At 69.4% G+C, this 56,210-nt stretch carries 48 protein-coding genes (2 of these 48 cut by a window edge); 28 read left to right on the top strand and 20 right to left on the bottom strand.

The genetic code is table 11. The annotated features are described in order from the left end of the window. Both GXW78_RS11865 and GXW78_RS11860 read left to right on the top strand, forming a co-directional pair. Nucleotides 1–283, top strand: partial view of a fumarylacetoacetate hydrolase family protein gene (locus tag GXW78_RS11865; RefSeq protein WP_211868984.1) — the end only. Its footprint begins 608 nt before the window's first position; only the last 283 of its 891 coding nucleotides appear in the window; its start codon lies off the left edge, out of view; its stop codon occupies nt 281–283. Nucleotides 284–290: 7 nt separating this feature from the next. Then, a complete protein-coding gene (locus GXW78_RS11860; RefSeq protein ID WP_211868982.1) occupies nt 291–935 on the top strand; it encodes a polysaccharide deacetylase family protein in 645 nt (214 codons plus the stop codon). A gap of 169 nt (nt 936–1,104) precedes the next feature. Here the strand turns inward: GXW78_RS11860 and GXW78_RS11855 are convergent, their stop codons facing one another. The 4 genes from GXW78_RS11855 to GXW78_RS11840 form a co-directional block, all read right to left on the bottom strand. Beyond that, nucleotides 1,105–2,250, bottom strand: a complete 1,146-nt coding sequence (locus GXW78_RS11855; protein WP_211868980.1) for an MDR/zinc-dependent alcohol dehydrogenase-like family protein — start codon at nt 2,248–2,250, stop codon at nt 1,105–1,107. A gap of 337 nt (nt 2,251–2,587) precedes the next feature. Further along, nucleotides 2,588–3,133 (bottom strand): hypothetical protein, encoded by a 546-nt coding sequence (locus GXW78_RS11850; protein ID WP_211868979.1) that lies wholly within the window; start codon nt 3,131–3,133, stop codon nt 2,588–2,590. 166 nt (nt 3,134–3,299) lie between these two features. Continuing rightward, nucleotides 3,300–4,268 (bottom strand): TRAP transporter substrate-binding protein DctP, encoded by a 969-nt coding sequence (gene dctP, locus GXW78_RS11845; protein WP_211868977.1) that lies wholly within the window; start codon nt 4,266–4,268, stop codon nt 3,300–3,302. A gap of 7 nt (nt 4,269–4,275) precedes the next feature. Continuing rightward, nucleotides 4,276–4,917, bottom strand: a complete 642-nt coding sequence (locus tag GXW78_RS11840) for a NeuD/PglB/VioB family sugar acetyltransferase (RefSeq protein WP_211868975.1) — start codon at nt 4,915–4,917, stop codon at nt 4,276–4,278. A gap of 89 nt (nt 4,918–5,006) precedes the next feature. Between GXW78_RS11840 and GXW78_RS11835 the strand changes: the two genes are divergently transcribed. The 3 genes from GXW78_RS11835 (at nt 5,007) to GXW78_RS11825 (ending at nt 9,875) form a co-directional block, all read left to right on the top strand. After that, on the top strand, nt 5,007–5,627 hold the full coding sequence (locus GXW78_RS11835; RefSeq protein WP_211868973.1) for a Tat pathway signal protein: 621 nt from the start codon (nt 5,007–5,009) through the stop codon (nt 5,625–5,627). A gap of 388 nt (nt 5,628–6,015) precedes the next feature. After that, the gene (locus tag GXW78_RS11830) at nt 6,016–8,064 is read left to right on the top strand and encodes an FkbM family methyltransferase (protein ID WP_211868971.1); all 2,049 of its coding nucleotides are present in this window, start codon (nt 6,016–6,018) and stop codon (nt 8,062–8,064) included. Between the two features lie 2 nt (nt 8,065–8,066). Further along, on the top strand, nt 8,067–9,875 hold the full coding sequence (locus GXW78_RS11825; protein WP_211868969.1) for a glycosyltransferase: 1,809 nt from the start codon (nt 8,067–8,069) through the stop codon (nt 9,873–9,875). A gap of 85 nt (nt 9,876–9,960) precedes the next feature. Here the strand turns inward: GXW78_RS11825 and GXW78_RS11820 are convergent, their stop codons facing one another. Next, on the bottom strand, nt 9,961–10,203 hold the full coding sequence (locus GXW78_RS11820; RefSeq protein WP_211868968.1) for a hypothetical protein: 243 nt from the start codon (nt 10,201–10,203) through the stop codon (nt 9,961–9,963). Continuing rightward, nucleotides 10,200–11,894: an electron transfer flavoprotein-ubiquinone oxidoreductase gene (locus GXW78_RS11815; RefSeq protein WP_246522073.1), complete on the bottom strand. Its 1,695-nt coding sequence runs from the start codon at nt 11,892–11,894 to the stop codon at nt 10,200–10,202. The genes GXW78_RS11820 and GXW78_RS11815 overlap by 4 nt, the downstream gene beginning before the upstream one ends. An 83-nt stretch (nt 11,895–11,977) precedes the next feature. On the opposite strand from GXW78_RS11815, the gene GXW78_RS11810 reads away from it, so the two are divergent. Both GXW78_RS11810 and GXW78_RS11805 read left to right on the top strand, forming a co-directional pair. Then, the gene (locus GXW78_RS11810) at nt 11,978–12,784 is read left to right on the top strand and encodes a uracil-DNA glycosylase (RefSeq protein WP_211868966.1); all 807 of its coding nucleotides are present in this window, start codon (nt 11,978–11,980) and stop codon (nt 12,782–12,784) included. A gap of 146 nt (nt 12,785–12,930) precedes the next feature. Then, complete coding sequence (locus tag GXW78_RS11805) at nt 12,931–14,715, top strand: lytic transglycosylase domain-containing protein (protein ID WP_246522072.1); 1,785 nt, start codon at nt 12,931–12,933, stop codon at nt 14,713–14,715. Between the two features lie 524 nt (nt 14,716–15,239). Here the strand turns inward: GXW78_RS11805 and GXW78_RS11800 are convergent. Further along, a complete protein-coding gene (locus GXW78_RS11800; RefSeq protein WP_211868962.1) occupies nt 15,240–16,259 on the bottom strand; it encodes a ketopantoate reductase family protein in 1,020 nt (339 codons plus the stop codon). A 126-nt stretch (nt 16,260–16,385) separates the two neighbouring features. Between GXW78_RS11800 and GXW78_RS11795 the strand changes: the two genes are divergently transcribed. Both GXW78_RS11795 and GXW78_RS11790 read left to right on the top strand, forming a co-directional pair. After that, a complete protein-coding gene (locus GXW78_RS11795) occupies nt 16,386–17,144 on the top strand; it encodes an SDR family NAD(P)-dependent oxidoreductase (protein ID WP_211868960.1) in 759 nt (252 codons plus the stop codon). A gap of 64 nt (nt 17,145–17,208) precedes the next feature. Beyond that, on the top strand, nt 17,209–18,213 hold the full coding sequence (locus GXW78_RS11790; RefSeq protein WP_211868958.1) for a Bug family tripartite tricarboxylate transporter substrate binding protein: 1,005 nt from the start codon (nt 17,209–17,211) through the stop codon (nt 18,211–18,213). A gap of 275 nt (nt 18,214–18,488) precedes the next feature. Here GXW78_RS11790 and GXW78_RS28285 read toward each other — a convergent pair whose 3' ends face one another. Continuing rightward, entirely contained in the window at nt 18,489–18,617 is a 129-nt protein-coding gene (locus tag GXW78_RS28285) for a hypothetical protein (protein ID WP_272876838.1), read from the bottom strand. Between GXW78_RS28285 and GXW78_RS11785 the strand changes: the two genes are divergently transcribed. From GXW78_RS11785 to GXW78_RS11775, 3 genes are read left to right on the top strand one after another with little or no spacing between them, the layout of a single operon-like run. Next, entirely contained in the window at nt 18,616–19,650 is a 1,035-nt protein-coding gene (locus tag GXW78_RS11785; RefSeq protein WP_211868957.1) for an LLM class flavin-dependent oxidoreductase, read from the top strand. The genes GXW78_RS28285 and GXW78_RS11785 overlap by 2 nt on opposite strands. Before the next feature lie 10 nt (nt 19,651–19,660). Further along, complete coding sequence (locus GXW78_RS11780) at nt 19,661–20,413, top strand: SDR family NAD(P)-dependent oxidoreductase (RefSeq protein WP_211868956.1); 753 nt, start codon at nt 19,661–19,663, stop codon at nt 20,411–20,413. Beyond that, nucleotides 20,410–21,768, top strand: coding sequence for a M20/M25/M40 family metallo-hydrolase (locus GXW78_RS11775; protein WP_211868955.1), 1,359 nt, complete (start codon nt 20,410–20,412; stop codon nt 21,766–21,768). Before GXW78_RS11780 ends, GXW78_RS11775 begins: the two co-directional genes overlap by 4 nt. Nucleotides 21,769–21,926: 158 nt before the next feature. Here the strand turns inward: GXW78_RS11775 and GXW78_RS11770 are convergent, their stop codons facing one another. Then, a complete protein-coding gene (locus GXW78_RS11770) occupies nt 21,927–23,609 on the bottom strand; it encodes a M28 family peptidase (RefSeq protein WP_211868954.1) in 1,683 nt (560 codons plus the stop codon). Between the two features lie 47 nt (nt 23,610–23,656). Next, a complete protein-coding gene (locus GXW78_RS11765) occupies nt 23,657–24,403 on the bottom strand; it encodes a GntR family transcriptional regulator (RefSeq protein WP_211868953.1) in 747 nt (248 codons plus the stop codon). A 242-nt stretch (nt 24,404–24,645) separates the two neighbouring features. Between GXW78_RS11765 and GXW78_RS11760 the strand changes: the two genes are divergently transcribed. Then, complete coding sequence (locus GXW78_RS11760) at nt 24,646–25,650, top strand: Bug family tripartite tricarboxylate transporter substrate binding protein (RefSeq protein WP_211868952.1); 1,005 nt, start codon at nt 24,646–24,648, stop codon at nt 25,648–25,650. 888 nt (nt 25,651–26,538) lie between these two features. Here GXW78_RS11760 and GXW78_RS11755 read toward each other — a convergent pair. From GXW78_RS11755 to GXW78_RS11740, 4 genes are all read right to left on the bottom strand, one after another. After that, on the bottom strand, nt 26,539–26,871 hold the full coding sequence (locus tag GXW78_RS11755; protein ID WP_211868950.1) for a hypothetical protein: 333 nt from the start codon (nt 26,869–26,871) through the stop codon (nt 26,539–26,541). Beyond that, nucleotides 26,868–28,268 (bottom strand): PAAR domain-containing protein, encoded by a 1,401-nt coding sequence (locus tag GXW78_RS11750; protein WP_211868948.1) that lies wholly within the window; start codon nt 28,266–28,268, stop codon nt 26,868–26,870. Before GXW78_RS11750 ends, GXW78_RS11755 begins: the two co-directional genes overlap by 4 nt. After that, the gene (locus tag GXW78_RS11745; RefSeq protein ID WP_211868947.1) at nt 28,258–29,406 is read right to left on the bottom strand and encodes a tetratricopeptide repeat protein; all 1,149 of its coding nucleotides are present in this window, start codon (nt 29,404–29,406) and stop codon (nt 28,258–28,260) included. Before GXW78_RS11745 ends, GXW78_RS11750 begins: the two co-directional genes overlap by 11 nt. Before the next feature lie 98 nt (nt 29,407–29,504). Further along, nucleotides 29,505–30,449, bottom strand: coding sequence for a sterol desaturase family protein (locus tag GXW78_RS11740; RefSeq protein WP_211868945.1), 945 nt, complete (start codon nt 30,447–30,449; stop codon nt 29,505–29,507). A 36-nt stretch (nt 30,450–30,485) separates the two neighbouring features. On the opposite strand from GXW78_RS11740, the gene GXW78_RS11735 reads away from it, so the two are divergent. Then, nucleotides 30,486–31,298 (top strand): creatininase family protein, encoded by an 813-nt coding sequence (locus GXW78_RS11735; RefSeq protein WP_211868943.1) that lies wholly within the window; start codon nt 30,486–30,488, stop codon nt 31,296–31,298. A gap of 51 nt (nt 31,299–31,349) precedes the next feature. Further along, on the top strand, nt 31,350–31,889 hold the full coding sequence (gene moaB, locus GXW78_RS11730) for a molybdenum cofactor biosynthesis protein B (protein ID WP_211868942.1): 540 nt from the start codon (nt 31,350–31,352) through the stop codon (nt 31,887–31,889). A gap of 323 nt (nt 31,890–32,212) precedes the next feature. Here the strand turns inward: moaB and GXW78_RS11725 are convergent, their stop codons facing one another. Both GXW78_RS11725 and GXW78_RS11720 read right to left on the bottom strand, forming a co-directional pair. Continuing rightward, a complete protein-coding gene (locus tag GXW78_RS11725) occupies nt 32,213–33,604 on the bottom strand; it encodes a M20/M25/M40 family metallo-hydrolase (RefSeq protein ID WP_211868941.1) in 1,392 nt (463 codons plus the stop codon). Between the two features lie 289 nt (nt 33,605–33,893). Further along, nucleotides 33,894–34,550 carry a hypothetical protein gene (locus GXW78_RS11720; RefSeq protein WP_211868940.1) on the bottom strand — a complete coding sequence of 219 codons (657 nt, stop codon included), beginning with the start codon at nt 34,548–34,550 and terminating at the stop codon, nt 33,894–33,896. Between the two features lie 259 nt (nt 34,551–34,809). Here GXW78_RS11720 and GXW78_RS11715 point away from each other — a divergent pair, with 259 nt between their 5' ends. From GXW78_RS11715 to GXW78_RS11695, 5 genes are all read left to right on the top strand, one after another. After that, a complete protein-coding gene (locus GXW78_RS11715; RefSeq protein WP_211868939.1) occupies nt 34,810–35,727 on the top strand; it encodes a hypothetical protein in 918 nt (305 codons plus the stop codon). Between the two features lie 99 nt (nt 35,728–35,826). Beyond that, nucleotides 35,827–36,696 (top strand): isocitrate lyase/PEP mutase family protein, encoded by an 870-nt coding sequence (locus GXW78_RS11710; RefSeq protein WP_211868938.1) that lies wholly within the window; start codon nt 35,827–35,829, stop codon nt 36,694–36,696. Between the two features lie 19 nt (nt 36,697–36,715). Beyond that, on the top strand, nt 36,716–37,840 hold the full coding sequence (locus GXW78_RS11705; protein ID WP_211868937.1) for an alpha-hydroxy acid oxidase: 1,125 nt from the start codon (nt 36,716–36,718) through the stop codon (nt 37,838–37,840). Continuing rightward, nucleotides 37,837–39,054, top strand: coding sequence for an MFS transporter (locus tag GXW78_RS11700; protein ID WP_211868936.1), 1,218 nt, complete (start codon nt 37,837–37,839; stop codon nt 39,052–39,054). Before GXW78_RS11705 ends, GXW78_RS11700 begins: the two co-directional genes overlap by 4 nt. A 181-nt stretch (nt 39,055–39,235) precedes the next feature. Then, a complete protein-coding gene (locus GXW78_RS11695; RefSeq protein ID WP_211868935.1) occupies nt 39,236–39,604 on the top strand; it encodes a response regulator in 369 nt (122 codons plus the stop codon). A 317-nt stretch (nt 39,605–39,921) separates the two neighbouring features. Here the strand turns inward: GXW78_RS11695 and hemN are convergent, their stop codons facing one another. After that, nucleotides 39,922–41,271, bottom strand: coding sequence for an oxygen-independent coproporphyrinogen III oxidase (hemN, locus tag GXW78_RS11690; RefSeq protein WP_211868933.1), 1,350 nt, complete (start codon nt 41,269–41,271; stop codon nt 39,922–39,924). 181 nt (nt 41,272–41,452) lie between these two features. Here hemN and GXW78_RS11685 point away from each other — a divergent pair, with 181 nt between their 5' ends. The 8 genes from GXW78_RS11685 to GXW78_RS11650 are packed head-to-tail and all read left to right on the top strand — an operon-like array spanning nt 41,453 to nt 54,774. Further along, nucleotides 41,453–43,558 (top strand): type VI secretion system Vgr family protein, encoded by a 2,106-nt coding sequence (locus tag GXW78_RS11685; RefSeq protein WP_211868932.1) that lies wholly within the window; start codon nt 41,453–41,455, stop codon nt 43,556–43,558. Beyond that, complete coding sequence (locus GXW78_RS11680) at nt 43,558–44,223, top strand: DUF6931 family protein (protein WP_211868931.1); 666 nt, start codon at nt 43,558–43,560, stop codon at nt 44,221–44,223. The genes GXW78_RS11685 and GXW78_RS11680 overlap by 1 nt, the downstream gene beginning before the upstream one ends. Before the next feature lie 40 nt (nt 44,224–44,263). Continuing rightward, on the top strand, nt 44,264–46,420 hold the full coding sequence (gene tagH / locus GXW78_RS11675) for a type VI secretion system-associated FHA domain protein TagH (RefSeq protein WP_211868930.1): 2,157 nt from the start codon (nt 44,264–44,266) through the stop codon (nt 46,418–46,420). Between the two features lie 28 nt (nt 46,421–46,448). After that, entirely contained in the window at nt 46,449–47,786 is a 1,338-nt protein-coding gene (gene tssK / locus GXW78_RS11670) for a type VI secretion system baseplate subunit TssK (protein WP_211868929.1), read from the top strand. Between the two features lie 37 nt (nt 47,787–47,823). Beyond that, on the top strand, nt 47,824–49,281 hold the full coding sequence (gene tssL, locus GXW78_RS11665; protein WP_211868927.1) for a type VI secretion system protein TssL, long form: 1,458 nt from the start codon (nt 47,824–47,826) through the stop codon (nt 49,279–49,281). Between the two features lie 2 nt (nt 49,282–49,283). Further along, complete coding sequence (gene tssM / locus GXW78_RS11660) at nt 49,284–52,757, top strand: type VI secretion system membrane subunit TssM (RefSeq protein WP_211868925.1); 3,474 nt, start codon at nt 49,284–49,286, stop codon at nt 52,755–52,757. Continuing rightward, nucleotides 52,736–54,061: a type VI secretion system-associated protein TagF gene (gene tagF / locus GXW78_RS11655; protein WP_211868924.1), complete on the top strand. Its 1,326-nt coding sequence runs from the start codon at nt 52,736–52,738 to the stop codon at nt 54,059–54,061. The genes tssM and tagF overlap by 22 nt, the downstream gene beginning before the upstream one ends. Next, nucleotides 54,058–54,774: a PP2C family protein-serine/threonine phosphatase gene (locus tag GXW78_RS11650; RefSeq protein ID WP_211868923.1), complete on the top strand. Its 717-nt coding sequence runs from the start codon at nt 54,058–54,060 to the stop codon at nt 54,772–54,774. The genes tagF and GXW78_RS11650 overlap by 4 nt, the downstream gene beginning before the upstream one ends. 110 nt (nt 54,775–54,884) lie before the next feature. Here the strand turns inward: GXW78_RS11650 and GXW78_RS11645 are convergent, their stop codons facing one another. From GXW78_RS11645 to GXW78_RS11635, 3 genes are all read right to left on the bottom strand, one after another. Beyond that, the gene (locus GXW78_RS11645) at nt 54,885–55,367 is read right to left on the bottom strand and encodes a type VI secretion system tube protein Hcp (protein WP_211868922.1); all 483 of its coding nucleotides are present in this window, start codon (nt 55,365–55,367) and stop codon (nt 54,885–54,887) included. Nucleotides 55,368–55,392: 25 nt separating this feature from the next. Then, complete coding sequence (locus GXW78_RS11640) at nt 55,393–55,896, bottom strand: type VI secretion system tube protein Hcp (protein ID WP_211868921.1); 504 nt, start codon at nt 55,894–55,896, stop codon at nt 55,393–55,395. Nucleotides 55,897–56,029: 133 nt separating this feature from the next. Beyond that, a protein-coding gene (locus tag GXW78_RS11635) for an Hcp family type VI secretion system effector (protein ID WP_211868919.1) crosses the window boundary here: on the bottom strand, nt 56,030–56,210 show its 3' end. 302 nt of this gene lie beyond the right edge of the window; 181 of the gene's 483 nt are visible here — the last part of the coding sequence; the start codon falls outside the window, past its right edge; the stop codon is at nt 56,030–56,032.

Genomic DNA, 56,210 nt, shown 5'->3' with positions numbered 1-56,210 from the left:
CGTGCCGCGCGAGGATCTCGATACGTCCGACATCGCCATCAGCCTGAAGCTGAATGGCGAGCAGCGTCAGTCGTCCCGCACTTCGAAGATGATCTTCGACGTGAAGGAGATCATCCATCAGCTCTCGGCCGGCTTCACCCTGCTGCCGGGCGACGTGATCATGACCGGCACGCCGGAAGGTGTCGGCTACGCGATGCAGCCGCCGCAGACGATGAAGACCGGCGACGTGATGGAGCTGACCATCGAGGGCATCGGCGTGCTGACCAACGCCATCGGCGACTGATCGCCGTATGGTCGGGGTCTGCCTGACCTTCGACAACGGCCCCGAGCCGGCGGTGACCCCCGGCGTGCTGGATGTCCTGGCACGCCGGCGCGTCACCGCCACCTTCTTCCTGGTGGGCGCGAAGCTGCGCGACCCCGCGGCGCGCGCCTGCGCGGAGCGGGCGAAGGCGGAAGGCCACGCGATCGGCAACCACACGCTGACGCATGGTGCGCCGCTCGGCACGCGGAGCGCGGCGGAGGCGGTGGCTGAGATCGCGGAGACCGATGCCTTGCTCGGTGCGCTGCAAGGACCGGATCGGCTGTTCCGGCCGAATGGCGGCGGCGGGAGGCTCGGTCCGCATCTGCTGAACCGCGCGGCGGCGGATCATCTGATCGCGCATCGCCATACCGTCCTGCTGTGGAACGCCGTGCCGCGGGATTTCGCCGATCCGGAGGGCTGGGTCGCGACGGCGCATGGCATGCTGCGGGATGTGCGCGGGACGGTCGTGCTGGTGCTGCATGATCTGCCGAACGGGGCGATGCGGCAGCTCGACCGGTTCCTCGGGGAGGCCGAGCAGGCGGGGGCCGTGTTCGGCGCCGCGCCGCCCGATGACTGCGTGCCGCTGCGACGCGGTGTGCCCGCGGAGGGGTTTGCGCAATACGTCAGCGATTGAAGAAGGTCGCGAGGGGCTCTGCCCCCGCTTTCGGATGTTGGAGCGGGTCCCGATCAGATGGCATCACCTGATCGGGTTGAGAGGCTTGCAAAAACAAAGGGCTAGAGCATTCGCAGCGAGCCAGGGCGAACGGAGAAGCTCTAGCGACCCGGAGGTGAGCGATCGAGCGTCAGCCCAGCCCCTGCTGTGGCAGCACCAGGAACTTCTCCCCCGTGGCGCGCCGACAATAGGCTTTCATGATGTCCGGCCGCAGCGCGTCGGCAAGGGAGATTTCCGCGGTGTAGTGGCTGGCGAATGTGGTCTTCAGCTCGGAAGCCACACGGGCGCGCAGCCGTGCCTCCGTTTCCGCGCCCAGCTTCTTCAGTGCCGGCCTCAGCAGCCAGCCGCCCATCCCCCAGGCGAAGCCGAGTGGCACGCGCTCGAAGGTGGTGGGCCCGGTGTTCAGGCGGCCGTACAGGTAAACCTGCTTGTGCCGGTCCGAGCCGTAGTGGTGATAGCCGCTGGCAGTCTGTCGTGCTGCGGCTTCCATGGCGGCCAGGATCTGCCCGGCCAGTGGACCGCCGCTCACCGCGTCGAAGCCCAGGGTGGCACCGGTTTCTGCCAGCGCCGCGGTCAGCGCCGCCGTGAAGTCCGAGGCGCTGCTATCCACGACATGGGCGGCGCCTTGACCCCGCAGCAGCGCCGCCTGTTGCGCGCTGCGCACGATGTTCACCAGGCCAATGCCATCCGCAAGGCAGATGCGATTTAGCATCTGGCCGAGGTTGGAGGCCGCGGCGGTGTGCACCAGGGCGGTATGGCCTTCGTGGCGCATGGTCTCCACGAAACCCAGTGCCGTCATGGGATTGACGTACCAGGAGGCGCCATCGCGCGGGGTCGCCCCCGCGGGCAGCACCATATATTCGGCCGCCTTCGCGCGGCGGTACTGCGCCCACATCGCGCCGCCGAACACCGCGACGCGTTTGCCCAGCAGGTCAACAACATCAGCGCCGGCTCGCACCACCGTGCCCGCCCCCTCATTGCCCACCGGGAGCGATGCATCGAGCCGTGCGGCGATGGCCGGCAGCGCCGCCGCCGGCACCTGCGTGCGCACAACCGCATTTGTTCCAGTCCCGGCGAACCCGGCCCCATCGAGACCGGCCGGGCCCAGCAGAACGCCGATGTCCGAGGGGTTGATCGGCGTTGCCTCAACTCGAACGATGATCTCGTCGGCTTCCGGTGTCGGCACCGCCACCTCATGCAGAGAGAGCTCCAGCACGCCGCCTGTGCTGATGCGTGAGCGCAGTTCCAGTCCGCGCAGCCCGTTGCCATCCACCATCCTGCTTTCCCCGCAATGTTGAGACCGAGCCCGCTGGATACGGCCTTTCCCGGCAAGCGTCAGTTCCACCATCGCCGGCTCAAGCCGCACATTCGCGCCCGTTGGCTGTCTTGCCGTGTCTAGAGTCTGCTTTCAGATCACCGGCGATGACATACCGTTCCGAAGACCTCGATCCGGCGCCTCCATGGGTCCCGGACGTCACCGGCCAGGGCGCGTGGCGCCGCTTTCTCAGGCCTATTGGACGCTGACCACAAGTGTCGGCTGCGCAGGACATGCGCGCAACCGGGGCGGTCGTCGCGGACCCGAAAACTGATCCGGCGCGCGAGAGATTCTTCGTTCATGCCGTAGGCAAGTCAGGGAGGAATGACTTGAGTTCCTCAATTCGCTCAACAATCCACTGTGCCAGTGCCGCGGCCCTTGCATCGGGCTGATCCGGCAAATCGACCAGCGGGCGCGACGCTGCGAGGAATGCGGCCTCTCCGCTGACAGTCGACCAGCCGGGTGGCAGCTGGAATTTCACCCCGCCTGGCAAGCCGAACGGCTGACTGCTGGAGCCTACGGCGACGATGGCATGCGGCACGGTCGGCAGACGTGGGTCGGCGCCATCCCAGCCGCTTCCTCCGTCAGGAAACCGAAGGCCCCATCCGACGAACCACTCGACCTCCGCGCTGGGAGCGTAAGGAGGCCGGAGAAATGCGTGCCCCCAGATCATCCCCCGCTCGGGATCGGTGGCGTAGGTCGTACGACCTGTCGCCCTCATGCTGCGCAGCAGCGGCGCGACGGCTTCCTCGATCCGCTCGAAACACGCCGCGATCCTGGCTTCCGCGGCGAGGAAACGCTCAGCGGCAAACAGATCATCGGAACTTGGCATGTCGATACTCATCGGCTTCATCCTGCTGGTGACAGCTCTCTGCCCGCTCAGCGCAGGTCAGAAGCCCACGCCTCTCGCGCCCCGCCTCGATCGCATGGCCACAGCGCATGCAAAGGCCTCGGGCCTTTGGTGGGCTGAGGTTCGGAGAGGGGCAAAGCCCCTCTCCATTCGCCCCGTATCACACCCCGTAAGCTGTCAGGATCGCGACCGCGGCCGAACCCGCCGTCGATCGCCACTGCCCGATCGCCCCGCCCGCTGCGCTCCGCAACGCGGCCCGCAGGGTGGCTTCCGGGTCATGGATCGCGACCTGGTTGTCGCGCATCACGCGGCGGTTGGCTTCCAGCCGGCCGACGATGGCCTGCCATTGCCGCGCTTCGGTTTCTGCCCCGGCCTGGGTGACGGCCTGGCGCTGCGCCGGCGTCAGTTCCGCCAGCCGCGCGTTCGACGCGAAGCCGAGCGACAGCGGCCATGCGTAGTCGAGCTCGGTGAAGTTCGGCAGCCAGCGCCAGAGCTGCCGCCCGGCGCCGCCGTCGCCGGAGGAGAGCACGGCGTCCAGCGTGCCGGCCTCGAGCCGCGCATTGACCTCGGCGAAGGACAGGACTTCGGCATTCGCGCCGGCCGCGCGCAGCACCTCGGTGCCGGTGGCGTCGTAGGTGCGGACCCGGAGGCCGCGCAGATCCTCCGGCGTGGTGACGGGGCGGCGCGTCCAGAGGCCGGAGGGCGGCCATGGCGTGGTCCAGAGCAGCGTGGCGCCGTGCTTCTCCAGCGCGGCCAGGTAGTGTGGGCGGGCGAGGTCACGCAGCCGCGCCGCATCGGCGTGGGACGCGGTGAGGAAAGGCAGGGAGGACAGCAGGAACAGCGGATCGACCGCGTTCATCGAGCCGGCGAAGGAATCGACGGCGGCGAAGCGACCGTCGGCGAGGGCGGAGAGGGCTGCCGCGGAGCGGTAGCCGCCCGGCCCGTCGGTGGCGGCCGTCGTCGGCACGCCGCGTGCGGTGGCGGCAGTGGCGAAATGCGTCACGCCTTCGCCGGGGATGGAGGTGGCGGGGTATTCCGTCGCGACCGTCCATCCGGCCGGCTGTGCCCGGGCGCTGCCGCCGATGGCGATGGCCGGGGCGGCGAGGATCAGGCGGCGGGCGATCGTCATGCGACAGCTACTCCGGATGCAGGGGCCTGGCGGGGACGCCGGCGACGGTCAGCCCCGCGGGGACATCGCCCGTCACGGCCGCCCCCGCCCCGATGATGGCGCCGGCACCCACGGCGACGCCAGGGCGGATGACCGCGCCGGCGCCGATCATCGCGCCGGCGCCGATGCGCACGCCACCGGCGAGGATCGCGCCGGGCGCGAGTTGCGCGCCGTCGTCCAGGATGCAGTCGTGCTCGACGATGGCGCCGGTGTTGATGAGGACGAGGCGACCGACGCGTGCATCGGGTCCGATGACGGCGCGGGCGAGAACCACCGTGCCGTCCCCGAGTGTCGCGCCGTGGCCGAGGATCGCGGCTGGATGCACCAGCGTCGGCAGGGCGAACCCCGCGGCGCGCAGGCGCCCTGCCGCGGCCAGGCGCTGCGCGTTGTTGCCGATGGCAGGATGGGCGTGGCCGATGCCCGACTGCGCGAGGGCAGGCAGGGCCGTCTCGTCCCCCAGCACGGGGATGCCGAGCAGCATGGTGGCCTTCGGCGCCGCATCGATGACGCCGGCGGCGTGCCAGCCGCCATGGGCGAGCAGCAGGTCGAGCACCGCCTTGCCGTGCCCGCCCGCACCGAGCACCAGGATCGCCGGCTTGCCGTGGTTCATCGCCGCAACCTACACCGGAAGCGGGACATGCCATCACCATGCCGCAGGAAGCGGGCTACACTGGCGGTTGATGCCTGACCGGAGGGCCCATGCGCATCCTCGCCGTCCTTGCCGCCCTGGTCGCACTGCTGGCCGGCGCCGCGCCGGCAGCGGCGCAGAACCGCTTCTGGCTGCAGAACAACACGGACCGCACGATCGTGTCGGCCAATGTCTCCCCGTCGCGGGTGCAGGAATGGGGGCCGAACATCCTGGCGCGCGGACCGGTGCGGCCGGGCATGCAGGTCTGGGTCGAGCCGACCTTCCCGGACTGCTACCTGGACATCAAGGTGCGCTTCGCGGACGGCTCGGAGGACGGGCATCTCGGCGTCCATGCCTGCACGCTGTCGCGCATCACCTTCGGGCGCGACGTGCCCTTCGCGCCCACGCCGCCACCGCCGACCGAGCGCGTGGTGAACAACCCGTCCTTCCGCTTCGTGAACGGGACGCCGGAACCCATCCGCGAGATCTACGTCTCGCTGAGCAGCGAGCGGAGCTGGGGGAGCGACCGGCTCGGGCCGCGCCAGATCCTGCCGCCGGGGGCGTCGATGCCGATCGGACTGCCGCGTGGAGAGGGCTGCACGTCGGATCTTCGGATCGTGTTCATGGACGGGCGCGTGCTGGAACGCCGGAACGTGGAGACGTGCAATATCCGGGAGTTCGTCTGGCGCTGACGACGATTCACGGTCGACCGCGCGACGGCGGTCTTCAGCTCACGAAATCGGCGGACGCCGTGTTGCGGGAACGCTGACCCGGGGGGTTTCTCACCCGCCCGCAAACGGTGATGCCTCCGGCGGCCAAGCCCGATTCGACCGATGGCAAGCCGCGCCACGATCCGTCAGGGGCATTCGGGCATCGACCCGGGCAAGGCAAGCGCTGCTGCGCGGTGCCGTAGCGGCGATGAGGGGATGGAGGCGATGCTAGTGCGCGCTGCAGCATTTTAATTGTCAACAGCAGGAATCGCGTTCACTATACAAACGATTAAATGAAATCGGTGGCCATTTTCATGGTGGGCACAATGAGAATCGGAGTTTCCTCCCAATTCCACAATGAAGTGAACAAATGACGTACCCGGCGAGCGGTATTGTATCGTACGCTCAAAATCGGGAGGACGTCCTTCTGTGGCGAGCGCTCCACGATGTGGATGCTGGTTTCTACATCGATGTTGGCGCGCATGATCCGCGCAATCTGTCCGTCACCCTCGCCTTTTACGAACGCGGCTGGTCGGGCATCAATATCGAGCCTGATCGCTTTTACGCGGAGAAGCTGCGGCGAGAGCGGGAGCGTGACCAGACGATGGAGTTCGCGCTCGGCCGTGTTCCGGGCAAGGCCGTGCTGTTCGACTTCGGCGATCGCGGACTGTCGACCGTCGAGGAAGGTATCGCCAGCTCTCTCCTGGCTTCGGGCATGGAAGTGAGTCAGCATGAAGTCGAGGTGAGGACGCTGTCGTCTGTCCTCGACGAGATCGCCGACAAGGACGTCCATTTCCTCAAGATCGATGTCGAAGGTGCCGAACACGATGTCCTGGCCGACAGGCACTTCGACGTCGTGCGGCCCTGGATCATTCTGGTTGAAGCGGTACGCCCGGTTACGCTCGAGCCGACCCATGAAGCGTGGGAGCCCGGGTTGCTCGCGCAAGGGTACGAATTCGCCTGGTTCGATGGGCTGAACCGCTTCTACGTCGCGCAAGAGCGGCGAGATCGCCTTGAAGCCTTTCGCGTGCCCGTGAACATCAACGATGGGTTCCGCGACGCCACGATCCTTTCGCTGGAGCAGAAGCTCGAGCAGCTCCGCATTCGCCACGGGTTCTCCCCGGCGCCGGCGCTCGCGCTTATCAGCGAGGTGCCGATCTCCAGCCAGGTCGATGACGCCGCCGGCCTGCTCCGTGTGGTCCAGGCACAGGCGACCGAACTCAGTCGGCTGAGACGCGGGCTTGTCGCCGCGCAGGCGTTGGCGGAGCAGCGACTTGAGATGATCGCCGCGGTCGCGGAGGCGCCGAGGGCACCGGGCACCGCGCCGGTGACGGATCTCGAGATCCCGCAGCAGGTTCTCCGCCAGCTGCAGGCTGACATCGACGATATCGTGCGCCGCTCGCGCTGGCGCCGGCTGGGGCGTCGCCTCCGCCTGGCCAAGCCGACGGACTGGGAGCAGGCGGACTGGGCGCCTGATCCAACGCTTCTCGCGCCGGGACTGTTGGCAACGGCGCAGGATGAACAGCGCCTGGCGGCGGAGATCACACGCCTGGCGCAGCATCGCGGCGATCTGGGGCGTTCCCGCTGGCGCAGGCTTGGGCAGCGGATCGGGCTGGCGAAGCGTCTGCCATGGGAAGACCAGCCGGCATCGATCGAGCCACCGGTCATGGCCAGCAAGCTGGGCACCAGCGCGGAAGCACCACCCGTCGTGGCGCAATCGAGCGGCTATGCCGCGCTGATCGAGTACACGACCGGGCGCTTCTTCGCCGAATGCCGCCGCGCGGCGGTCGACGTCGTCCTGGACGTCGGCGCGAATGCGGGGCAGTTCGGCGCCGGCCTCCGATCGATGGGCTATGCGGGCCACATCATCAGCTTCGAGCCGCTCAGCGAAGCGCACGCTGCCCTGACAGCGCGGGCCGAGGCCGATCCCCTGTGGTCGATCGCACCGCGCTGCGCGGTCGGCGCGCAGGAGGGAGAGGCGACCATCCACGTCGCCGGCAACTCCTACAGCTCCTCCCTTCTGCCGATGTTGCAGCGGCATCTCAGCGCTGCCCCGGAATCCGGCTACGTGGACCAGGAACACTGTGCCGTCGTATCCCTCGATGACTTCATCGATCGAACCTTCACCGACCGCAGCACCAGCATTGGCCTGAAGATCGACACCCAAGGCTTCGAAGCCGAAGTGCTGAAGGGGCTGGAGCGGAATATCGGCAGGGTCGAGGTGGTGCTCTGCGAAATGTCCCTCACGCCACTCTACGATGGTGCTCCGGCGATGCTGGATCTCTGCGCGCAACTTGCCGCGCTGGGATTCCGCTGTATCGCGCTCGGTCCGGAGTTTGCGGATCCGCGCAACGGCGTCCTGCTTCAGGTGGATGGCGTCTTTGTCCGGGCGCCTGCCTCGGCGGCTTCGGCGGGCTGAGCATGCGCGTCGCCATCCAGCACAGCTTTCCCAACCATCCGCAAAGCGCCGAGGCGGAGTGGATCCGCCGCGCCGTCATTGCCTGCGAGCGCATCGGCTACGATGCGGTGGAGGTCGTAACCTCCGACGACATTCGTCGGGTTCACCCGGAATGCGTGCTGCTGACGCACGAATTCTCAGCGAAGATCACGTCCGCTCCCACACTTGCGCTGATGTGGAGCCCACCGGTTTTCTTCGCCGATGACCCGATCCGTCGGCAGACGATCCTGAGCCACGACGGGCATCTTTGCGGGTCGGAACCGGTGGCGCGCTGGGTGGATGATTTCCTGACCGGCTGTGGGAAGCCGCCGGTATTGGGCGAGCATCTGATGCTGCCCTCGACGCCGGATCAGGGGCCTGCCGGGCCGTTGCCCCAGCAATTGGCGATCATGTATGCCGGCGTGCATTGGGATGGCAGCCGGCACGGCGCCGTCTTCCGGGAGCTTGAAGGCCGGGCGCCGCTACGACTGTATGGTCCGGAACATATCTGGAAGGGCCACGCCGAATACGCCGGCAGCCTTCCCTTTGACGGTACATCGGTGCTGGGGGCGCTTCGCGAGGCAGGTGTCGCCCTCTGCCTGCACAAGGCCGCGCATCGTGAAGCGAATTGCCCGTCCATGCGCCTGTTCGAAGCGGCGGCCGCCGGAGCGCTCATCATCTGCGACAGTTTCGAGTTCCCGCGACAGTGGTTCCGCGACAGCGTTCTCTACGTCGATCCCGACCTGCCGGCGCCGCAGCTCGCCGCCCAGATTCTTGCCCATTTGCGCTGGGCACAACAGGATCCGTCTGGTGCAGCGAAGCTGGCCGCACGCGCCAATTCGCTGTTCCGGCAGCATCTGACGCTCGAGGCGATGCTGCGCCCCGTGGAAGCATTCGTCGACCGCGTGCGTGGCGCGCGTGGCATGGTCTCCGTCCGCGCCGCCGAGCCCGCCGCGGCGCCGGTCGTGGAGTATGTGGTGCGCGTCGGATCACGCTCGGCAGCGACGCTGGCGCGGGCGCTCGGCAGCCTCGTGGCCCAGACCTATCCGGCCATGGCACTGACCGTGGTGCAGTATCATCCGGTTGAGGGGCTGGGTGAGTTGCTGGCGAAGGTCCGGTCGCGATTCCGCTGGTTGAACCACATCGTCGTGCCCAACAACGGCAGTCGGTCCGCCGCCTGGTGGGCGGGGGCGAACGCTGTCCGCGGCGATTTCTTCGGCTTCCTCGATGATGACGACGCGATCCATCCGAACCATGTCGAGTCGCTGACGCAGCTGCTGGAACGGCGGCCGGGCTGCGGCTTCGCGTATTCCGGCCTGGTGCTCGTGCAGGACGAGGACGGCCACTACGCAACACCGCCGCAGTTCAAAGGACCGGCGGGCAACGTGATCGAGGAGCGGGCCGATCTGTTCGCCTGCCGCGAGGAGGATTTCCAGAGCTTCCTGCCGGCACGGAATTTCATCGGGCACAATTGCTGGATCTGCCGCCGATCGGTGCTGGATCAGGAAGCCCTGAGAAGCCCGCGCATCGAGCTGGCCGAGGACACGTTCTTCATGCTGCTGATGGCCGGCCGGACTCCCTTTGCCTTCAGCGGGATGCCGACGGCGGAATGGCATTGGCGATCATCGTCCAAGGACAATTGGACATTGTCGCATCCGCCGGCGGAGATGGAACGCTCGCTGGTACGGTGGCAGGAGCGCGCGCAGGCGGTGCGGCTCCCCGCTGTGAACAAGGTGGCGCGGCGGGCAGGGCGGCTGAGCGCGGAAGCGTCGATCAGACGGGATGCGAGCTGACGGCACCGAAGGCCGTGCCGCGCGGAGAAACGGCCGAGGTGCTGCTCGATCCAGGAAGCGCGCGACTGCGCGAGGCCGTGGATCGTCAGCGTGGCGTTTCCTCATGGGGCGGCCGGGGTGCGTCCCGGCGCGCGGATGCGGCCACCGCCGTGCCCAGATGCTGGACCGCGCGGTGGAAGAAGCGTTGCAGGATCAGCCACACGAACAGCAGCAGCAACGCCCACAGCATGCCGAAGGCCTGCCAGGCGACCACCGCGGCCACCACCCAGCCGAGGCCGAGCAGCATGCCCGCGCGCAGCACGCCGATGACGGGATGCGGCGTACTCACATGCCGCCGATGTAGTTCGGCCCGCCGCCGCCCTCGGGCGTGCACCAATCGATGTTCTGGCTCGGATCCTTGATGTCGCAGGTTTTGCAGTGGACGCAGTTCTGCGCGTTGATCACCAGCCGCGCGCCCGGCGCACCGGCCTCGACCTCTGCACCCTCGCCGGTCGCCTGCGCGTCGGGCGTGCCCTTCAGCTCGCGCTCCGCCTCGGAGCCGACAGCCTCATAGACCGCGGCGGGGCAGTAGCGGCTTTCGGGGGATGCATACTTCACCCAGTTCTCGCCGAACCACTTGGACGGGTCGCGCAGCTTCAGATGCGCCGGCTGGTCCTCCTCATGGTTGGTGTTCGACAGGAACACCGAGGAGAGACGGTCGAAGGTGAGCTTCCCATCCGGCTTCGGATAGGTGATGCGCGGCGCGTCCCCCTTCGGCTTCAGGGATGCGTTGTCCGCGTGGTGGCCGAGCTGCCAGAACTTGCCCTTCGCGACATAGGTCTCGAGCGCCGCATTCACCATGCCGCCGTAGAAGCCCCATTTCGCGAAGCCGGGGCGGATGTTCTGCACCGCCTTCAGCTCCTCATAGACCCAGGAATTCTCGATGGCGGTGGGGTAGTCGGCCAGCACCGGCGGCCGCTCCTCGCCCGACAGCGCGGCGGCCACCGTCTCCGCCGCGATCATGCCGGACTTCATCGCCGTGTGGCTGCCCTTGATCTTCGGCACGTTCAGGAAGCCCGCGGTGCAGCCGATCAGCGCGCCGCCCGGGAAGACCAGCTTCGGGATCGACTGGTACCCACCCTCATTGATCGCGCGCGCGCCATAGGCGATGCGCTTGCCGCCCTCGAAGAAGGGCTTCACCAGCGGGTGCGTCTTGAAGCGCTGGAACTCGTCGAAGGGCGACAGCCAGGGGTTGGGGTAGTCGAGGCCGACCACGAAGCCGACCGCCACCAGATTCTCGCCGAAATGATACAGGAACGACCCGCCATAGGTGTCGGACTTCATCGGCCAGCCGGTGGAATGCCAGATCAGCCCGGGCTGGTGCTTGTCCTTCGGGATCTCCCACAGTTCCTTGATGCCGAGCCCGTAGGTCTGCGGCTGCACGCCGTCGCGCAGATTGTAGGTGGCCTCGAGCTTCTTGGTCAGCGACCCGCGGCAGCCCTCGGCGAACAGCGTGTAGGTCGCGCGCAGTTCCATCCCCGGCTGGTAGTTCGGGCCTTCCTCGCCTTCGCGGTTGATGCCCATGACGCCGGCGACGACGCCCTTCACCTGGCCTTCCTCGATGATCGTCTCGGAGGCCGCGAAGCCCGGATAGATCTCGACGCCGAGCGCCTCAGCCTTCGTCCCGAGCCAACGGCAGACATTGCCGAGCGAGACGATGTAGTTGCCGTGGTTGTTCATCTGCGGCGGCGTGGGCAGCTTGAAGCCCTTCGTCTCCGTCAGGAACATGAAGCGGTCATCCTTGGCGGGCGTCGCCAGGGCGGGCGGGTCGTCGCGCCAGTCGGGGATGAGTTCATCGAGTGCCCGCGGTTCCAGCACCGCGCCCGACAGCGTGTGGGCGCCGATCTCCGACCCCTTCTCGACCAGGCAGACGGCGCAATCCGGCATGAGCTGCTTGAGGCGGATCGCCGCGGCCAGGCCGGACGGGCCGCCACCAACGATCAGGACGTCGAACTCCATGGCCTCGCGCTCTACGGACATGTCCCCGCGGTCTCCTGTATTGAGGGGTTCATGTAGCCGCAGCCTGGGTTGCACGGAACCCCGCGCCGGGCCGATATGCGTGCATGGGGCATGATCGGGCGGCGCTTCTCGCGGCGCTGGCGCTGCAGTTGGACTGGGGGGCGGAGGAGGCGCTGGCCGAGGCGCCGCCTGACCGCAGCGCGCCGGCGCGCCCCGCCATGGCCATCGCTGCACCCGACGCGCCGCCGGAACGGGCCTTGCCTGGTCCGCGGGCCGTCGCGAGCCTGCCGCCCGTCGTAACCCCCCCCGCCGCCGGCCGGGCCGCCGAGGCCGCCGCGCGCGCCGCGACGCTCGATGACCTGCGGGACGCGATCCGTGCCTTCGATGGCTCCCCTTTGCGGGACACCGCGACGAACCTGGTCTTTTCCGACGGCGACCCGGCCGCCGGGCTGATGCTGATCGGCGAGGCGCCCGGCGGCGAGGAGGACCGGCTCGGCCGTCCCTTCGTCGGGCCGTCGGGGCAATTGCTCGATCGGATGTTTGCCTCGATCGGGCGGAGCCGGGACAGCGGGGGCTTCTACATCGCCAACATCCTGCCCTGGCGGCCCCCCGGCAACCGCACGCCGACGGATGCCGAGATCGCGCTGTTCCTGCCCTTCGTCCTGCGCCAAATCGCGCTGGTCCGGCCGCGCCATCTGGTGCTGCTCGGCGGCACATCGGCCAAGGCGCTGCTGCGGGTGAAGGAGGGGATCACGCGGCTGCGCGGAAAGTGGCACCGGATCCCGGTCGATGGCCTCGGCGAGGTGCCGGCGCTGGCGACGCTGCATCCCGCCTACCTGCTGCGCACCCCGGCGGCGAAACGTGACGCCTGGGCGGATTTGCTTATGCTGCGACGCAGCATAACGGAATGATCACGAGAGACCGGCTTCAAAACCCTCCGCAACGTGCTGTTGGCGCTCGACGCGATCTGGAATTGCGGGATTCGTCCCGAAGATCGCCATTGCTTGCCTGGCTTAAGGCCCGTTAGTCGCGACTCGCCATGCGAGCGATCTGCCCCATGGCCCGTCGTGCACCGGCCGCCATCCTGGCTGCCATCGGTGCGCCGCTGTGGTTCGGAACCCCCCTTCCGGCTGCGGCGCAGCGGGCCGACCAGACCGCCTCGGCAGCCCTCCAGACGCCCGTGCCGGGCAGGGGCGCCGCCGAGCTACCGCGACCGCTCGCCCCTACCGATGCGACACGGATCGCGCGCATCTTCCGGCTGCAGGCCGACGGCGAGCAGGCTGCGGCCCAGCGCGAGCACCAGTCGCTGCGCGACCGGCGCCTGGACGGCGCCATCCTCGCGGACCGCTGGCTCGCTCCGCGGGCCACGCCGCCGCGTACGGAGGAGCTTCGCGTCTGGCTCGAACGTCATTCCGACGAGCCGGACGCGCCACGCATCCACGCATTGCTGGTGCGGGTCTCGCCACAGGGCGCGGCTCTGCCGCCCGTGCCGGCGGAAGCGGCGCTCCCCGAGGACGGCGAGGCGGTGCCGGAGGAGCGCGAGCCAGCCACCCGTGGCTTCAGCCGAAACCCCGCGCTCGACCGCGACGTGCGCGAGCGCGCCTTCCGTGGCGACACGCGCGGCGCGCTGGAGCAGATACGCCGCACCCGCGGAATGACGCCGGCCTACTCGGCGGCGCTGCGGGCGGAGATCGCGCTGGCGCTGTTCCGGCGGGGGGAGGATGCGGTCGCGTTCCGCATGGCGAGCGAGGTCGCCCGCGGCGGGGGCGAGAAGACCGGCCGTGCGGCCTTTGCCGCCGGCCTCGCTGCCTGGGGCCTCGGACGCTACGAGGTAGCGCTGCCCTACTTCGAGGCGGCCGCGCGGGCCGAAGGTGGCTCGGCGGCGGCGCGCGCCTCGGCGGCCTTCTGGACGGCGCGGGCGGCGGTGCGGGCGCGCCGGCCGCAGCACTACGTTCCCTGGATGCTCCAGGCGGCGCAGGAGCCGCGTACCTTCCATGGCCTGCTGGCGCGGCGGGCGCTCGGCCTGGCCGCCGGCTTTGCGTGGCATGGCACGGCGACCGAGGCGGGGGCCGCGGCGCTGGCGGAATCGGCGGGCGGGTGGCGGGCGCTCGCCCTTCTCCAGGTCGGTCAGACGGCACGGGCGGAGGCGGAGCTGCGTGCCCTGTGGCCGGCGGCGCGGGGCAATGCGGCACTGGCCGGCGCCATGCTCGCCGTGGCGTCGCGGGCCGGGATGACCAACCTGGGGGCGCAGCTCGCGGGGCTGGCGCAGGGGGCGGATGGCAGGCCGCGCGACCTCCAGCGCTTCCCGCTGCCGCGGCTGGAGCCGGCCCAGGGATTCCGCATCGACCCCGCACTGATCTACGCGCTGGCCCGGCAGGAATCCAACTTCGACCCGAGGGCGATCTCCCCTGCCGGGGCGCGCGGCATCATGCAGGTGATGCCGGCAACCGCCGCCTACATCGCCAACGACCCGAGCTTCCGCGCGGAAGGCGCCGCACGGCTGCACGACCCGGCGCTGTCGCTGGATATCGGGCAGCGGTACCTGCTGCAGTTGGCGCGGCAGGAGAGCGTGGGGGGCGACCTGATCCGGCTGCTCGCCGCCTACAACGCCGGGCCGGGGAACCTGGCGCGCTGGCTGCCGGCAGCGGAGCACCGCGACGACCCCTTCCTGTTCATCGAGGCGATCCCGATCGAGGAGACGCGGCTGCACGTGCAGCGCGTGCTGGCATATTCGTGGATCTACGCATCGCGGCTGGGGCTTCCGGCACCCAGTCTGGAAGCGCTGGTGCGCGGGGCCTTTCCGATGTTCGAGGCTGGTGCGGGGCGGGTGGCGGTCAACTGAGCGGGCCGGCCGCGTCGTTGGAGGGGCGTTGCCCCTCCAAGCCACCCCAGCAAAGGCCGAAGGGCCTTTGCAATCCTCCATTTGGCGCCGCGCAACGCGGCAGGAACGACGCCGAAACCCGCTCCTGCGCGCGAAGCGTGCGGGGAAGGTCCGGCGTGCCTCTTGTGCGCGGCGCCACTGCTGACCGGTCCGAGGCCGCGAATACGGCCCGCCGGTAATCCGGTGAAAGCCAAGCAAACCGGAGATTGCGCCCGGCGCCTGAGAGCATGAAGAAGCCGATGCGAACGGTCCCGAATAGGGCCGTTGAGTATAATCTCATGACGAGGCAGGCCCGTCGGGCCGGGGCCTCGCCGACGCGAGTTCAAATCGGGGACACGCGACCGACGATCCCAATACGTGACGATCTCGGTCTGAGCGGCGGTCCCAACGTTTCGCGTTGCATGCCTGGGGTTGGCGGTTCGAACATCTTCGCCCGGCAGCGGGTGGGGACCGGAGCCTGAGATTCTCTGGTCAGGCGCCTTCGACTAGCGACGGATAACAGCCGCAAGCCGGTCCGCCAGCGCGCCGCTCTGAGGCAGCGTGCCCTGCTCGATGCCTGCGATAAGTTCCACCAGCGTATCCGCCAGCGGCGTCTGCACGCCGTGCCGCTTCGCCGCGGCGCGCACCGGTGCGAGTTGCGCTGCCACATCGGTCTGCCGCTTACGCACCGCCAGGTCGCGCCAGATCCCGCTGTGCGTCTTCGCAGAGCCTCGGTTGTAGGTGACCATCCGCGCGATCGTCGCATCGATCGCCGCCATGTCGTCGCCGAGGAAGGGCAGCGGGTCGAAGCCGTCGAAGCCGAGCGGCCTCGCCTTCTCCGCCGCCGCGACGGACAGGATCTCCCGTACGAAGGCGAGGATCAGCGCCTTGCGCGCTGGGTCAGCGATGAAATCCGCGATCGAATCATTGGTCAGCGCCGAGGTCTTCAGGATGGCCCCGTAGGCGGCCTTGCCCCACAGGTAGCCGAAGACGTTGTCGCTCAGCACCGCGTCGGGCTCGAAGACCCGCAGCTGGCGATGCAGCGCGGTGATGCGCGGCGTGGTCGCGCCATCCAGCTCGCCCACCACCACCGCGCCGCGCACGCCATATAGGATGCGCCCGGGTTCCTGGTAATCGGCGCCGAAATTGACGAAGGAGCCGATGGTGCGTTCCCGCCCGACGATCTCCGCAATCACCAGCTCGTTTAGGCCGTTCTGGCACGACACCACCGCCCCGTCATCGGCGAGATACGGCGCGAGCGCGCGGGTGGCCGCCTCGGTATGATGCGCCTTCACCGCCAGGATGATCAGCTTGTGCTTGCCGGTAACGCGGTCCGGCGTCGCGGCCTTGCCGCCGGTCGTGAAGCTGTCGATCGGCCCCTCGATCGTCAGCTTGCCCGCCTCGATCGCCGCGACATGCTCGGGCACCACATCCACGAACGTCACGTCATGACCGGCGCGGGCGAGGTAAGCGCCGATCGTTCCGCCGATCGCGCCCGCACCCCAGATGACGATCGGTTCGGCCATGGCACAGCTCCTGAAACGAATGAATTGTCTGTCAATCTGATTGACTGCGAACATACAGGGTGGCACATCGCGGCCGGCCTCGACAGCCCCGCGGCTCCGGCGGGGCGCAGGGAAATGAGGTGATCCGTGGATCTCGACTTCAATGGGCGCATCGTGGCGATCACGGGCGCGGCGACCGGCTTCGGACAAGCCACGGCGCGCGCCTTCGCACTGCGCGGCGCCCGCGTTTTCGCCGCGGACCTCGATGCCGCCGGCCTCGCGGAAACCACTGCCGACCGGCCGGGCATCCATGCCACGACGCTGGACCTGACGGATCATGACGCCGTCGCTGCATGGATCCAGGGAATCGAATCCGATGCCGGCCCCGTCGGCGTCCTCGTCAACAATGCCGGCGGCGTGCTCGGCCGCCGCTTCGCCCCGATCGAGGAAGCGAGCTACGCCGATTGGCGCGCTATCCTCGACGTCAATCTCGACGCCGCCTTCGCCACCGCGAAGGCCGCCGTGCCCGGCATGAAGCGGGCGGGCACCGGCCGCATCGTCAACATCAGCTCCGGCGCCGGACTGCGCGCGTCGCGCACCGGCATCCAGGCCTATACCAGCGCGAAGCACGCGACGATCGGGCTGACGCGCCAACTGGCGCAGGAACTGGGGCCCTTCGGCATCAACGTGAATGCGGTCGCCCCTGGCCTGTTCGCCGTCTCGCCCGGCACGCGCAAGCAATGGGACAGCTACGGGGCGGAAGGCCAGAAGCGTGTCATCGACGGCCTCGCCCTGCGCCGCATGGGAGAGGCGGAGGACATCGCGAAGGCGGTGATGTTCTTCTCCTCCGACCTCGCGGATTTCGTGACCGGGCAGGTGCTGCCGGTCAATGGCGGATCGTTCTGACGATCCGCTTGCGGAGGGGGCGCCGCGAGGCGTCTCCTGTTCTCGATACCGAAGGATTCCCGTGATGACGCAAGCAGTCTCCGCAGCCCCGACACGTCGTCTCGTCCTCGCCGCCGGCCTGGGCGGCTCGCTCGGCCTGCCGGCCATTGCCCGCGGGCAGAACGCCTGGCCGAACCGCCCGGTGAAGATCATCGTCCCCTTTGCTACCGGCGGCGGCACCGATGTCACCATGCGCCTGCTCGCACCGAAGCTCGGCGAGGTGCTGGGCCAGAACGTGATCGTCGAGAACCGGCCCGGCGCCGGCAGCACGCTCGGCACCGATTTCGTCGCAAAGTCGGCACCGGATGGCTACACCTTCGCGCTCGCCACGCTGTCCTCGACCGGCATCGCGGCGACGCTGTATCCCAACCTGCCCTATGATCCCGTGCGCGACCTGACGGCTGTCGCGCCGACGGTGTTCATCCCGACCAGCCTCGCCGTCACGACCCGCGGCTGGGACGTGCGGACGCTGGATGCTTTCGTGGCGGCACTGAAGGCTCGGCCGGGCGCCTACTCCTATGGCAGCTCGGGTATCGGGACGACGGGGCACATCGCCAGCGCCAACTTCCTGGGCCATGTCGGCGCGCGGGCCGAGCATGTCCCCTATCGCGGCGCGGGCGCGAGCTTCACGGCCCTCATCGCCGGCGAGACGCAGTTCACCCACGACATCCCGTCCCTGCTGAAGCCGTTCCACGAGGCCGGACAGGCCAAGGTGCTGTTCGTCAACCAGGCGGAGCGTTCGACGCTGCTGCCGGACGTGCCGACCGCGACCGAGGTGGGGCTGCCCGACTACAAGGCCTATTCCTGGTATGGAATCTTCGGCCCGGCCAATCTGCCGGCGCCGATCGTCACGCGCATGGCCGCGGCGATCGAGCAGGCGATGTCCGACCCGGCGCTGTCGGCCCGCTTCAACGAGATGGGCACGCCGCCGATGCTCGGCTGGAACCCGCAGCGCTTCAGCCGGTACGTGGCGGACGAAGTGGTGGCCTGGGCGCCGCTCGTCCGCGCTTCCGGCGCACGGGTCGAGTAGCGATAGCAATCCGAGGCCGGGGGCGGCTCCCCCCGGCCTTTTTGGCCCGACAGCGGCTGCGCTCCGGGGCCGCGTCGATTGGGCCGTTTCCATCAGTCAGGGCGCGAGTTCGGGTGCGACAGGCGCGGCATCGCCTTCGGCCGCGCATCGATTTTTTGTCTGACAAACTGACGAAATGCTTGTCACCTATCCGTCAAGCCGTTAGGTTCCGCGCCCGGGGCTCGATCCTGCGCGGCCCCGATGAGGCGTCGATGGAGAGTGAGCCAATGTCCCTGTCAGCACGCGGCCTGACGCAATCCGCTCCAGCCGGGCTGCATTGAGATGAGCGCATCCAGCACCCGCAAGCCGCGGTCCAACGACAGCTCCATGCGCTTCGGCACCTTCTGGCCGAAGGCGAAGACCATGCTGCCATCGGCGAAGGTCGCATCGCTCAACCCCGATGCGATGGACCTCGCGAACCACATCGCGCTAGCCCATGCCTGCGAGGAAGTCGGCCTCGATCTCACGCTGATCGGTGACGGCTATGCGCCGAGTTCCGAGGAAGCGAGCGGCTTCGGCTTCCAGGACCCTTCGCTGCACGCCATCGTGCTGACGCCGCTGCTGATGCAGGCGACGAAGCATCTCGGCATCATCACCACGCTGCACACGCAGTTCTTCCATCCGGTGCAGATCGCGCGTTTCGGCTCGCATTTCGACTGGCTGAGCGGCGGCCGTTGGGGCTGGAATATCGTTAACGGCTATCGTGATTACGAGGCGAGCCTGTTCGGCATCGACACCCTGCCTGACAGCGCCCGCGGCTATGAGGCCGCCGAGGACGCCGTGCGCATCTGCGAAGGCGTGTGGGGTGGCAAAGGCCGCGTGGACTATGACGGCTCTTACTTCCGCGCCCATGGCAAGATGCGCGGCCCCTTCCCGCCGGAAAGGCCTGTCCTGGTCTGCGCGGCTGCCTCCGACAGCGGGCGGCGCTTCACGGTGCGGCATTGCGACTTCATGTTCGCGTCGCCCGCCAGCATGACCGACATGCCGGCGGTCAATGCCTCGCTGGCCGGGCTCTGCCAGGCGGCGGGGCGCGACACCTTGCCGCGCGTGCTCACGCTGGCCGACGTGCTCGTGCGCGACACGCCGGGCGAGGCGCAACGCCTCATGGAGGATCTGCTCGGCAGCATGGAGGGCGAGGCCGGCCGCAAATGGGCGGCGCAGATGGCCAAGCTGCGCCACAACGACGCCACGCCCGGGACCTTTCCCTACTTTGCCGGCACGGCGGCCGAGGTCGCCGAGCAGATCATCACCGCGAACCGCGACCACGGCGTGGACGGGCTGCTGTTCCGCATGCCGCTCTGGGCGGCGGACGAGATGCTGCGGCTGAAGCCGGTGTTCGAGCTGCTCGCGAAGGCCGGCGTCTGGACGCCGCCCGCCACGCGCGGCCACTGCTGGTAAGGGACTACCCATGGACATCCGATTCGACGGGCGCGTGGCCCTCATCAGCGGCGGCGCGCAAGGCATCGGCCGCGCGATCTGCGTTGCCTTCCGCGACAGCGGCGCGCGCGTGCATGTGGTGGATCGCGATCCGCGCATCGAGGGCGTTGCGAAGGAACTCGGCATCACCGCCCATGTCGCCGACCTGACCGACCAGGCGTCGGCATCTTCGGTCGTTCAGGCGGTGGCCGCCCAGGAAGGGCGGCTCGACATACTGGCGCTCGCCGCCGGCGGGCCGCGCGGCCTCGGCGGGCTTCAGCTCGCCGAGATCACCGAGGAGAACTGGGATCGCATCATGGATGCGAATGTGAAGAGCGGCCTTTGGCTCTCCCAGGCCGCCGCCCCGGTCATGGCCAAGGAAGGCTGGGGGCGCATCATCCTGATCTCCTCCGGCGCCGCGATGCGCGCGAGCCGCACCGGGCTGCATGCCTACACCGCCGCGAAGCATGCGGTGATCGGGCTGACGCGGCAGCTCTCCGTCGGGCTCGGGCCACAGGGCATCACGGTCAATTCCGTGGCGCCGGGGCTGATCCTGTCGGGTCCCGATGCGCGCGACCAATGGGAAGGCTACAGCGAGGAGAGGAAGGCCCAGGTCCTCGCCGGCCTCAGCACGGGGCGTCTCGGCCAGGCCGAGGACATCGCCCATGCGACGCTGTTCCTGGCCAGCGAACAGGCGGCGTCGATCACCGGCCAGATCCTGTCGGTCGATAGCGGGCGGATATGAGCCTCGAGCCCGTCCTCGCCCATATCGACGCCAACCGGGATGCCTTCCTGCAGCGGCTGATCGAGTATGTGCGGCATCCCTCGATCAGCGCGCAGAACATCGGCATCCGCGAGGTGTCGGAGATCCTGGTCGGCACGCTGAACGGCTTCGGCATGACGGCCGAGGCCATCGCTACCGACGGCCATCCTATGGTGCTCGCGCGCTGGGATGGCGCGCCGGGCAAGCCGACCGTGCTGCTGTACGGGCATTATGACGTGCAGCCGCCGGAGCCGCTGGACAAGTGGCTCTCCCCACCTTTCGAACCGACGATCCGCGACGGACGGCTTTATGCACGCGGGGTCGGGGACAATAAGGGCCAGCATTTCGCGCAGCTTCTCGCGATCGAATCCCACCTCGCCGTGCATGGGCGCCTGCCCTGCAATGTCGTCGTGCTGCTGGAAGGTGAGGAGGAGATCGGCAGCCCGCATTGCGCCGACTTCGTCCGAGCGAACCGCGACCGGCTGAAGGCGGACCTGGTCATCACCGCCGACGGCCCGATGCATCCGTCAGGCCTGCCGATCATCTCCTTCGGCGTGCGCGGCGTGGCGAAGTTCGAGCTGCGCGCGCGCACCGCGAAGCGCGACGCCCATTCCGGCAACTTCGGCAACGTCCTGCCGAATGCGATCTGGAAGCTGGTGCATCTGCTCGGCACGATGAAAAACGCCGCCGGCGAGATCACCATCGACGGGCTCTATGACAGCGTCGTGCCGGCGACCGACCTCGATCGCGCAGCGATCGCGCGCCTGCCGCTCGACCTGCCCGCGCTGAAGGCGGAGATGGGCTTCGCGGACCTCGACGCGCCACGGGATCGCGGCTTCTACGAACGGCTGATGTTCCACCCCACGCTGACCATCAACGGGTTCCACGGGGGCTATGGCGGCCCAGGCCCGAAAACCGTGCTGCCGGCGGAAGCCACCGTGAAGTGCGACATGCGCCTGGTGGAAGGGCAGACACCGGACGAGGTGCTCGCCAAGGTCGCCGCGCATGTCCGGCGCCACGCGCCGGATGTCGAGTTCATCCCCGGCGGCGGCATGCTTCCCTCCCGCGTGCCGCTCGACATGCCCTTCGCGGACAGGCTGCGCCAGGCGGTCGCCATCGGCCAAGGCGCCGAGCCGCTGATCTACCCGAGCCTCGGCGCCAGCCTGCCGGACTACGTGTTCACGAAGATCCTCAACACCCCCGCCGTACAGATCCCTTACGCCAACGCGGATGAAGCGAACCACGCACCGAACGAGAACCTGACGCTGGATTGCTTCCACAAGGGGATCAGGACCGGTGCCGCGCTGCTGGCGCTGCTCGGCGGTGCGAGCAACTGATCGAGAGGCCAGGGGCGCGCTTCTCCCCTCGCGATCAGGCTACCAGAGCGGCCGTGATGGCCCGCTCAGCCACTGGCATCGGTGCGCGCCGTCCCGATGCAATACGCTGCAAGGCGGTGCCGTGCGGGGAGAGGTGGGCCCTCTCCCCGCACCAGCCCTCATTCGGCCAGCGCCGCCGTCGCCTCCCGCAGCGCGTGCGCGACGCGATTGCGAGCCTGCCGGGCGGATACCGCCAACAGCTTCGACTCATCCGTGCCGGTCATGGCGGCCGCCAGGCGCCGCAGCGGATCAAGCACCGGCCAGGCCGGCAGCGGCATGGCCGCGTCATGCGTGAAGCGGTCGCCACGCGTGTAGTCGAGCGGCACGATCGCGCGGGAAAGCCGGATCATCGCACAGTTCACTCGGTCCGCCGGCCAGCCCGCCCGCGCACGCGACAGTGCCTTCAGCACAGTCGCCGCGGCGGCATCAAGCGTATCAAGCGGGATGCCGTGCGCTGCCGTGCCGCCAAGCTTGTCCAGTTCGGCCCGCAGCGCAGCGATCTGCGCATCATGGTCGATCGGCAGCACTTCGTCCGTCAGCAGGCGATCGACGATCTCGAGGTAGATGCGCGCATCGCGTGCGAGATTCTCCGGATCGATCTTGTCCAGCAGGTCGCCTGGCGTGTGCCACCACCAGCCGAGCGCGTGACGCAGCTTCACCTTGCCCGGCGCCTGCTCACTGAAGGCCATGAACATCGCCGGGATGCCGATACCCCAGAAGCTCTCGTCACCACCGCGACCGATGCGCTTGGCACGCAACGCCTGGCCGGACTGCTTCTCGATGACATCGGCCGCGAGCGCCGTCAGCTCGATCGCGGTCGGGGCCTCGGACAGAATACTGGCACCCGCCGCGCCAACACTGTCGATGTTCACATGCACCGCGCAGCGGCGCTCCAGCTCATCCCAATGCGTGTCTGCATAGAAGGCCGAGCTGGAATAGCGGCCGTGCGAATGGCCGGACCAGAAGCACAGGCGCAACCCGCGCCGCCAGGCATCGCGCGATTGCGCGCAAAGCCGCGCGACTTCCATCATGGTGATGTTGGCGGTGCCATTATCCATCACACCGTGGTACCAGGTGTCGTGATGGCCCGAGAACAGGATGAAGGGCTCATCCGCCGCGGCCGGATCGGCTGGCAGATCGGCCACCAGGATCGGCGTCTTGCGCCAACCGGTATCGACCTCGGCGAACAGCGTCACGGCGGGTGATTCGCCACGCTCCAGCGCCTCCCGCAGCGCGCCGCCATCCACGTCCGATACGGTGCAGGCAACCGTCGTCGGCAGGTTCGCCGCCGTCTGATCCGACGGATTTCCCCAGACCGGGGACAGGCACATCTCGTGCAGATGCTCGTGCGGGCTAATGTGCAGCTGGCCGACCGCGCCGGCGCGCGAGGCGCGCAGCGCCACCGGCGGCGTCGCAATGCCCTCGGCGAGCACGATGCAGCCACGGACATCCTTGCCGGCAAAATCCGCCTCGCCGCCATCGCCGACATAGACGAGCCGTCCCGTCACGCCATCCGGCGGAGAGGATTGCGACATCGAATGCGTGATGGCCTTCAATTCGGTGTTGCCGGCCATCACCCGCGCCGTCCCGGGCAGGCTGATATAGGCGTCGTGCTCGATCAGCGTGGTGTCGTAGCCGTAGCCATCCATCACCCGGCGAATATAGGCGAGGCTCTCGGCTTCCTCGGCCGTGCCGCTGAGCTTCACGTAGCGCGCAATGTGCGTCAGGTGGCGCATCATCTCCGCCGTGTCCACGCGATCGATCGCCACGGCGCGCTCCGCGCGCGCCACGATGCTGGTCATGCTGTATCTCCTTGGGGCAGTCGGTCCGGCGCCGGGTCGGAGCTGGGTCAGGCGGCGGACGGGGTGGACGCGCCCGAGGCATCGGCCAGGCGGTATCCGGCCTCCACGATGGTCCGCGCGCGCGTGCCGATCGCGGCCAGATGCTCGGTCCATAGCCGCTCGGTCAGTGCTTCGTCGCCGGCGATGATTGCCTCCATCATCGCGCGCAGCGCCGTGAAGGTCAGTCGATTGCGATCGCGTTCATGCAGCGAGATGAAGCGGATCAGCGCGATACGGTTGTGCAGCGCCTGGAGGCTTTGTGCCAAGTACGGGTTGCCGCTTCCCGACGCCACGGTGCGGTAGTACGCACTGCCGGCTTCAAGCAGCTCGAGCGGCGTGCCGCTCTCTCGCAGATCGTCCAGCCGCTTCATAGTGGCCTGGAGCGTGGCGATATCGTGCGGCCGGCGCAGTCGGGCGAACTCGCGCGCGGCAAAACTTTCGAGCACGAGACGCAGCGCATAGAGATGATCGACCTCATCCGGCGTCAGCGCAGCGACGACGGGGCCGCGGTGCGGCATGGTCGAGATCAGACCTTCCGCCTCCAACACACGCAGCGCCTCGCGGAGCGATGGGCGGCTGACACCGGTTAGTTCGCAGAGCTCACGTTCGCGAAGCTGCTGACCGGGACGGAAGCGGCCGGTGATGATGGCGAGGCGCAGGCGATCTGCGACCAGTGAACGCAGGCTCACCGCCTGCCCGGCAACGAGCAGGGACCCGTCATTCATGACGTCGAGCTGATCTTCGTGTTCGTCCATGAAAGCTCCTTAGCCAATTGCCCGGGAGACTCAAATTCTAAGCTCTACGTAAGATTGTCCTACAATCTTCTAATATGCTTGTCAATCTTCTGCCATCACCTTACCCTGGATCAACGCCGGGTCCGCAAGCCGCGTAGTACCGATGGGGTCGGTCGCGCAGCTACCGCATTCGGCGCAAATGCGCGGCGGAGCACGCGCAGGGAGCGCCGGCCAACTGCCAAAGGCCAAGTCAGGAGACCCGAATGACTGAATCGAGGACGAGGGCCGGCCGTCGCCGAGCCCTGAAGGGCGCCGTGGCGCTTCTGGGCGGTGCCGTATCGCTGCCCGCCATCGCGCAGACCGACAATTTCCCGAGCCGCCCGATCCGCCTCGTGGTCGCCTATCCGCCGGGAAACGTTTCCGACCTCGTGGCGCGTTTCGTCGCGGATCGCATGATGCCAATCCTCGGCCAGCCCGTGGTGATCGACAATCGTGGTGGTGCCGGCGGCACGATCGGAACCGAATTCATCGCGCGCAGCGCGCCCGACGGGTACACGATCGGCATCGCCAATGCCGGGCCGCTGACAATAGCGCCGAGCCTCTATCCTAACCTTCCCTACGACCCCGTGCGCGACTTCACGCAGATCGGGTCAGTTGCGATCGGCGCGCATCTCTTCGTCGTGCATCCTTCCCTGCCGGTGAACGACATCCAGGGGCTGATCACCTATGCGCGGGCCAATCCGGGGAGGATCTTCTACGGTTCCTCGGGCAATGGTTCGACACAGCATCTTGCCATGGCCCTGTTCCAGACGCTGACGGGGGTCGACCTGACCCATGCGCCATATCGAGGCTCCGCGGCGGCGATGAATGACCTTCTGTCCGGCCAGATCCAACTCGCCTCGGATACGCTGTCGGCGACCACCGACCTGGTACGCGCAGGCCGGCTGCGCGCGCTGGGCGTGACGTCGAAGCAACCGTCGCCGTTCGTGCCGGACATCAAGCCGATCGCCGAGCAGGGCGTGCCGGACTACGACTTCTATGGTTGGATCGCGATCATGGGCCCGGCCGGCCTGCCGGCGCAGATCCGCCAGAAGCTGGCCGATGCCGTGTCGGCGGTGACGCGCCAGCCGGATTTCGCGGCGCGCATGGCGCAGTTCGGCCTCTCGCCGATGACTCAGACGCCGGAGGAGCTCGATCAGTTCATCCGTTTCGACGTGGATCGCTGGCGCCGGGTGATAACGACGGCCGGCATCCGGATGGATGGCTGACAGGCGCGTCTCGCGATGCGTCCGGCGCAGCCGGCGGCCGTGCAAGCTGAGCGTCGCCACCACGGTTGCCCAGGCTGCCCTGCGCCCGGTGACGCTGGACGCTCGCGATACTGTCTTCCTCCGCCAGTCCGGAAGCGATGGGAAGTCCAGCGGTTCTGCTCCAGGTCTGGCAGTGCCGCTGGATGTCGAAGTCGGTGATGAAGGCCTGTGCAGCATCGTCTCAAACCAGCAGGCCATCCGATAGTTGTCGATGGCGTTCAACGACAGCACTGGCAAGCTGGAGCCGGTGCCGGCGCTCCCCTTCAGCGCGGGGCCCGGCACCGTCGCGGCTGTTGGTCAGCGATGGTCTCGGCGTCGTCGAGTACACATCTGACCGCGTGGCAATAGTGCATCTCGGCCAGGCCACAGAACTCACCGAGAGCGCAGCGCCGTGGCCTCAACCGCTACATCCGCATACGATGCGGCCGCTGGGAGCGACCGGCGTCGGGCACGTGCTGCAGATGAATGCGGAAGGTACCAGCATTGACGAAGTACCGACCCCGATCTCGCCACCGCCAGTTCCACGCACGCCGCCTCTACGTACAGGCTCTCGGCTGCTCAGAACGGGGCAAGGGATCTGGTTAGCCTGCCACTTCGCTGAATCAATCATGCCGGTGGCGGACGGCGCACGACAGCGATTTGAGAAGCGGGCTGTAGCCTAGCAGCAATGCCATTGGGACGGCCGCTTCCCTAGCTTTTTCGCCCTGCGAAGGCCGCTACCCCGTTCGGTACGGAACGAATTGCGTCCGCCGGAGGCTCGCCAGCCGCAGTCTCATCAACGCCGTATCCAGCGGTTCGGTTAAGGGGACTATGAGGGGGCGGCGCCCCTCCGATCCCCAGCAGGGCAACCTACCGCGGTGGCACCCGCCGCAGTGCCTCCTGCTGCGCTGTCGTCGGCGCCGTGCCGGCGCGCAGAAGGGCCTCCAGGTCGTCCAGGTAGTCGTCGTGCCGCTTGCCGTCGGCGAAGACCGGTGCGCCGCGGTCTTCGAGGTAGGTGGTGCAGAGCGCGAGAATCTCGTCGCTCCTGATCATCTCGACGAAGGTCTGGCCGCCGTCGGCCTGGGTCGAATAGATCGACGCGCTCGCCCGGCCGCCCGGGCGGCGCAGGGAGTAGAGCGCGATGTGCAGCGGCAGGTAGCGCTGCGCCACCTCGTCCCGCGCCGTGTCGTGGTTCCCGCTCAATGCCACCGCCTGTTGGGTTTGGTCCCGCCGCGCGTCGGGTCGGGTATGGGGTCGAGGCCCGTGGCGCCGAAAGGCGTCACGTTGTCCGGGGTGGCGCCCCAGATGATGTCCGACTGCGGGCGCGGCCCGTTCGGGTTGCGGTCCCACAGGTCGTTCAGCAGGTTCACGTCGGCCCGCGACGGCATGGGCTGCACGCGGCCGAGTTCGTCCGGCGGATGCGTGTGCGCCAGCGGGGCCACGCCGCGCGGCGTGGCGACCATGTCCGGTGCGCCGGAGCGCAGGACATAGGCGCCGTTCTCGAAGGTCAGCGCGTATTCGATCCCGTTCTTCTGCGACAATTCCCACATGCGGCCGTAGAGATCCTGGTGGCTGGCGACGTTGTCGGTGAGGACTACGCCCTGGCGGCCCGGCACGCCACTGCGGGCGACCAGATCGTCCATGCTGTGCGACGCACCCATCCAGGTCGAGCGCGCCGCCTCGATGCCGCCCATGCCGCGCGGCGCGCGCAGCGTGGCCCAGCGGCTGAAGCGGCCCCGGACCTTGCCCGCGATGGCGCCCACCCCGCGGAACGCCGCCTTGAACGCCGCTCCCAGCGCCATGGCGGTGAAGGAGGGCAGCGGCACGCCGCCGATCATGACGTTGAAGGACCCGGTGATCGTGGTGCCGATCATTGGCCCGACCGGTGGGTCGGACGGGCGGGGGGTGGTGAAGATGCAGTGCTTGGTGATGTCGCAGCCCATGCGGGCGGCGCGCGCGCCTTCGGTCCAGACCGTCGCGGAGCCGAGGAAGACCTCGTACATCGGGAAGTAGCCGCCGCACCACACGCCGAGGCCGAGGTCGCCGCAGCGCGCCGCCGGCAGCCCGTTGATGAAGGTCTTCATCGCGCCGGAGAAGAACGGGATCGGGATGACCGGGCCGATGCTCGGCAGCGGCACGGGCGGCGCCGGCGGGATCAGGTTGGGCGGGTGCATGTGCGCATGCGGCAGCCCGACCGCGAGGTCGGTGATGCGCAGCGCCGGAAAGGCCGGGAAGGGTATGGCCCCGGCCAGGGAGGACAGCGCCTGCTCGGCCGCCGTCGCTACGCCGATCACCGCACCGACCGTGGGCAGCACGCCTTCCGCCGTGCCGACCTGGTCGACGGCGCCGGTGACGAGGGAGACCATCGCCCCAGCATCGCTGGTCGGCAGTGGGGCCGGTGCCGGAGCCGCGCCGTCCTTCGGCGGGCCGGTTGGGGTCGCCGCCTTGATGCCGGCCTCGGTCGCCTTCAGCGCGACGTCGGGTGCGACGCCCGCCCAGGTCGAGGCCAGGGCGCCGGCGGCACCGGCCGGAACGCTGGCCTTGGCGGCGTTGGCGCCCTTGCTGGCGACCTTCGTGATGGTTCCGGCGTCAGGCGGCATGGCGGATCCGGTTGCGGTGCATCTTCTCGAGGATGGAGGCCTGGCCGGCTTCGCGGACCATGGCCATGTCGGGGTTGGTGATGCGGTCGTAGAGCGCCATGGCATAGCGCCAGGCCGTCGCGGCCTCGGCCTTGCGGCCGGCGGCGGCGTGGAACTCGCCCAGCGTTTCGCAGGTCGCGGCCTCGCCCGGGATGTTGCCGGATTCCGCGTGATAGCGGTTGGCGACGGTCAGCACCTCGATCGCTTCCTCGAACCGCCGCTGGGCAGCGAGGCCGGCGGCAAGGTCGGCATAGGCCACGGGCGCGAAGCTGTGGAGCTGGTGGTCGGCGGCCATCTCCGCCGCGCCGGTGAGGGGGTCGAGCGCCTCGGCCGAGCGGCCGGCGCGCAGCAGCACCTGGCCGTGGCCATGCAGCGCACGGGCCTGGCTGAGGGGCGGGGCGTCGGGCGGCATGGCCGCCATGGCGGCGAGGCTGAGCCGCTCGGCCTCCGGATGTTCGGCGGCCGCGGAGGCGCGCGCGGCGGCGAGGGACAACTCGCCGGCCGTAGGCGGTGTGGGCGAGGTCGGGGATGGCGTGACCGCCTCGGCCAGCGCCTCGGGCGGCAGGTGCAGCACGCGCCGGGTGATCGGCGGCGCATCGCGCGCCAGGTCGATCAGCATCGAATCGTCGCGCGGCTCCAGGACGAGCACCTTCAGCCAGCGGCTGGTGATCGAGCGGGCAAGGAAGCTGATCGATTCACGCCAACCCTCGGGATCGAGGATCTCCTCCGGGTCGAGCAGCAGGGTCAGGCTGCAGACCTCGTCGGGCAGCTGCTCCGCAATCGATTCCGCCAGGCGAAGGAAGCGATGCGGGCCGCGCAGCTGCGTCTCCGGCGGCTCGTGGGTGAGGCCATGTTCGGCCGCGGCCTCCGCCAGCGCGACGGAGAAATCGCCGAGATACGCGTCGGGCCCGGCGAAGCCATCGCCATGGGGCAACAGCAGGTGGGGGAAGGACGGGTCCTGTTCGATGCCGCCGAGCAGGCGCACGAAGAGTGCGCGCATCTCGGGTTCCATCAACAGGAGATGAACGCGCGCCTCGGGCGTCAGCAGTTCATTCTCGATCAGTCGTCGCTCACGGGCGAAGAAGCGCGCATAAGGCATGGTGCCGACTACAATAACGGAGTTCTTCGATGCAGGCGGTGAAATGGATCACTCGTGAGACGTTGCGGTATCACATCTGCGTCACGCTTGGGATCGTTTCAGGTCGTCGGTGCAGCGGGCAGTGAGGTGACTGGAGTGCCGGGTGCCGATGGCGCCACATCGACGCCGAAACGGAATCGTTCTTCCCGCCGCGGCAGGTAGAGCGTGCCGAACATCCAATCCCACAGTGCGAAGACGGTGGCGAAGTTCTTGTCGTGTTGCTCGGCATCCGCGGAATGATGCGCCTGATGCATGTGCGGACTGACCAGGACATAGGACAGCCAGCGCGGGAACGGCAGGGCGACATGGCTGTGGCGCAGATGGGAGAAGGCGAGGTTCCAGACCAGGGTGAAGGCGTTGACGCCGAGCAGCGTCGCCGGATCGACCCGCGCGCCGAAGGCCATGGCGACGATGCCGAGGCCAAGGCCGTTCATGAACACACCGCCGGCGATGTGGATGATCTGTTCCTGCGGCCAGAAGCGGAAGGCGGTCAGGGGCGTCAGTGTCACGGGTTCATGGTGCAGCCGGTGGGCGCGCCACAACAGCGGGAAGCGGTGAAAGAGCCGATGCGTCCAGTAGAGCGAGAAATCCGTGGTCATGAAGGGGATCAGCGCTGCCGCGACCATGGCGAGCGGATGGTTGAGCCGCATGCCCGGTTCCGGCGAGCCGAGGATGGGCGTCAGCAGCGCGACGGCGAGGGCCGCGCCAACCGCGCTGAGCAGGAAGAACATCGGCGCGAGCAGGAAGGGCAGCGCCGAGTTCGTCGCGAACAGGGCGAAATCCTCGGCGGCCTGCCGCAGGAAGGCGCGGCCCCGGACCGGCACCGCCTGGGCGCGCATCTCCTTCAGCGAGGCGCGCGTGACCAGGCCGATAACGGCGAAGGCAAGGACGGCGACGATCAGGGTCGGCCACCAGAAGGGCGAGCCAGGCTCGGCCAGGAGCCCACGAAGATAGGCAAGCCAGTTCCAGGCGGCCGTGAGCGGATCGTAGTCGGATCTGGTCATTTGTTGGCAGAATCCCACAATTTGGGTTCCCGGGGAATGTCATTCCGACGTGCGATCCTGCGCGGGGCGATTGCTGCGACGGTGCTGGCGCCGGCGGCGGGGCGGACGCAGGGCGTCCCGGACAGTCTCGACATCGCGGACATGACCTGGATCGAACTGCGCGACGCCGTCGCCGCGGGGCGGCGCACCGCCATCGTGCCGAGCGGCGGGGTCGAGCAGAACGGGCCGCACATGATCCTCGGCAAGCACGACCACATCGTGCGAGTCGCGGCACGGCGCATCGCGGCCGAGCTTGGCGACGCGCTGGTGACCCCAGTCCTGTCCTTCTCCCCGCAGGGCCGCTTCGACCCGCCCGAGGGCAACCTCCGCTTCCCCGGCACGATCGGCGTCACCGATGACGCCTTCGCCGCCATGCTGGACGGCATCGCCCGCAGCCTGAAGATGAGCGGCTTCCGGCTGATCTGCTTCCTCGCCGACAACGGGCCGAGCCAACGGGTGCAGGAACGGCTCGCCACGCGACTATCGGCTGAATGGCGGCGGGATGGCGTGCGGGTCATGGCGGTCGATCGGTACTACGCCGCCATCGCCGTGCAGGATGAATGGCTGCGCGTGCAGGGCGAGACGGAGGCGAGCATCGGCACTCATGCCGGCATCGGCGACACCGCCGAACTGATGTCGGTGCACCCGTCCGGGGTGGACCTGTCGCGCCTGCCGCCCCGCACCGACGCGCTTCCGCCCCTGGGCGCGACTGGCGACCCGTCCCGCGCGAGCGCGGCGCGCGGCGAAACCATCCTCGCCATGCGCATCGCCGCCGCCGTCGCGCAGATCCGGGCGGCGCAGGGGAGGTAGTTGCGGCCGGCACGCCCCGTGCCCATGGTGAAGGCGGATGCGGAGGACGCCATGCCGATCGACGAAACGCAGCCCTTCCTGCCGGTGAACATCGCGGTGCTCACGGTGAGCGACACGCGCGACCTGTCGACGGACCGGTCCGGCGCTACGCTCCAGGACCGCATCGAGGCCGCCGGCCATCGCTGCGCCGCGCGGGAGATCGTGAAGGACGAGGCGGAGGCCATCGAGGCGCTGCTGCGCCGCTGGATCGCGGACCCTGCCATCGATTGCGTCATCACCACCGGCGGCACCGGCATCACCGGCCGGGACGTGACGCCCGAAGCCTTCAAGCGCGTGCTGGAGAAGGAAATCGAAGGCTTCGGCGAATTGTTCCGCATGCTGAGCTACGCGAAGATCGGCACCTCCACCATGCAGTCGCGCGCGCTGGGCGGCGTGGCGGACGGGACCTATCTGTTCGCGCTGCCGGGCTCGACCGGGGCGTGCAAGGACGCCTGGGACGACATCCTGAAGTTCCAGCTCGACAGCCGGTGGCGGCCCTGCAACCTGGTGGAGCTGATGCCGCGGTTGAAGGAACACCTGAAGGCGGCGTGAGGGCGGAACCGGGAAGGGCTCCGCCCCTCCCGGACCCTCCCCGCCAAAGGCCGAAAGGCCTTTGGAAACCTCGGGCCGCCCTTGCAGGCGGGCAGTGCTCCGTTTCGCCGGTGAATGTGCCGGGGCCTGGGAGCTTGCGGCGTCCAGGTATGCGACGAAACCGGGGTGCCCGGCCTCAAAGCCTCTCGGGCTCAGCGCGCGACACGATCCACGTCGTGGAGAACACCCTTTCTGCCCGGCGCCAGATCAAGGTTTCCAAAGGCCCTTCGGCCTTTGGTGGGGTGAGGTCCGGAGAGGGGCAAAGCCCCTCTCCGGGATCGCGTTCACCCCGCCCGAAGCGCCCCCGGCTCCACCTTCCCCAGCTCCGTCAGCAGCAGTGGCCATGACCGCAGCCCGTCTTCCAGCGACGACAGCCGGAAGAACTCGTTGGGCGCATGGACGTCCTCGTCCGGCATGGCGAAGCCGAAGGTGATGGTGTCGAGGCCGAGCCGTTCCTTGAAGATCGCCGTGATCGGGATGGTGCCGCCGGCGCGGGCGCGCACGGGCGCGCGGTTGCGGGTGCGCCGGATCACCGTCTCGGCGGCGGTCAGGAGAGGGTGGCCTTCGCGCAGCGTGAAGGCGGGGGTGCCGTTGCCGGACTCCTCGAAGGACAGCGTCGTGCCCTTGGCGGCCTTGGCGATCAGATGGTCGCGGACATGCGCCTGGGCGCGTACCGGGTCCATGCCGGGGCCGAGGCGCATGGTCAGCTTCGCGTGAGCCTCGCAGGGTAGCACGGTCTTGGAACCCGCGCCGATATAGCCGCCCCACATGCCGTTCACCTCGATGGTGGGCACCAGCGTGATGCGCTCGCGGATGGAGAAGCGCGTGTCGCCATAGGGGGCGGCGTTGACCTCGGCGTAGAAGGCCTCCTCATCCACCGGCAGGGCTGCGGCGTCCTCGGCGTCGCGCGCGGAGACCTCGGGCATTCCCTCCATGAAGCCGGGCACGAGGATGCGGCCGTTCTCGTCGTGCAGGGAGGCGATCAGCCGCGCGAGCTCGTGGTTGGCGTTGCGCAGCGCGCCGCCGTATCGGCCGGAATGCACATCCTTGGCCGAGGTGCGCACGGTGAAGCGCAGCGCGGTCAGGCCGCGCGACCCGACGCTGACCGTGGGCATCGTCGTGCTGGCACGCCCGCCATCGGCGGAGATCATCGCATCGCCCACCAGCGCGTCGGGGAAGCGGTCGATGATGGTGCGGAGCGACGGGCTGCCGATCTCCTCCTCCCCTTCCAGGAAGAAGCGGATATTCACCGGGCAGCCGCCCGCCTTGATGAACTCGATCACCGTCTCGACGGCGATCAGCGTCGACCCCTTCACGTCCGAGGCACCGCGGGCATAGAGCCGGCCGTCGCGGATGGTCGGCTCGAAGGGCGGCGTCTTCCACAGTTCGAGCGGGTCGGGCGGCTGCACGTCATAGTGACCGTAGATGATTAGGGTCGGCTTGCCCGGGGCGCCGTTCCAGGCGCCGGTGATGGCGGGCTGGCCGCCGCCATCCAGCAGGCGGACATCCTCGACCCCACCCTCCTTCAGCCGCGCCATGAGGAATTCGCGCGTCGCCTTCATCCCCGCCGCATAGGCCGGGTCGGTGCTGACGGATGGCAGGCGGAGCAGCGCCTTTAGCCGTTCCAGGATCTCGTCCTTGCGCGCCAGGAGCGCCTCGGCCACCGCATCGCTCATCACATGGTCCCCGCCTGTTCCGCCGCGGCCCGGATCCGGAAACACGACGGATGTCGGTGCCGGGCCGCTGACGCGTGTGCCAGTGCCTGCCTGTGGCCCTGCGCTGCGTGGACATTCGCCGAATGTGGGGGGCCGGACAACCGGCCCGACCGCGCCGGGGCCATCGGGCGAACTGCGGCGCGGCGGGTGCGGCGGCGCATCGCGAACCGGTCGCGCCATGTCTGCGCCGGATGCCGGACGCCGCGGCCCGTCCACGTCTCGGACGGGCACCCGATGCGATGGCAGGCCGTCAGCCGCGTTCGACCTCGAACACGTCGAAGTAGTTGAGGCCGCCGAAGGTATCGACGTACAGCTCGGCAACCGCACGCAGGAAGCGCGGCACTTCATCCATGTCGTCGATCTTGTATTCGCCCATGTTGGGGTCGAAGAAGTAGAAGTTGCTCAAACCGAAGGTGCCGCGCGACGTGTAGCTGGCGCACATGTGGCCGGCGTCGCCGCCCGGCGTCCGCAGCCCGATAGTGAACAGGCTATAGGTGCGGGCGGATTGTACAGCATCCACAAGGTTGCCGATCCTGACCGGGATGGGATTGTCCACCACCGACCCCGGTACGATCCGCAGGGCGAAGGGCTCCAGCGCACGGCCGTACATGGCCCGATACTGGTCCTCGGCGCTGCCACGCCCCCCGGGGCTGCCCATATGGATGTCCTGGGCGCGGCCGCCGAAGCGGAAGCCGCCCATGCTGACCAGGCCGGAGCGGCGCTGTGCAGCATCCTCTTTGTGGAACATCATCCGGCGGGCCACCCAGATGATGGACAGGCCCGTGCAGATGCCCTCCCGCTTCGGGTCGGTCAGCGGCGCGCTGTACAGCGCGTGGAAGGTCTGGTCGTTGCTCAGGATCGCGCCCTGATCCATCGAGAAGGTCTTGCTATAGCCGGGCACCTGCATCGGGGTCTCCTTGTCGATGCACGTGTGCGTCGCCTGCCTGACGGTCGGGGCGTCCGCCTCGGCGCCTTCCCGGGTCCGGGTCGGTCGGTGACATGTCGGCGGTACACGCGCAATCGCCGCATTCATCGCGCGGCATGGAAGCGCCGCAAGGCCGGCCGTGTGGAATTCCAGATAACCGCCCTGGAAATTCCATTTGCATCGATCGCGGGATGATGGGAGGCACCGTGCCCGGATCATTCAGGGGCGATGCTGCCTGCCGATGCCAACGGCCCTACCCGCCAAGCTGCGCGTGACCGCAGCCGTGCTCGGCTGTGCCAGGCGCAAGGATCTCTGCGCGCGCTTCCGTGCAGCGAATCCCAGCACGGAATTCGACCTCGAACGATCGCACAAATGGATGCAGGGGCGTGCCGCGCCGCGATCCGCCCGGGTCTATGACGACTGGGCGCTGGTGCTCGGCAGCAGCCGGTCGGGGGCATGGATCGCCGCCTGCACCACCGATGCCTTCATCGAGGAGGTGGTGCGGCTGTTCGGCGCCGATGCCGCCACCCTGCGCGACCTGGCGGCCGGCCAGCGGCCGCCGGTCCGACACGGTGCGGCGGGGCCGGGCGCCGAGATGGCCTTCGCCTGCTATTCGCCGGCCTGGTCACCCTATTTCCGCGGCCAGTTGCTGCGGGGCAGCCTGTATCTCGAGATGCGTCGCGGTGGCGAGCGGCGACTGGTCTATCGCGAACGCATCGGAGACTCGCAGATCGAGTTCCGCGGTATCGCGGAAGTCGGCGGACGAACGATGTGCGCTCTCCTGCACGCGGTCGGGGATGGGCTGCCGCTCTGCTTCAGCCTTTACCAGCCGGGGATGCCGGCCAGCGCGCTGGCCGGCATCATGGCGGGCAGCACGTATCTCGCGCAGGAGGCACGGCCGACGACCTGCCGCTTCGTCGCAGTGCGGGTGCCGCAGCCAGCGGCGTTGGAGGCCAGCAACCGATATTTCGTACCGCGGCCGGGTGCGGTGGCGGACGATCTGATGACGCTCGGCTTGCCCGGAGCTACCGCGACCGAGGTGGATGCCGCGATCCTTGCGTTGCTGCGCGAGGGTGCGGCGGTCGACCAGGTGGAATTGTCGGACCAGACACGCATCGCCGAAGCCGTGGATCTGGGTTGGATATCGCCCGACCCGTGATCCCGCCGTGCCGCGCCCGCGCGGCGGCGGGCCCCGGTCTGGACCGTTGCGTCCACCGGTTGCACAGTGCGGCCGACGAAATACGAGGAATCTTTCGGGATGGAACGTCCACCGAGCACGGCACAGCGCCGCGCCGCCTTTCGCGCGATCCTGGCGGGCAATGCCTGCATCCATCCCGCTTCCGTGCATGACCCGATCGCCGGGCGGATCGCGTCCGACCTCGGCTTCGAGGCAGCGATGTTCGCCGGGTCCGTCGGGTCGCTGACCGTGCTGGGCGCGCCCGACATCATCGTTCTGACCCTGAGCGAATTCGCGGACCAGGCGCGCCGCATCTGCCGTGGCGGGGCGCCGCCGCTGCTCGTCGATGCCGATCATGGCTACGGCAACGCGCTGAACGTGATGCGGACGGTCGAGGAACTGGAAACCGCCGGCATCGCGGCGCTGACGATCGAGGACACCGACCTGCCGCGCGGCCACGGCGTCGGCGAGCCCGGTCTGCTCAGCCTGGAAGCCGGTTTGGGCAAGATGCGCGCGGCGGTCGCGGCGCGCGAGGATGCGGGGCTCACGGTCATCGCGCGCACCAGCGCGGTGAACCTCGTCAATCTCGACGAGGCGGTGCGCCGCACGCAGGTTTACGCCGCGAGCGGCGTCGATGCGCTGTTCTATACCGGCGTCAGTGACTGGGATCAGCTCGCCGCCATCCAGGCGGTGGCGCGCGGGCTACCGATCGTCCTCGGCGGCACGCCGCCCGCGATGTCGGACAAGGCGAAGCTCGCCGCGCATGGCGTGCGGGTCGCGCTGCAGGGGCACCAGCCCTTCGCCGCCGCCGTCGCCGCCATCCATGCGACGCTGAAGGCGCTGCGGGACGGCACGCCGCCGGCCGAGCTGAAGGGCGTCGCGCCCGCCGCGCTGATGAAGCAGGTGACGCGCGAAGCCGACTACGCCGCCGCCACCCGCGATTTCCTCTGAGACCGGACGAGACCCAATCATGCCCGTGAATCCCGATGCCCTGGCCGTCTTGCAAGACAAGTACTTGGCCCTCCATGAGTTCGTGAAGGTCGCGAAGGGCCGGCTCGACGCCAATCTCTGGGACTACCTGGTCGGCGCCACCGAGACCGAGACCACCATGCGCCGCAACCGCATGGGCATCGACGCGCTGGCGCTGCGCCCGCGCGTGCTGCGCGACGTGTCGGAGATCGACACCAGCTCCACGCTGTTCGGCAAGAAGATCCGTCTGCCGGTGTTCCTCGCCCCGGTTGGCGGGCTGGAATTCATGGCGGTGGGGGCCAATGGCGCGGTGACGGCGGGCGAGGGCGCATCCGGCTTCGGCGTGCCGATCATGCTGTCCTCGGTCTCGAAGCCGGGCCTCGAGGATGTGGCGGCCGCGGCCTCGGGGATGAAGATCTACCAGCTTTACGTCCGCGGCGATGCCGCCTCGATCGAGGACAGCATCCAGCGCGCCAAGGGCAATGGCTACGACGCCTTCTGCCTGACGGTGGACACCGCGATCTATTCGCGACGCGAGCGCGACATCGTCCGCCGCTTCGCCAAGCCCTGGCGCGCCGGCGCGACCACTGACGCGCAGCGCTACCAGGCGCAGCTCAACTGGAACGACGTGAAGCGCATCAAGGACAAGCACCCGGACCTGAAGCTGATCCTCAAAGGCATCGCGACGGCCGAGGATGCGCAGGTCGCCGTCGAGCATGGCGTCGAGGTCGTCTACGTCTCGAACCATGGCGGGCGGCAGCTCGATGCCGGACGCGGCTCCATTGAAGTACTGCCCGAGGTCGTCCAGGCGGTCGGCGGCAAGGCCAAGGTCTGGGTCGATGGCGGCTTCTCGCGCGGGACGGACATCGTGAAGGCGCTCTGCCTCGGGGCGGAGGCGGTCGGGCTCGGGCGGCTCTATTGCTATGCGCTCGCGGCCGATGGGGCGGCGGGCGTGGTGCGGCTGCTCGAGATCCTGGAGAACGAGTTCCGCTCTGCCCTCGGTCTGCTCGGCGTGACCTCGATCGCGGAGCTCGGGCCGGGCTTCGTGCATGCGGCGATGCCGACCAACCTGCCGCATGTCCACAGCGCCTTCCCGCTGCTGCGGCTCGACGATTCGGGGTATTGAGCACGCCCGACTTCGATCCGGCCCGGTCGCCCGTCCCGCAGCTTCTGACGAACGCGGCGTTCCGGCGGCTGTGGCTGGCGGGCGGGTTGACCAACTCGATGCGCTGGCTGGACATGCTGGTCAGCGGGCTGTTCACCTTCGAACTGACCGGCTCCGCCTTCGCCGTCTCGCTGGTGCTGATGGCGCGCGCGCTGCCGATGCTGCTGATGGGCGCGCTCGCGGGGGCGCTGGCCGAAAGCCTCGACCGCCGGCGGCTGCTGATGGTCGGGCAGGGCGCGCAGGCGGCCTCGGCCCTGGCCATCGCCGTGCTCGCGCTGGCGGGCTGGCTGGCGCCGTGGCACCTGTTCGTGAACGGCGTCGTCGGCGGCCTCGCCTGGACAAATGAACTCGCCACGCGCCGACGCATGGTGGCGGAGGCGGCCGGCCCGACGCTGATCGTCCAGGCGGTCGCCTTCGACAGCATGACCGGCAGCACGACGCGCATGATCGGCCCGCTGGTCGGCGGCTTCACCTATGAGTCGGTGGGCGTCGCCGGCGCCTTCCTGATCGCCGCGGCTGTGTATCTCGTTGCCGCCGCCAGCGTGCATGGTGTGGCGCATCGGCAGGAAAGCCGCGCGCTACGGCTGGGGGGCCTAGCGACCGAGATCGCCGAGGCGGCGCGCATCGCCATCGCCGTGCCGGCGCTGCGCCTCGTGCTCGGCATCACGGTGGTGATGAACGTCTTCGGTTTCTCCTACACCGGCATCCTGCCGGCCTGGGGCACTGTCACCTTCCAGGCGACGCCCTTTGGCATCGGCCTGCTCGCGGCAGCCGAACCCTTCGGGGCGTTGCTGACGGGCTTCGCGCTTGCCATGCGGCGCGGCGCCGCGCCGGGGCGGATGGTTCTGGCGGCAGGGGTCGGGGGCTTCCTTGGCATCCTCGCGCTCGCCGCGATGGCGCCGACGCTGCCGCTCGCAGCGCTGCTGCTGCTGGTGGGCGGCCTCGGCACCGCGGCCTTCGCCAGCCTGCAGACCGGTCTGGTGCTGACCCATGCGCCGCCGGAGGCGCGGTCGCGCATCCTGGGCCTGACGACGACCTGCATCGGCACGGGCCCGCTCGGCGTGCTGCTGCTTGGCGCGCTGGCGGACGCCCATGGGCCGCGGCTGGCGATCGCGGGGATGGCGGTGGCGGGCCTGATCGGGCTGGGTCTAGTGATGGCGACGACGCGGCGCTAGGGGCGTTCCTGGTCGCTCTGGCTCTAGCCGTTGTTTTGCAACGATCTTCTTCGGATCGGGCGGTTTGCCCCAATCCGCCGGTGGGCGCCCTGCGCATTATGGCAGAACATGTTATGGATGCAGGCAGTGGATGCCAGTAAGTGGTTGCGCATCGCCGCCGCCCCGAGCGAAGGATTCGTGCATGTCGTCTGACCAGTCAACGCGCCGTATCCTCGTGGTGGAGGACGAGGCGTTGGTGGCGATGCTGGTGGAGGACGCGCTGGAGGATGCAGGCTTCGGCGTCATCGGTCCGGTACGGTCAGTCGCCCAGGCGCTCGAGGTTCTGGAGAGCGAGGCGCCCGACGCCGCCGTGCTCGACCTCAACCTCGCGGGCGAGAATTCCGTCGCGGTCGCTGATGCGCTCGTCGCCCGCGGCATCCCCTTCGTTGTCGCGACCGGCTATGGCGCGGCCGGCCTGCCGGCGGCGCACCGCAACGCGCTAGTGCTGCCGAAGCCGTATGATCCGGCCGACCTGACGGCCATGCTGGCGCGGATGTGCGACGGGCGTTGAGGCGCCCGGAGAGGGCGTAACTCCTTCACCGATACTTCTACTGTCGAGTTGGAGGGGCGTTGCCCCTCCAAGCCACCCCAGCAAAGGCCGAAGGGCCTTTGCAAACCTCAATTTGGTGCGGTGCGCCGCTGGCAGGGTTCGTGCCAGAACGCGCCCCTGCGCACGAAGCGTGTCTGAAACGGGAGCAAGCCTGCCGCGCCCGACACCAACAGATTGCGGTCCAGGGGGTCCAACCCCCTGGCGGGGTGGTTCGGAGGGGCGGCGCCCCTCCGATCTCCGATCGCGGAAGTAGCAGGGCAATCAGGGATGCCTTACCGCTAAACCGCCGCGCTGTGACGTCCTGCAGCGGGGTTGAGGAAGGCGTCGAAGCAGGCGGCGAAGTGCCGCAGGAAAGGCCGCCCTGCCTCCGTCAGCGCCAACTGTCCGTCGCGCTGGTGCAGCAGCCCGTCGGCCAGCAGTGCTTCGATCCGCGGTGCCGCATCGGCGAGCACTGCGGGCGGCACGGCATCCAGCGTGATCGCCCCGTCGCACATGGCCCGTTCGATCAGCCCGCCGCGCAATCGGTCCTCGGCACTGAGCGCGCGGCCGCGGGCGACCGGAAGGCATCCGGCCTCGATGGCGGCGAGCCAGCGGCCTTCGTCTGCCTCGTTCTGGGTGAAGCCGTCGGGCGTGCGGCCGATGGCGGAGGCGCCGAAGCCGAGCAGGAAGGGTGCGGTGTCGGTGGTGTAGCCCTGGAAGTTGCGCCGCAGCGTGCCGGCGGCAGCGGCGCGGGCCATGGCATCGCCGGGCAGCGCGAAATGGTCGAGCCCGATCGCGATGTAGCCGGCATCCGTCAGCACCTTTGCCGCGGCTTCCGCCTGGCGCAGCCGATCGGCGGCATCGGGCAGGTCCTCCGAGCGGATCGCCTTCTGGTGTGCCTTCATCCAGGGGACGTGCGCATAGCCGAAGACGGCGACGCGGTCGGCGCCGCTGTCGGCGGCGAAGCGGGCGGAGGCCGCGACCTCCGCGACGCCCTGGCCCGGCAGGCCATAGATGAGGTCCATGTTGATGCCGCCGATGCCGGCGGCGCGCAGGCCGCGCATCGCGCCGGCCACCTGCGCGGCGGGCTGGATGCGACCGATCAGCGCCTGCACGGCGGGGCTGATGTCCTGCACGCCGAGGCTTGCCCGCGTCAGGCCGAGGGAGGCGAGCGCCTCGATCGTCGCGGCGTCCAGGTTGCGCGGGTCGAGCTCGGCGGCGATCTCGGCGTCGTCGCGGAACGGGAACAGGCGACGCAGGGCGCCGACGAGGCGGGCGAGCCGCTCGCCGCCCAGCGCGGTCGGCGTGCCGCCGCCGAGATGCAGGGCCGTCACCCCGCCATGGGCGGGCAGTAGGGTGGCGACCGATTCGGCCTCGCGCAGCAGGGCTTCGGCGTAGCGCGCGATGCGCGGGGCGGAGCGCGTCACTGCGGTGTGGCAGCCGCAGTACCAGCACAGCGCGTGGCAGAACGGCACATGCAGGTAGAGCGACAGCGCATCCTCCGCCCCGCAACGCGCCAGCCAGCCCGACAGCGTCGCGGCGTCGAGCGGTGCGAAGTGCGGCGCGGTCGGGTAGCTGGTGTAGCGCGGCAATGGCTGGGCGGCGTGGCGCAGCAGGATGTCCGGGGCGAGGTCGTCGGTCGCGGTCATGGCACTGTGCTACGCCTGTGACACGCCGCACGCTTTGCGCAGGCGCAAGCCGCCGGGTCACGCTTTGCCCGGGACAGCCCGGCTGAAACGCTTCATCCTGCGGCGTGTCGGACCGGGCGCCACTGTTTCAAGACGCGGACAGAGGCGGTTATGTTGCGCCCCGGGGCAAAGGAGCGGGTTGATGTCCGTCGAGCTGAGCCAGGAATCGCGTCTGCTGCGGATCAACACATCCGTCGACAAGGGCTTCATCCTGCGTCGTGTTGAAGCTGTGGAAGCGATCTCCCGGCCATATGTTGTGCAGGTGGAGGTGCTGAGCCTCGATGCGGCCGTTACTGCCGCGGACATGATCGGCCAGACGGCCACCGTGACGATCGCGCGCGACGACACGTCCCCCCCGCGCCACTTCAACGGGATCATCAACTCCTTCCGCAAGATCGGTAAGTTCGGCACCAGCTACACGACCTACGGGCTCGAGATCGTGCCGAGCTTCTGGAACCTGACCCGCACCTCGGATGCGCGGGTGTTCCAGAACGAATCGGTGCCGACCATCGTGAAGAAGCTGTGCGGGGAGGCGGGGGCTGCAGAGCCCACCTTCATGTCGGCGCCGGACACGACGCGCCCGTACTGCATGCAGTTCAACGAAAGCGATTTCGACTTCTGCCAGCGGCTGATGGACGAGATCGGCTGCGGCTACTACTTCGTCCACAGCGAGACCGAGCACCGGATGCTCGTCGCCTCGGCCTCGGCCGACTACCAGACGAATTCGGAAGGCCCGTACAAGGCGACCGCTTCCGCCGCGGCGTGGGATTCGCTGACCGGCTTCAGCCACCGGACGCGGCTGAGGCCGGGTGCCGTGCAGGCGCTCGACTACGACCTGCAGAAGCACAGCAACCCCCTGGACTCGACGACCCCGACGGCGCTGACCCAGGTCGCGAACAACGCCAGCTTCAAGATGTTCCACTGGCCTGGCGGCCAGCATGTGCGGCCCGACGGCAGCCCCTCGTTGCTCGAGATGCAGACCTACGAGTCCGAGGCCGACGTCGCGCAGGCGACCGGCTACGACCCGGATCTCATCGCCGGCAGCAAGATCAACATCCAACTCGACGCCAACGCGGACGCGAAGACGACCTGGCTGCTGACGCGGGTGGTCCACAGCGCTTTCGACGAGACGCACATCGTCGATGGCGGGGGGTCGGGCTATTCCTGCTCGGTCACCATGATGCCGGACGACCGGCCCTTCCGTCCCGCGTCGCCGCGCCCGCGGCCGCATGTGCCGGGGCTGCAGTCGGCCATCGTGGTCGGCCCGCAGGGGGAGGAGATCCACACCGACAAGCTCGGCCGGGTGAAGATCCGCTTCCTGTGGGACCATCACTGGCCGAACAACCAGACGGCCTGCGAGATCTGGGTGCGCGTGGCGCAGCCCTTCGCCGGCAAATGGGGTGGTACCTTCTTCCTGCCGCGCATCGGGGACGAGGTGCTGGTCGGCTTCGTGGATGGGGACCCGGACAAGCCGGTGATCGTCGGCTCGCTGTACAGCGACGACGCGCCGCCGCCCTTCCCGATGCCCGGCAAGAAAGAACAGGGCGGCTTCTCGACCCGGTCGTCGAAGAAGGGCGGGACGTCGAACGCCAACATCCTGCGCTTCGACGACACCAAGGGGTCCGAGGAATTCTACATCCAGGCCGAGAAGGACATGAATGTCCTGGTCAAGGATAACCGGACCGAGACGATCCGAGATGGCAACGATACGCTGACCGTCAAGACCGGCTACAAGCACGTCATCATCGAGAAGGGCGACTACAACGAGTGGATCCAGAAGGGCCACCGCAACATCGTCGTCCAGACCGGCAACCTCGGCGTCTTCGTCGAGAAGGGCAGCTACAACACGGTCGTCAACAAGGGCGACATGTCGACCTGGGTCGAGGAAGGCAACTCGGCGCTCTACGTCAAGAAGGGCGACCAGGACGTCGTGGTCGACACCGGCAACCAGTCGGCGACGGTGAACAAAGACATCACGCATGTGTCAAAGATCGGCAACATCGCTGTCGAGGCTAAGGCGGGAAAGATCACCCTGAAGGCAGCCCAGGCGATCGACCTGATCTGCGGCGGCAGCTCGATCAAGATGACGCCCTTCCAGATCGAGCTGAAGTCGATGATGATCAAGAACGACGCGCAGATGTCGTTCGAGGCGAAGGCGGGGCTGATGAGCAAGGTCGAGGGCATGATGACCAACGTGGAAGCCAGCGCCATGACGACCGTGAAGGGGGGCCTCGTCCTCATCAACTGATGACCCAGATTCCCCCCAAACTTGCCGTGCCGTTGGCGCCCCTGGTGCCGCGGCTCGAACTCGATCCGGATGGCGAGAAGGCCATCGCCGGCGCTGATTCCGCGTCCGCCGGCGTCGATCGTCTGGTCGCGGCCGGTCGCTACCAGGATGCCGTAAAGCTGCTCGCGCATGCCTTGCCGAAGCGCGAGGCGGTCTGGTGGGCCTGCATGTGCGCGCGCGCCATCCCCGATGCCGGGCTGCCGCCGACCGATGCGGCGGCGATCGACGCTGCGGAAGGCTGGGTGCGCCGGCCTGACGAGCAGGCCCGCCGCGCGGCCGCGACGGCGGCGGAGAAGACGAAGTTCGCCACGCCCGAATCCTGGGCCGCGATGGGCGCTTTCTGGAGCGGCGGCAGCATGGCGCCGGACGGCCAGATGGTCGTCCCGCCGCCCGAGCACCTGACCGCGACGGCGGTGACGGGTTCCGTGATGCTTGCCGCGGTGCGCCACGCGCCGGACAAGCAGAAGGATCGGCTCGAACGCTTCGTCGTCAGTGCCCGCGATATCGCGGGCGGTGGCGCGGGGCGGCTGCAGGCCGAGGAACCGCCACCGCCCGTTGCCTCCCCACCGCCGGACCCGCCGCTGCGCACGCCGCCGCCGCCGCCCGCACCACCGAGGGCACCGTGACGGCACGCCGCGGGGCGGCAACAATCGAGGGAGCATGTCGATGGAACTGACCCTCACCATGATCCGCTGCCCGGACAGCGTGGTGCCCGAGCAGCGCCGCGTGCCGGGGGGCGATTACGTGATCGGCCGTGGCGCCGATGCGAGCTGGGTACTGCCCGACCCGGACCGGCTGTTGTCGAAGCACCATTGCGTCGTCGAGTTCCGCGGTGGCGGGTGGCAGCTGCGCGACCTGTCGACCAACGGCACCTTCGTGAATCATTCGGACGCGCCGGTGGGGCGCGACCAGGTGAAGCCGCTCGAGGACGGCGACCGGCTGCGGCTCGGCGCCTATGAGATCGAGGTGCGCGTCGCCGTGGCCGGCGGGCAGTCGGCCGGCTCGGCCTGGGGCGGGGCGCCGGCCTCGTCGGGCGGCGGATGGGACCAGCCGGCCGCGTCGCCCAGTTGGGATCAGCCGGCCCAGGCGCCGGGCTGGGGTGCGGCGCCCGCCGCGTCACCGGGCTGGGGGGCGCCGCAGGGCGGCGGCGGCCAGGGCCATTGGGGCGGGCCGCCACCGCGCGACGAACCGCTGCAGCCGCGGCTGCCGGGCGACCCTTATCTCGGTGCCAAGCCGCCGGAGGCGGGCATGCCCGGCCTGCCGGGCACCAGCGGTGGCCTGCCGGGTGGCTTCGACCCGTACAATGAGGGTCCGTCCATGCCGGACCACCGGCCTTCGGCCTCGGACGCCTTCATGCCGCCGAAGCCGATGCAGCAGGTGTCGGCGATCCCGGATAGCTGGGACTTCGGGTCTGCCACGCCGGCGGCGCCGATGGCCCCGCCGCCCGCAGCGCCTGCCGGTGGCGGCGGGCGCATCCCCGACGACTGGAACATCGACCTGTCGCCCGGCCCGGCGGCCGCGCCCCCGCCCGCCGGCCCGGCGGCGACGCCGGCGCAACGGGCGTCGGCGCCGGAACCCTTCGCGGCGCCGATGCCGGCCCAGCATCCGGCAGGGTCCGATCCGTTCGCGGCGCCACCTGCGCAGCGGCACGGTGGGCCTGATCCGTTTGCCGCACCGCCTGCGCAGCGGCAGGGTGGGCCTGATCCGTTTGCAGCGCCGCCGGGGCAGCATCCCGGCACGGCGGACCCCTTCGCTGCGCCGCCGCCGGGGCAGCATCCGGCAGGGCCCGATCCGTTCGCCGCGCCACCTGCTCAGCGGCCGGGAGGCTCCGATCCATTTTCGGCGCCGCCGGTGCAGCATCCCGGCGGGGCGGACCCCTTCGCTGCGCCGCTGCCGGCGCAGCATCCGGCAGGGCCCGATCCGTTTGCCGCACCACCTGCGCAGCGGCCGGGCGGTCCTGATCCGTTTGCGGCGCCGGGGCAGCACCCTGGTGGGGCGGACCCCTTCGCCGCACCGCCGCCGACGCAGCGTCCCGCGGGATCCGACCCCTTCGCCGCGCCGCCTGCGGGCCCTGATCCCTTCGCGGCGCCGCCGGCCACCGGATTCGCGCCCCCGGGTGCCGGCCGACAGGCCGCGGCACCGCAAGCGCCGCCGCCGGCCACGCAGCCGGACCCGTTTGTGGAGCCGCCGCGCGCCGCACCGCCGAGGCCGGTTCAGGAGGCCCCTCCGCCGCCGCGCCCCGCCGGGGCGGGCGGGGGCGCTGATGCCGGCCTCGCTGCCTTCCTCGCCGGGGCTGGGCTGCCGCCGGGCCACGGCGCCCAGGGCGACCCGGAAGCCACGCTGCGCGCCCTCGGCGCCGCCTTCCATGCGGCGATCGGCGGTCTCCGCCAGTTGCTGATCGCGCGCGCCGACGTGAAGCGTGAGTTCCGGATCGAACAGACCATGCTGCGTTCGGCCGGCAACAACCCGGTGAAGTTCGCCGCTTCGGACGAACAGGCGCTGACCGCCCTGCTGACCGCCGGACCGCAGGGCGGCCCGCGGGCGGTGCGCGAGACGGTCGAGGACCTGACGGCCCACCAGGTGGCGACGCTCGCCGCCACCCAAGCGGCCGCGCGCGCCCTGCTGGCACGACTGGCGCCCGAGGGGATCGAAGGTGCGGATGGCGGCGGCGGCGGACTGTTCGCGAGCAAGGACAAACGCCTGTGGGACGCCTACAAGCGTCTTCACCAACAGGTGACTGAACAGTTCGACGACGATTTCGACAGCGCCTTCGGCAAGGAATTCGCGCGCGCCTACGAGCAGGCATCGCGGCGCGACGGCTAGGCCGAAGGACAAGGGGGCAGGGCTTCGGATGCTGTGGCACGACAAGGTAGTCTGGCAGGAGGGGATGTTCCTCCGGGCGCAGCATTTCCAGCAGCAGGACCGCCATTTCGAGTGGATGCTCCAGGCGCGCGCCGCGCCTCTGCGGCCGCACCCCTGGGGCATCACCGAACTATCGCTCGACCGTGACCTGCTGGCGGCGGGGAAGTTCGCGATTGCGTCCGCCACCGGCATCATGGAGGACGGCACCGCCTTCTCCGTGCCCGGCCATGCCGACCAGCCGACGCCGCTCGACCTGCCTGAGGGCACGCGCAACTGCGTCGTGTACCTGGCGCTGCCGGTGCGCCAGCCGGGCAGCCCGGAGATCGCCTTCTCCGAAGGGCCGGACATGGCGAATGCCCGATACGGCATGCGCAGCTTCGAGGCCTTCGACACGCATTCCGACGCGACCGTGCCGGGTGAGCTTCAGGTCGGCCGCCCCCGCCTGCGCTTCATGCTGGAAACGGAGGAACGCGCCGGCTTCTCGACGATCGGTCTGACCCGCGTGGTCGAGGTGCAGGCCGACCGGCGCGTCGTCGTGGACGACCGTTTCATCCCGCCCTGCCTGCGCGTCTCGGCGACACCGCCGTTGGCGAATCTCGTCGGCGAATTGGTCGGCATGCTCGGCCAGCGGGCCGAGGCGCTTGGCGCGCGGCTGTCGCAGCCCGGCGCGCGCGGCGTGGCCGAGGTCGCGGACTTCCTGCTCCTCCAGGCGGTGAACCGCTGGCAGCCGCTGCTCGCGCATTGGGCCGATGCGGGCAATGTGCATCCGGAATCGCTCTATGCGGCGCTGGTGCAGCTGGCCGGCGAACTCGCCACCTTCACCGACCCGAAGCGCATGGCCGCGACCTATCCGGCCTATCGGCATGAGGATCTGCAGCGTTCCTTCGCGCCGGTCGTCGCCGACCTCCGTCGCTCGCTGTCGATGGTGCTCGAGACCAACGCCGTCTCGATCCCGCTGCAGGAACGCCAGTTCGGCGTGCGCGTCGGCCCGATCGTCGACCGCAACCTGCTGCGCGCCAGCCAGTTCGTGCTGACCGTGCAGGCGGACATGCCGTCCGAGCAGATGCGCCGCATCTTCCCGAACCAGGTGAAGATCGGCGCCGTCGAGCACATCCGCGAGCTGGTGAACGTCGCCCTGCCAGGCATCCAGGTGCGGCCGCTGCCGGTCGCGCCGCGGCAGATCCCGTTCCACTCGGCCGCGGTCTACTTCGAGCTGGATCGCGGCAGCCCGCACTGGGCGCAGATGCAGAATTCCGGGGCCTTCGCGATCCACGTCTCCGGCGATTTCCCGAACCTCAAGATGGAACTCTGGGCGATCCGGGGCTGAGGCCCCGGTCGTCCCGTACTGATCCGAAGGACGCGCGATGAGCGACAATCCCTTCGCCGAGCCGAATGACAGCGACCGCACGGTGGTGCGCGGACCGGGCGGTGCGCCGCCGCCGCGCCCGGCAGCGCCGCCGCCGCAACAGGGCTTCGGCGCACCGCCCGGCGGCTATGCACCGTCCGGTCCGGTCGGCGGCATGGGCGGGCTGCCAGGGGCGTCCGGCCCTGCCGGTTCCCGTGCCGAAGCGGCGCCACGACTGGCCGGTGAAGCCGAGGCGGTGCCGAAGGTCGGTGTCGGCCCGCTCGCCGCCGCGGCACAGCCGCTGCTGGACCTGATGGGTCGCCTCGCCAATGCCGGCATGACGGCGCCGCCGCAGGGCGAGGAGCTGCGCGAACGCGCCCTGCGCGCCTTCCGCCAGTTTGAGATCGACGCCGCTGCCGCCAACGTGCCTGCCGAGCAGGTGCGCGCGGCGCACTACATCCTCTGCGCCAGCCTCGACGACGTGGTGCTGTCCTACAACTGGGGGCAGGGCAGCATCTGGTCGGTGCAGTCGCTCGTCGCGACCTTCCATCAGGAAGTGAAGTCGGGCGACCGCTTTTTCGACGTGCTAGCCGGCATGCAGAAGGACCCGGGGCGCTGGCGCGATGCGCTCGAGGTCGCCTATCTCTGCCTCTCGCTCGGCTTCCAGGGGCGCTACCGGCTGTCGCCGCGCGGCGCTTCGGAACTCGACCATATCCGCACCGGGCTCTACCAGCTGCTGACGCAGGTGCGGCCGCCCTGGGAACGCGAACTCTCACCGCATTGGCGGGGCGCGGATGCGCCGCATCGCGGGCCGCGCCGCGGCATCCCGGCCTGGGTTGCCGCCTGCGTCGCGGTCTTCGCGCTCGGCATGGGCTATGCGTGGCTGGCCAATGCGATGAACGAGGGTTCGGACGGGCTGTATGAGCGCATGGCCGCGCTGCCGCCGGGCCGGGTGCCGGATATCGAGCGCACCGCGCCGCCGGTGCCGCCCGCGCCGCCGCCGCCGCCGCCGCGCAACGTGCCGCCGCCGCCGCCTGATTTCCTCGCGACGCTGCGCTCCTTCCTCAAGCCCGAGATCGACCGCGGACTGCTGACGGTGTTCGGCGACGGGCGCTCGGTGACCGTTCGCATCAAGGGGCGCGGCATGTTCGCCTCGGGCTCGGCGACCGTTGATCCGCAGTTCGTGCCGATGCTCCAGCGAATCGGGGAGGGACTGCGCACCGAGTCGGGGCGCGTGATGGTGATCGGCCATTCCGACAACCAACCGATCCGCACGGTGCGCTTCCCGTCGAACTTCCATCTCTCGCAAGCGCGCGCGGAGGCGGCCTCGGCCATCATCTCCGCGGCGACCGGCGATACCGGCCGCTTCACCGTTGAAGGGCGCGCCGACGCCGAACCGATTGCCGACAACAGGACAGCCGACGGCCGGGAGGAAAACCGGCGCATCGAGGTCGTCCTGCTCAGGGGTACGAACTGACCATGGAACTCCTGACAGTCTTTCAGCCGTTCCTGAAGGGGCGCGCGATCGCGGCGATGGTCGCGGTCATGCTGCTGCTGCCGATCATCTACCTGTTCGGCCCGATGATCGACATCGGCGGCTTCCGGCCGCTCGAAAGCGACATCAACCGCATGATCGTCTGTGCGGTCCTGTTCCTGCTGACGCTGGTCATCATCTGGGTCGTCGAGCGCCGGAAGTCGCGCCGCGACCTGCTGCTCGTCGCCGGCATCGCTGCACCCGATCCCTCCGCCGACCGCGCCGCCGAGGAAGAGGGCGAGATGCGCGATCGGCTGACCGCCGCGCTCGACCGCCTGAAATCCGCCTCCGGCAAGAAGGGCGGCTTCCTCTACGACCAGCCCTGGTATGTCATCATCGGCCCGCCAGGTTCGGGCAAGACGACGGCGCTGGCGAATTCCGGGCTCGACTTCCCGCTGTCCGATGGCGGCAAGCTGCAGGGCGTCGGCGGCACGCGCTTCTGCGAATGGTGGCTGACCGACACCGCCGTGCTGATCGACACGGCTGGCCGCTACACGACGCAGGATTCCGACGCCGCGGCCGACAAGGCCGGCTGGGAACGCTTCCTCGACCTGCTGAAGAAGAATCGGCCGCGCCTGCCGTTGAACGGCGTGCTCGTCACCTTCGGCGTGGACATGATCTCCCGCCTCGGCCCGGCCGAGCGCGAGCAGCACGCCCGCACCGTGCGCCGCCGCATCAAGGAACTGGAGGACAAGCTCGGCCAGCGCCTGCCGGTCTACTTCATGATTAGCAAGACCGACCTGCTGGCCGGCTTCATGGAGTTCTTCGACGACCTGGACAAGACGGCCCGCGAGCAGGTGTGGGGCTTCACCTTCCCCGTCGAGGGCGGCGGCGAGGCCGGTCATGCGGCGAAGTTCGCCGAGGAGTTCCAACTCCTGATGAACCGCCTGCAGGACCGCACGCTGGAGCGGCTGCAGAATGAGCGCGGGCCGCAGCAGCGCGCGGCGCTGGAGGGCTTCCCGTCGCAGTTCGCCTCGCTGGAGGCGCCGCTCGGCGCCTTCGTGGCGGCTGCCTTCGGCGGCACGCGGCTCGATCCCGCGCCGATGCTGCGGGGTGTGTACTTCACCTCCGGCACGCAGGAAGGCAGCCCGCTGGACCGGTTGGCCGGCGCGATGTCGCGCTCCTTCGGCTTCGACCCGCGCCGTCCGGCCGCGGTCATGCAGCAGAAGGGCCGCGCCTACTTCATCACGAAGCTGCTCAAGGACGTCGTGTTCAACGAGGCGCGGCTCGCTTCCAACGACCGCAAGGCGGACAAGCGTCGGCGCATTGTTGCCGCCACCGCCTGGTCGCTCGCGGCGCTGGTGGTCGCGGGGGGCGGCTTCTACGGCTACAGCGCCTGGAGCGCCGAGCAGGCGCGGGCGCAGCGCCTGGCCGGGCAGATCGGCAAGGCCGAGCAGGCAGCCCAGGGCGTTCCCTTCGACGTCGTCACGGATGCCGAGTTCCGCCGTGTCCTGCCGTATCTGGACGCGGCCCGCGACCTGCCGCCCGCCGCCAGCGGCGATGGCCCGGCCTTCGGGCTCGACCAGGGCGACAAGCTGGAAGCTGGTGCGAACGCCGCCTATCGCCGCGCGCTCGACCGGTCCTTCCTGCCGCGGCTGCTGGCGCGGATGGAACTGGTGATGCGCGGCGCCTTCCAACGGCCGGACGAACTATACGACGTCACCCGCGCCTATCTGATGCTGGGCCAGGAAGGTCCGCTCGACATCGAGACGGTGAAGAACTGGTTCGCGCGCGACTGGCTGCGCGCGTTTCCCGGCGCGGTGAACCAGCCGATCCGCGATGCGCTGATGGCGCATCTGGATGCGACGCTGGCGCGCAACTTCCAGCGCTATCCGGTGGATGGCGCCCTGGTGGATCAGGCGCGGCGCGTCTTCTCCCGCCTGCCGCTGGCGCAGCGCGTCTTCTCCCGCCTGCAGAACGTCGCGGCGACCGCCGCGCAGAACATCCAGCCCTGGCGGCCGGCCGATGCGCTGGGCCAGGCGGGGCAGCGGTACTTCGTGCGCGCCTCCGGCCAGCCGCTGACCGAGGGCATCGCGGGCCTCTACACCGTCGACGGGCTGTATCGCGGGTTGCTGCCGGTGCTCGGCGACGCGGTGCGGCAGGGTGTTGCCGAATACTGGGTGCTCGGGCCCGAGGGCGCCGATCTCGGCACGGACGATCCGGTTCAGCTCGAGCAGGCGGTGCTGAGGCTCTATGCCGAGGAGTATGTGAAGCAGTGGCAGGCGATGCTCGAGGACCTGAACCTCGTGCCGCTGCCGCCGGCCCTTGCCCAGCAGGCGGAGGCGCTGAACATCCTTGGCGCGCCCAACTCACCCATCAAGGACCTACTGCGCGCCATCGCACGGCAGGTGAATGTCGGCACGCCGCCGCAGGGCTGGACGCGCCCCGGCGCGCAGCCGCGTCAGGCGCCGGCGGCGGGCCAGCCTGCCCAGCCGCCGGAGCCGACCGGTGCAGAGCCCGTCGCCGAGGTGGTGGAGCCGCGCTTCGAGGCGATCCGCACCGCCGCCGGCCAGCCGCTGGATGACGTGCTGAAGATCGTCAACGACCTGTTCGTGCAGGTGCAGCGGCTGGCGACGACGCCGCCGGGAACGCTGCCACCGCCATCCGTGGGCCTCGATCCGGGCCAGCGGCTGCAAGCGGAAGCGGTGCGCCAGCCCCAGCCGCTGCAGCGCTGGCTGATGGGGATGGTGACGGCCTCCGCCGCCGCGCGCGGCGGTGGAGCGAAGGCGGCGCTCGCAGCGGCGGGCGCGCAGCAGATCGCGCCGTTCTGCCGCGGGCTCGAGCAGCGCTTCCCGTTCAACATCAACGGGCAGGACCTGCCGGTGGACGATTTCGTCCGGCTGTTCGGACCGGGCGGCGTGTTCGACCAGTTCTTCACGCAGAATGTCCGGCAATACGCGGATACCACCAGCCTTCCCTGGCGGCCGGTGGCGACTGATGGCCTGCCGCCGCCGATCTCCGCGGCCGACCTGATGCAGTTCCAGCGCGCACGCGCGATCCGCGAGGCCTTCTTCCCCGGCGTCGCCTCCATCGGCCTGCGCTTCGAGCTGGTGCCGCAGAGCATGGACCCCGGCATGATGATGGCGACGCTGGAGTTCGAGGGCGCAAAGACGGAGATCACGCGCAACGCATCCTTCCGGCCTATCCCGATGTCCTGGCCGGCGCGCGGCAACGTCACGCTGACCTTCGATCCACCGTCGATCGCCGGCCCGCTGGCCTATGATGGCGCGTGGTCGGCGCTGCGGCTGGTGATGCGGCGGGGTTCCACCCTGACGCGCGGGCCGTCGCCGGAGCGCCTGCGGCTTCGCGTCACGCAGGGCGACCGGGTGATCGACTTCGAGCTGCGCGCAGGCAGCACGCAGCATCCCTTCGGGCTGCGCGAGCTGACGGAGTTCAGATGCCCGACGCTCTCCCCCTGACGGGTCTGTTCGGCAAGGTGCCGGCGCATGGCGATTTCGTGCGCCGTGGCCTGCCGACCAGCTTCGTCGGGCCCTGGGATGCCTGGCTGCAGGACGGCATGGCGACCGCACGGGAACGGCTGGGCGATCGCTGGGCGGCGCAGTGGGATGGCGCACCGCCGTGGCGCTTCGCGCTGCCGGCCGGGGCGTGCGGGCCGGATGCCGTCGCGGGCGTGCTGCTGCCGAGCGAAGACATGGTCGGGCGGCGCTTCCCGATCACCCTGGCCGTGCTGCTGCCGTCTGGCGCGCCGGTACCGGCACCTAGTTGGTTCGCGGTGCTGGAGGTCGCGGCGCTGGCCGGACGCGCCGGGCAGGCGGATGCCGATGCCCTGGCGGCGGCAATCCCGCTGCCCGGGTCAGAACCGCCTGAGGCGATGCCAGCGCTGAACTGGATGCCCGCCGAGACGCCGGATGACGCGACGGGCGACGTGCTGGGTATGTTCGGCAGCGACTGGGCGCCGGCGGCCCGCCCCACGCATACGCTCGCGCCGGCCGAGCCTGCCGATGAGGCGCCGGACGTGCTCGGCGTCTTCAGCGAGGACCGGGCGCCGACCGTCCATGCGACGGCGCCGGAAGACGAGACGCGCCGGGCGAAGGATCTGTCCGGCCTCATGGGTGAGGACCCGGCGCCGCTAGGCCATGTGCCGACGCCGCCGTCCATGCCGGACCAAGCTCCCGTGCCCGCCGGTGGAGTGACGGCGGATGTCTTCGGCGCCGAGGCGCCGGCGGCACGGCCTGACGCGTCGGGCAGCCCGGCGCCGGCCGACGATGTCCTCGACTTCTTCAGCCGACCCACGGCGGCCGCGGGGGCCTTGCCGGCCGACTGGTCGCCATCGGCGACCGACAGCATCGACACGGCGCCGGAGCCGCCAACCATGGCGACGCCCGTCGCGCCGGAACCGTCGTCGATGGACGGCACGCTCGCCTTCCTGCTTGGGGAGGCGACGCCTGCGGGCGCGGCGCCGCAGCCCGTGGGCGAGCATGACGACCCGCTATCGGTGCTGATGGCTGCGGGTGGTTCCGAGGCGCACGCCGCGCCTGAAGGCCATGCGCCGGCTTCGCCGCCCTACGCCTCGATCCCTGCGGCGTTCGATCCGCTGCCGGCCGCCGCACCGCAGCTTCTGCCACCCGCCGCCGCCCCCGAGCCGCCGCCCGGCGGCGGATGGTGGACCGGGGGCGGCGGCCGCCTGCCGCCATCGGTCCGCGCGCAGCCCGCGCTGATCCCGGCGACCGCCTTTGCCAGCCTACTGGAAGCCGACGCATGACCTGGCGCCTTGCCTCCCTTGCCGCGACCCACCCCGGCGCGGTGCGCCCGCGCAACGAGGATGCGCTGATCGATCGATCGGACATCGGCCTTTGGGTCGTTGCCGACGGCGCCGGCGGGCATGGTGCGGGGGATGTCGCGTCCAACGCCATCGTCGCGGCGATGCAGAACGTGCCGCCCGGCCTCGCGGCGGCGGAACTGCTCGCGCAGGTGCGCCTGCGGCTCACTGAGGTGCATGAGGAACTGCAGGCCGAGGCGGCGCGGCGCGGGCCGGGGCGGATCCTGGCCTCGACAGTCGTCGTCATGCTGGCGCGGGGGGAACACTTCGCGATGCTCTGGGCCGGCGATTCGCGCGCCTACCTGCTGCGACAGGGCATGCTGTCTCGCGTCACCAAGGACCACAGCCTGGTGCAGGAACTCGTCGACCAGGGGGCGCTGCGGGAGGAGGAGGCGGAGAGCCATCCGCAGGCGAACGTCATCACCCGCGCGATCGGGGCGCAGGGTGAACTGGAACTCGACAAGGTCTCCGGCCGGATCGTCGAGGGCGACCGCTACCTGCTATGCACGGACGGTCTGTTCAAGACGATGGCGGAAGCTGAGATCGGCGCCATGCTGGCCGGCGGGGCGGACGTCCAGACGATCATCAACGAAGCGGTCAGCCGTGGCGCGCGCGACAACGTCAGCGCCATCAGCGTGGACTGCCTGGCGAACTGACGGCGGACCGGCGGTGCGATGCCGGCGCCGACTGCCGAGAAACGGGAACGGTCAGCGCCGGCGTAGCTGATCCAACCGGATCGCCGCCGGCGCCGTCGTGGTGGCGATCGTCAGGCGCCGACGTTCTGCGGCACGGCGTAGTGGACCATGTCCTGTGCGCCCGACAGCGTGTTGCCCACGTCCCGCACGCCGATCGTGATGGTGCGGTAGAGCATCTCGATGGATTCGACCGGATGCTCGCCGGACGATTCCTCGCCGATGCGCGCGATGCGCACGCCGCCGAATTCGATCGAGAAGAAGCAGATCGGCACACCGCTGCCGGTCCGCAGCCATTCGAGCTTCACGATGGGAAGCTCGGTGTTGGTGACCATGATGTTCCAGAGCTGCGCGGTCTGCGCATCGGCGATCCGCCGGGCGGTCGCGCTGCGAAGCTGCGGCGCCCAGATCCGCTGCGGCTGGCCCTGCCGGTTGGCCGTGGTGCGGAGCACCACGCGCGTTCCGCCCCAGTTGAAGCCGGCGAGCCCAAGCCAGCCGACGCGCTCGTGTACCTTGCTCTCGCCGGTGATGCCCGGCACCTTCATCAGTAGCGGCATGTCACCGTCTCCCTCGCCAGCCGTGTCACGCCATGCTCTTGATGTTGGCCGATGCGCGGCCGGCCGGCGTGCCCTGCGCGTCGTAGCCCCAGCTGATCACGTTCATGGCGCCGTAGCGGATGCCGAAGCGCTCGACGCTGCGGTCGTCGCCGCCGCTGTCGATCGAGAAATCCACGATGCCGCAGGAAAAGAGCTCGACGCGCATGTACTCGCGCGGCTCATGCGTGCCTGTGCGCAGGAAGGTGATGACGGCGTTGCTGTTGAAGCTGCCCACCAATGCGTCGCGAAACAGGCCGGTCGATGATGCGTCCGTCAGCTTGGTGATCTGGATCGGCGTCGTGTCGCCAGCCCCCTCGACCTGCTGTGAGAAGCGCGTGCCGTAGTTCGACGTGCCGGCGAAGGAACACCCGGTCAGCTTCATCCAGCCGCCGCTCGCCGGGGCCTTGTTGACCTTCCCGGGAACCTCGGCCTCGCCGCGGACGGAGCCGAAGCAGAGATAGATGGTGGCGGAGCTGCCGGACTGGCTCATCGCGCTTAATCCCGTCCTGGTGGTCCTTCATGGTCATGCCGTCCGGATCTCTCCGGACGGCATGCCCAATCGTCTGGTCCGGCGCCGGGCGATGCCGCTGCCGGGGATGTCACGCCGCCGAAGCGGCGCGGCATCACTTCGTCATCGAGGTCAGCTTCCAGGTCGTGGAGCTCGGGCTGCCGGTCAGGTCGTCGCCGATCGGGTTGTACTTCACTTCGATCTCGCCGAAGTTCATGTGCACCGTCTCACCGGGGCGGCTGTCCACGCCCGAACCGCCGGCCGCCTTGAAGGACAGGCCGGACACGCCGGTGTTC

Origin of the sequence: Neoroseomonas terrae (genome assembly GCF_018129025.1) — a bacterium.
In the GTDB taxonomy this organism is placed as follows: Bacteria; Pseudomonadota; Alphaproteobacteria; order Acetobacterales; family Acetobacteraceae; genus Neoroseomonas; species Neoroseomonas terrae.
This window is presented reverse-complemented; position numbering and strand designations above follow the sequence as displayed.

What these genes read in the sequence shown, in the direction of transcription:
- GXW78_RS11860 (WP_211868982.1), top strand. Translation starts at nt 291, where the DNA reads ATGGTCGGGGTCTGCCTGACCTTCGACAACGGCCCCGAGCCGGCGGTG.
- GXW78_RS11855 (WP_211868980.1), bottom strand. Translation starts at nt 2,250, where the DNA reads ATGGTGGATGGCAACGGGCTGCGCGGACTGGAACTGCGCTCACGCATC.
- GXW78_RS11850 (WP_211868979.1), bottom strand. Translation starts at nt 3,133, where the DNA reads ATGAGTATCGACATGCCAAGTTCCGATGATCTGTTTGCCGCTGAGCGT.
- dctP (WP_211868977.1), bottom strand. Translation starts at nt 4,268, where the DNA reads ATGACGATCGCCCGCCGCCTGATCCTCGCCGCCCCGGCCATCGCCATC.
- GXW78_RS11840 (WP_211868975.1), bottom strand. Translation starts at nt 4,917, where the DNA reads ATGAACCACGGCAAGCCGGCGATCCTGGTGCTCGGTGCGGGCGGGCAC.
- GXW78_RS11835 (WP_211868973.1), top strand. Translation starts at nt 5,007, where the DNA reads ATGCGCATCCTCGCCGTCCTTGCCGCCCTGGTCGCACTGCTGGCCGGC.
- GXW78_RS11830 (WP_211868971.1), top strand. Translation starts at nt 6,016, where the DNA reads ATGACGTACCCGGCGAGCGGTATTGTATCGTACGCTCAAAATCGGGAG.
- GXW78_RS11825 (WP_211868969.1), top strand. Translation starts at nt 8,067, where the DNA reads ATGCGCGTCGCCATCCAGCACAGCTTTCCCAACCATCCGCAAAGCGCC.
- GXW78_RS11815 (WP_246522073.1), bottom strand. Translation starts at nt 11,894, where the DNA reads ATGTCCGTAGAGCGCGAGGCCATGGAGTTCGACGTCCTGATCGTTGGT.
- GXW78_RS11810 (WP_211868966.1), top strand. Translation starts at nt 11,978, where the DNA reads ATGGGGCATGATCGGGCGGCGCTTCTCGCGGCGCTGGCGCTGCAGTTG.
- GXW78_RS11805 (WP_246522072.1), top strand. Translation starts at nt 12,931, where the DNA reads ATGGCCCGTCGTGCACCGGCCGCCATCCTGGCTGCCATCGGTGCGCCG.
- GXW78_RS11800 (WP_211868962.1), bottom strand. Translation starts at nt 16,259, where the DNA reads ATGGCCGAACCGATCGTCATCTGGGGTGCGGGCGCGATCGGCGGAACG.
- GXW78_RS11790 (WP_211868958.1), top strand. Translation starts at nt 17,209, where the DNA reads ATGACGCAAGCAGTCTCCGCAGCCCCGACACGTCGTCTCGTCCTCGCC.
- GXW78_RS11785 (WP_211868957.1), top strand. Translation starts at nt 18,616, where the DNA reads ATGCTGCCATCGGCGAAGGTCGCATCGCTCAACCCCGATGCGATGGAC.
- GXW78_RS28285 (WP_272876838.1), bottom strand. Translation starts at nt 18,617, where the DNA reads ATGGTCTTCGCCTTCGGCCAGAAGGTGCCGAAGCGCATGGAGCTGTCG.
- GXW78_RS11780 (WP_211868956.1), top strand. Translation starts at nt 19,661, where the DNA reads ATGGACATCCGATTCGACGGGCGCGTGGCCCTCATCAGCGGCGGCGCG.
- GXW78_RS11775 (WP_211868955.1), top strand. Translation starts at nt 20,410, where the DNA reads ATGAGCCTCGAGCCCGTCCTCGCCCATATCGACGCCAACCGGGATGCC.
- GXW78_RS11770 (WP_211868954.1), bottom strand. Translation starts at nt 23,609, where the DNA reads ATGACCAGCATCGTGGCGCGCGCGGAGCGCGCCGTGGCGATCGATCGC.
- GXW78_RS11765 (WP_211868953.1), bottom strand. Translation starts at nt 24,403, where the DNA reads ATGGACGAACACGAAGATCAGCTCGACGTCATGAATGACGGGTCCCTG.
- GXW78_RS11760 (WP_211868952.1), top strand. Translation starts at nt 24,646, where the DNA reads ATGACTGAATCGAGGACGAGGGCCGGCCGTCGCCGAGCCCTGAAGGGC.
- GXW78_RS11750 (WP_211868948.1), bottom strand. Translation starts at nt 28,268, where the DNA reads ATGCCGCCTGACGCCGGAACCATCACGAAGGTCGCCAGCAAGGGCGCC.
- GXW78_RS11745 (WP_211868947.1), bottom strand. Translation starts at nt 29,406, where the DNA reads ATGCCTTATGCGCGCTTCTTCGCCCGTGAGCGACGACTGATCGAGAAT.
- GXW78_RS11740 (WP_211868945.1), bottom strand. Translation starts at nt 30,449, where the DNA reads ATGACCAGATCCGACTACGATCCGCTCACGGCCGCCTGGAACTGGCTT.
- GXW78_RS11735 (WP_211868943.1), top strand. Translation starts at nt 30,486, where the DNA reads ATGTCATTCCGACGTGCGATCCTGCGCGGGGCGATTGCTGCGACGGTG.
- moaB (WP_211868942.1), top strand. Translation starts at nt 31,350, where the DNA reads ATGCCGATCGACGAAACGCAGCCCTTCCTGCCGGTGAACATCGCGGTG.
- GXW78_RS11725 (WP_211868941.1), bottom strand. Translation starts at nt 33,604, where the DNA reads ATGAGCGATGCGGTGGCCGAGGCGCTCCTGGCGCGCAAGGACGAGATC.
- GXW78_RS11720 (WP_211868940.1), bottom strand. Translation starts at nt 34,550, where the DNA reads ATGCAGGTGCCCGGCTATAGCAAGACCTTCTCGATGGATCAGGGCGCG.
- GXW78_RS11715 (WP_211868939.1), top strand. Translation starts at nt 34,810, where the DNA reads ATGCCAACGGCCCTACCCGCCAAGCTGCGCGTGACCGCAGCCGTGCTC.
- GXW78_RS11710 (WP_211868938.1), top strand. Translation starts at nt 35,827, where the DNA reads ATGGAACGTCCACCGAGCACGGCACAGCGCCGCGCCGCCTTTCGCGCG.
- GXW78_RS11705 (WP_211868937.1), top strand. Translation starts at nt 36,716, where the DNA reads ATGCCCGTGAATCCCGATGCCCTGGCCGTCTTGCAAGACAAGTACTTG.
- GXW78_RS11695 (WP_211868935.1), top strand. Translation starts at nt 39,236, where the DNA reads ATGTCGTCTGACCAGTCAACGCGCCGTATCCTCGTGGTGGAGGACGAG.
- hemN (WP_211868933.1), bottom strand. Translation starts at nt 41,271, where the DNA reads ATGACCGCGACCGACGACCTCGCCCCGGACATCCTGCTGCGCCACGCC.
- GXW78_RS11685 (WP_211868932.1), top strand. Translation starts at nt 41,453, where the DNA reads ATGTCCGTCGAGCTGAGCCAGGAATCGCGTCTGCTGCGGATCAACACA.
- GXW78_RS11680 (WP_211868931.1), top strand. Translation starts at nt 43,558, where the DNA reads ATGACCCAGATTCCCCCCAAACTTGCCGTGCCGTTGGCGCCCCTGGTG.
- tagH (WP_211868930.1), top strand. Translation starts at nt 44,264, where the DNA reads ATGGAACTGACCCTCACCATGATCCGCTGCCCGGACAGCGTGGTGCCC.
- tssK (WP_211868929.1), top strand. Translation starts at nt 46,449, where the DNA reads ATGCTGTGGCACGACAAGGTAGTCTGGCAGGAGGGGATGTTCCTCCGG.
- tssL (WP_211868927.1), top strand. Translation starts at nt 47,824, where the DNA reads ATGAGCGACAATCCCTTCGCCGAGCCGAATGACAGCGACCGCACGGTG.
- tssM (WP_211868925.1), top strand. Translation starts at nt 49,284, where the DNA reads ATGGAACTCCTGACAGTCTTTCAGCCGTTCCTGAAGGGGCGCGCGATC.
- tagF (WP_211868924.1), top strand. Translation starts at nt 52,736, where the DNA reads ATGCCCGACGCTCTCCCCCTGACGGGTCTGTTCGGCAAGGTGCCGGCG.
- GXW78_RS11650 (WP_211868923.1), top strand. Translation starts at nt 54,058, where the DNA reads ATGACCTGGCGCCTTGCCTCCCTTGCCGCGACCCACCCCGGCGCGGTG.
- GXW78_RS11645 (WP_211868922.1), bottom strand. Translation starts at nt 55,367, where the DNA reads ATGCCGCTACTGATGAAGGTGCCGGGCATCACCGGCGAGAGCAAGGTA.
- GXW78_RS11640 (WP_211868921.1), bottom strand. Translation starts at nt 55,896, where the DNA reads ATGAGCCAGTCCGGCAGCTCCGCCACCATCTATCTCTGCTTCGGCTCC.